General features: G+C 67.8%; 49 protein-coding genes, 1 tRNA gene and 1 pseudogene (2 of these 51 running past the window's edge). 24 read left to right on the top strand and 27 right to left on the bottom strand.

Annotation, left to right across the window (positions count from 1 at the left end):
• From ABMY26_RS33445 to ABMY26_RS33435, 3 genes are all read left to right on the top strand, one after another.
• A protein-coding gene (locus ABMY26_RS33445) for an AAA domain-containing protein (protein ID WP_372399755.1) crosses the window boundary here: on the top strand, positions 1-2,292 show its 3' portion. It extends 1,782 nt beyond the left edge of the window; only the last 2,292 of its 4,074 coding nucleotides appear in the window; its start codon lies beyond the left edge, outside the window; it ends in the stop codon at positions 2,290-2,292.
• A 122-nt stretch (positions 2,293-2,414) separates the two neighbouring features.
• Positions 2,415-3,416, top strand: coding sequence for a phospholipase D family protein (locus ABMY26_RS33440; RefSeq protein WP_372399754.1), 1,002 nt, complete (start codon positions 2,415-2,417; stop codon positions 3,414-3,416).
• A gap of 404 nt (positions 3,417-3,820) precedes the next feature.
• A complete protein-coding gene (locus ABMY26_RS33435) occupies positions 3,821-4,729 on the top strand; it encodes a metallophosphoesterase (protein WP_372399753.1) in 909 nt (302 codons plus the stop codon).
• Positions 4,730-4,748: 19 nt separating this feature from the next.
• Here ABMY26_RS33435 and ABMY26_RS33430 read toward each other — a convergent pair whose 3' ends face one another.
• Positions 4,749-5,732 carry an MYG1 family protein gene (locus ABMY26_RS33430; RefSeq protein ID WP_372399752.1) on the bottom strand — a complete coding sequence of 328 codons (984 nt, stop codon included), beginning with the start codon at positions 5,730-5,732 and terminating at the stop codon, positions 4,749-4,751.
• Between the two features lie 74 nt (positions 5,733-5,806).
• On the opposite strand from ABMY26_RS33430, the gene ABMY26_RS33425 reads away from it, so the two are divergent.
• Positions 5,807-6,628, top strand: a complete 822-nt coding sequence (locus tag ABMY26_RS33425; RefSeq protein ID WP_372399751.1) for an isocitrate lyase/phosphoenolpyruvate mutase family protein — start codon at positions 5,807-5,809, stop codon at positions 6,626-6,628.
• Positions 6,629-6,952: 324 nt separating this feature from the next.
• On the opposite strand, the gene ABMY26_RS33420 is transcribed toward ABMY26_RS33425, so the two are convergent.
• The 3 genes from ABMY26_RS33420 to ABMY26_RS33410 all read right to left on the bottom strand — a co-directional run bounded on the left by ABMY26_RS33420 (position 6,953) and on the right by ABMY26_RS33410 (position 11,172).
• On the bottom strand, positions 6,953-8,089 hold the full coding sequence (locus tag ABMY26_RS33420; protein WP_372399750.1) for an endonuclease/exonuclease/phosphatase family protein: 1,137 nt from the start codon (positions 8,087-8,089) through the stop codon (positions 6,953-6,955).
• Positions 8,090-8,352: 263 nt separating this feature from the next.
• Positions 8,353-10,065 (bottom strand): endonuclease, encoded by a 1,713-nt coding sequence (locus ABMY26_RS33415; protein WP_372399749.1) that lies wholly within the window; start codon positions 10,063-10,065, stop codon positions 8,353-8,355.
• A gap of 102 nt (positions 10,066-10,167) precedes the next feature.
• Positions 10,168-11,172 carry a DUF3616 domain-containing protein gene (locus tag ABMY26_RS33410; RefSeq protein ID WP_372399748.1) on the bottom strand — a complete coding sequence of 335 codons (1,005 nt, stop codon included), beginning with the start codon at positions 11,170-11,172 and terminating at the stop codon, positions 10,168-10,170.
• 784 nt (positions 11,173-11,956) lie between these two features.
• On the opposite strand from ABMY26_RS33410, the gene ABMY26_RS33405 reads away from it, so the two are divergent.
• Positions 11,957-13,153: an arabinose transporter gene (locus tag ABMY26_RS33405; RefSeq protein ID WP_372400503.1), complete on the top strand. Its 1,197-nt coding sequence runs from the start codon at positions 11,957-11,959 to the stop codon at positions 13,151-13,153.
• 45 nt (positions 13,154-13,198) lie between these two features.
• Here ABMY26_RS33405 and ABMY26_RS33400 read toward each other — a convergent pair whose 3' ends face one another.
• Positions 13,199-13,696, bottom strand: a complete 498-nt coding sequence (locus ABMY26_RS33400) for a hypothetical protein (protein ID WP_372400502.1) — start codon at positions 13,694-13,696, stop codon at positions 13,199-13,201.
• 1,537 nt (positions 13,697-15,233) lie between these two features.
• On the opposite strand from ABMY26_RS33400, the gene ABMY26_RS33395 reads away from it, so the two are divergent.
• The 3 genes from ABMY26_RS33395 (at position 15,234) to ABMY26_RS33385 (ending at position 18,818) form a co-directional block, all read left to right on the top strand.
• A complete protein-coding gene (locus ABMY26_RS33395; RefSeq protein ID WP_372400501.1) occupies positions 15,234-17,657 on the top strand; it encodes a hypothetical protein in 2,424 nt (807 codons plus the stop codon).
• 384 nt (positions 17,658-18,041) lie between these two features.
• Entirely contained in the window at positions 18,042-18,494 is a 453-nt protein-coding gene (locus ABMY26_RS33390) for a metallophosphoesterase (RefSeq protein ID WP_372400500.1), read from the top strand.
• A 12-nt stretch (positions 18,495-18,506) separates the two neighbouring features.
• Positions 18,507-18,818: a hypothetical protein gene (locus ABMY26_RS33385; protein ID WP_372400499.1), complete on the top strand. Its 312-nt coding sequence runs from the start codon at positions 18,507-18,509 to the stop codon at positions 18,816-18,818.
• Positions 18,819-18,906: 88 nt separating this feature from the next.
• Here the strand turns inward: ABMY26_RS33385 and ABMY26_RS33380 are convergent, their stop codons facing one another.
• The 3 genes from ABMY26_RS33380 to ABMY26_RS33370 form a co-directional block, all read right to left on the bottom strand.
• Complete coding sequence (locus ABMY26_RS33380; RefSeq protein WP_372400498.1) at positions 18,907-19,704, bottom strand: hypothetical protein; 798 nt, start codon at positions 19,702-19,704, stop codon at positions 18,907-18,909.
• A 4-nt stretch (positions 19,705-19,708) separates the two neighbouring features.
• Entirely contained in the window at positions 19,709-20,146 is a 438-nt protein-coding gene (locus ABMY26_RS33375; RefSeq protein WP_372400497.1) for a hypothetical protein, read from the bottom strand.
• Between the two features lie 139 nt (positions 20,147-20,285).
• On the bottom strand, positions 20,286-20,636 hold the full coding sequence (locus ABMY26_RS33370; RefSeq protein ID WP_372400496.1) for a hypothetical protein: 351 nt from the start codon (positions 20,634-20,636) through the stop codon (positions 20,286-20,288).
• 806 nt (positions 20,637-21,442) lie between these two features.
• Here ABMY26_RS33370 and ABMY26_RS33365 point away from each other — a divergent pair.
• Together ABMY26_RS33365 and ABMY26_RS33360 are read left to right on the top strand one after the other, a co-directional pair.
• A tRNA-Gln gene (locus tag ABMY26_RS33365) sits at positions 21,443-21,516 on the top strand.
• A gap of 108 nt (positions 21,517-21,624) precedes the next feature.
• Positions 21,625-22,050 carry a DUF6538 domain-containing protein gene (locus tag ABMY26_RS33360; RefSeq protein WP_372400516.1) on the top strand — a complete coding sequence of 142 codons (426 nt, stop codon included), beginning with the start codon at positions 21,625-21,627 and terminating at the stop codon, positions 22,048-22,050.
• Positions 22,051-22,155: 105 nt separating this feature from the next.
• Here the strand turns inward: ABMY26_RS33360 and ABMY26_RS33355 are convergent.
• Together ABMY26_RS33355 and ABMY26_RS33350 are read right to left on the bottom strand one after the other, a co-directional pair.
• A pseudogene (locus ABMY26_RS33355) lies at positions 22,156-22,467 on the bottom strand (transposase); the annotation flags it as partial.
• A 358-nt stretch (positions 22,468-22,825) separates the two neighbouring features.
• Positions 22,826-24,004, bottom strand: a complete 1,179-nt coding sequence (locus ABMY26_RS33350) for an acyl-CoA dehydrogenase (protein WP_045583563.1) — start codon at positions 24,002-24,004, stop codon at positions 22,826-22,828.
• Positions 24,005-24,339: 335 nt separating this feature from the next.
• Here ABMY26_RS33350 and ABMY26_RS33345 point away from each other — a divergent pair, with 335 nt between their 5' ends.
• Both ABMY26_RS33345 and ABMY26_RS33340 read left to right on the top strand, forming a co-directional pair.
• On the top strand, positions 24,340-26,010 hold the full coding sequence (locus ABMY26_RS33345; RefSeq protein WP_372400495.1) for a VTT domain-containing protein: 1,671 nt from the start codon (positions 24,340-24,342) through the stop codon (positions 26,008-26,010).
• Positions 26,011-26,040: 30 nt separating this feature from the next.
• Positions 26,041-26,691, top strand: coding sequence for a DUF1345 domain-containing protein (locus ABMY26_RS33340; RefSeq protein WP_372400494.1), 651 nt, complete (start codon positions 26,041-26,043; stop codon positions 26,689-26,691).
• A gap of 27 nt (positions 26,692-26,718) precedes the next feature.
• Here ABMY26_RS33340 and ABMY26_RS33335 read toward each other — a convergent pair whose 3' ends face one another.
• From ABMY26_RS33335 to ABMY26_RS33280, 12 genes are all read right to left on the bottom strand, one after another.
• A complete protein-coding gene (locus tag ABMY26_RS33335) occupies positions 26,719-27,426 on the bottom strand; it encodes an ABC transporter ATP-binding protein (protein WP_372400493.1) in 708 nt (235 codons plus the stop codon).
• Positions 27,427-27,430: 4 nt separating this feature from the next.
• Complete coding sequence (locus ABMY26_RS33330; RefSeq protein WP_372400492.1) at positions 27,431-28,213, bottom strand: ABC transporter ATP-binding protein; 783 nt, start codon at positions 28,211-28,213, stop codon at positions 27,431-27,433.
• Entirely contained in the window at positions 28,210-29,253 is a 1,044-nt protein-coding gene (locus ABMY26_RS33325) for a branched-chain amino acid ABC transporter permease (protein WP_372400491.1), read from the bottom strand. Before ABMY26_RS33325 ends, ABMY26_RS33330 begins: the two co-directional genes overlap by 4 nt.
• On the bottom strand, positions 29,246-30,139 hold the full coding sequence (locus ABMY26_RS33320) for a branched-chain amino acid ABC transporter permease (RefSeq protein ID WP_045583566.1): 894 nt from the start codon (positions 30,137-30,139) through the stop codon (positions 29,246-29,248). The genes ABMY26_RS33325 and ABMY26_RS33320 overlap by 8 nt, the downstream gene beginning before the upstream one ends.
• 25 nt (positions 30,140-30,164) lie before the next feature.
• Positions 30,165-31,349: an ABC transporter substrate-binding protein gene (locus ABMY26_RS33315; protein ID WP_372400490.1), complete on the bottom strand. Its 1,185-nt coding sequence runs from the start codon at positions 31,347-31,349 to the stop codon at positions 30,165-30,167.
• A 58-nt stretch (positions 31,350-31,407) separates the two neighbouring features.
• Positions 31,408-32,217: an enoyl-CoA hydratase/isomerase family protein gene (locus tag ABMY26_RS33310; protein ID WP_372400489.1), complete on the bottom strand. Its 810-nt coding sequence runs from the start codon at positions 32,215-32,217 to the stop codon at positions 31,408-31,410.
• A gap of 42 nt (positions 32,218-32,259) precedes the next feature.
• A complete protein-coding gene (locus ABMY26_RS33305) occupies positions 32,260-33,804 on the bottom strand; it encodes an AMP-binding protein (protein WP_372400488.1) in 1,545 nt (514 codons plus the stop codon).
• The gene (locus tag ABMY26_RS33300; RefSeq protein WP_372400487.1) at positions 33,797-34,336 is read right to left on the bottom strand and encodes a (2Fe-2S)-binding protein; all 540 of its coding nucleotides are present in this window, start codon (positions 34,334-34,336) and stop codon (positions 33,797-33,799) included. Before ABMY26_RS33300 ends, ABMY26_RS33305 begins: the two co-directional genes overlap by 8 nt.
• Entirely contained in the window at positions 34,324-35,160 is an 837-nt protein-coding gene (locus ABMY26_RS33295) for a xanthine dehydrogenase family protein subunit M (RefSeq protein ID WP_372400486.1), read from the bottom strand. Before ABMY26_RS33295 ends, ABMY26_RS33300 begins: the two co-directional genes overlap by 13 nt.
• The gene (locus ABMY26_RS33290) at positions 35,157-38,192 is read right to left on the bottom strand and encodes a molybdopterin cofactor-binding domain-containing protein (protein ID WP_372400485.1); all 3,036 of its coding nucleotides are present in this window, start codon (positions 38,190-38,192) and stop codon (positions 35,157-35,159) included. Before ABMY26_RS33290 ends, ABMY26_RS33295 begins: the two co-directional genes overlap by 4 nt.
• Before the next feature lie 109 nt (positions 38,193-38,301).
• A complete protein-coding gene (locus ABMY26_RS33285) occupies positions 38,302-39,192 on the bottom strand; it encodes an AraC family transcriptional regulator (RefSeq protein ID WP_372400484.1) in 891 nt (296 codons plus the stop codon).
• Positions 39,193-39,348: 156 nt separating this feature from the next.
• Positions 39,349-39,966: a GntR family transcriptional regulator gene (locus ABMY26_RS33280; RefSeq protein ID WP_372400483.1), complete on the bottom strand. Its 618-nt coding sequence runs from the start codon at positions 39,964-39,966 to the stop codon at positions 39,349-39,351.
• A gap of 248 nt (positions 39,967-40,214) precedes the next feature.
• On the opposite strand from ABMY26_RS33280, the gene ABMY26_RS33275 reads away from it, so the two are divergent.
• From ABMY26_RS33275 to ABMY26_RS33250, 6 genes are all read left to right on the top strand, one after another.
• Positions 40,215-41,087, top strand: coding sequence for an alpha/beta hydrolase (locus tag ABMY26_RS33275; protein ID WP_372400482.1), 873 nt, complete (start codon positions 40,215-40,217; stop codon positions 41,085-41,087).
• Positions 41,088-41,091: 4 nt separating this feature from the next.
• Positions 41,092-42,720, top strand: a complete 1,629-nt coding sequence (ggt, locus tag ABMY26_RS33270) for a gamma-glutamyltransferase (RefSeq protein WP_372400481.1) — start codon at positions 41,092-41,094, stop codon at positions 42,718-42,720.
• 65 nt (positions 42,721-42,785) lie between these two features.
• Complete coding sequence (locus ABMY26_RS33265; protein WP_372400480.1) at positions 42,786-44,366, top strand: ABC transporter substrate-binding protein; 1,581 nt, start codon at positions 42,786-42,788, stop codon at positions 44,364-44,366.
• A 48-nt stretch (positions 44,367-44,414) separates the two neighbouring features.
• The gene (locus ABMY26_RS33260) at positions 44,415-45,359 is read left to right on the top strand and encodes an ABC transporter permease (protein ID WP_372400479.1); all 945 of its coding nucleotides are present in this window, start codon (positions 44,415-44,417) and stop codon (positions 45,357-45,359) included.
• Positions 45,356-46,171: an ABC transporter permease gene (locus tag ABMY26_RS33255; RefSeq protein ID WP_372400478.1), complete on the top strand. Its 816-nt coding sequence runs from the start codon at positions 45,356-45,358 to the stop codon at positions 46,169-46,171. Before ABMY26_RS33260 ends, ABMY26_RS33255 begins: the two co-directional genes overlap by 4 nt.
• A 1-nt stretch (position 46,172) precedes the next feature.
• Positions 46,173-47,855, top strand: a complete 1,683-nt coding sequence (locus ABMY26_RS33250) for an ABC transporter ATP-binding protein (protein ID WP_372400477.1) — start codon at positions 46,173-46,175, stop codon at positions 47,853-47,855.
• A 49-nt stretch (positions 47,856-47,904) separates the two neighbouring features.
• Here ABMY26_RS33250 and ABMY26_RS33245 read toward each other — a convergent pair whose 3' ends face one another.
• From ABMY26_RS33245 to ABMY26_RS33225, 5 genes are all read right to left on the bottom strand, one after another.
• Entirely contained in the window at positions 47,905-48,522 is a 618-nt protein-coding gene (locus ABMY26_RS33245) for a HutD family protein (protein WP_372400476.1), read from the bottom strand.
• Positions 48,523-48,607: 85 nt separating this feature from the next.
• Positions 48,608-49,306, bottom strand: coding sequence for a hypothetical protein (locus ABMY26_RS33240; protein WP_372400475.1), 699 nt, complete (start codon positions 49,304-49,306; stop codon positions 48,608-48,610).
• A gap of 227 nt (positions 49,307-49,533) precedes the next feature.
• Complete coding sequence (locus ABMY26_RS33235; protein WP_372400474.1) at positions 49,534-49,704, bottom strand: hypothetical protein; 171 nt, start codon at positions 49,702-49,704, stop codon at positions 49,534-49,536.
• A gap of 285 nt (positions 49,705-49,989) precedes the next feature.
• Entirely contained in the window at positions 49,990-51,060 is a 1,071-nt protein-coding gene (locus tag ABMY26_RS33230; protein ID WP_372400473.1) for a YihY/virulence factor BrkB family protein, read from the bottom strand.
• Positions 51,061-51,072: 12 nt separating this feature from the next.
• Complete coding sequence (locus ABMY26_RS33225) at positions 51,073-51,930, bottom strand: DUF3618 domain-containing protein (RefSeq protein WP_372400472.1); 858 nt, start codon at positions 51,928-51,930, stop codon at positions 51,073-51,075.
• A gap of 274 nt (positions 51,931-52,204) precedes the next feature.
• Between ABMY26_RS33225 and hybE the strand changes: the two genes are divergently transcribed.
• The 6 genes from hybE to ABMY26_RS33195 all read left to right on the top strand — a co-directional run.
• Positions 52,205-52,732, top strand: a complete 528-nt coding sequence (gene hybE, locus ABMY26_RS33220) for a [NiFe]-hydrogenase assembly chaperone HybE (RefSeq protein ID WP_372400471.1) — start codon at positions 52,205-52,207, stop codon at positions 52,730-52,732.
• Positions 52,729-53,922 carry a nickel-dependent hydrogenase large subunit gene (locus tag ABMY26_RS33215; RefSeq protein ID WP_372400470.1) on the top strand — a complete coding sequence of 398 codons (1,194 nt, stop codon included), beginning with the start codon at positions 52,729-52,731 and terminating at the stop codon, positions 53,920-53,922. The genes hybE and ABMY26_RS33215 overlap by 4 nt, the downstream gene beginning before the upstream one ends.
• A 79-nt stretch (positions 53,923-54,001) precedes the next feature.
• Positions 54,002-55,090, top strand: coding sequence for a hydrogenase nickel incorporation protein HypB (hypB, locus tag ABMY26_RS33210; protein ID WP_372400468.1), 1,089 nt, complete (start codon positions 54,002-54,004; stop codon positions 55,088-55,090).
• A gap of 16 nt (positions 55,091-55,106) precedes the next feature.
• Positions 55,107-55,343: a HypC/HybG/HupF family hydrogenase formation chaperone gene (locus ABMY26_RS33205; RefSeq protein ID WP_372400466.1), complete on the top strand. Its 237-nt coding sequence runs from the start codon at positions 55,107-55,109 to the stop codon at positions 55,341-55,343.
• A 44-nt stretch (positions 55,344-55,387) separates the two neighbouring features.
• Positions 55,388-56,434 carry a hydrogenase expression/formation protein HypE gene (gene hypE, locus ABMY26_RS33200; RefSeq protein WP_372400465.1) on the top strand — a complete coding sequence of 349 codons (1,047 nt, stop codon included), beginning with the start codon at positions 55,388-55,390 and terminating at the stop codon, positions 56,432-56,434.
• A gap of 133 nt (positions 56,435-56,567) precedes the next feature.
• A protein-coding gene (locus ABMY26_RS33195; protein ID WP_372400463.1) for a sugar transferase crosses the window boundary here: on the top strand, positions 56,568-56,991 show its 5' portion. The gene runs 299 nt beyond the window's last position; 424 of the gene's 723 nt are visible here — the first part of the coding sequence; the start codon lies at positions 56,568-56,570; the stop codon falls past the right edge of the window.

Here is a 56,991-nt window from a genome sequence, read left to right as displayed (position 1 = left end):
GACCTGGCCGAGGCACCCGCCTGGATCGAGCGCGCCACCCGCGACGGCGAGGCGGCCGCGGCCGATCTGGAGCGCGCCGGGGCGGCCGCGGCGGCGGCCGGGAGCGTGGCGGAGGAGTCGGGCCAGCGGCGGGAGCGGGCGGACCGGGACCGGCAGGCGGCCCTACAGCGCTCCACGCTCGCCCTGGCCGACAAGCCCGGCTTCCTTGCCCGCCTGTTCGGCACCTCGGCGGCCAAGGAATGGAAGGCGCGGATCGCGGCGCTGCGCCTCGAGGTCGAGGCGACCGAGCGGACCTGCCGGGAGGCCGAGGCCGAGTTCCGGCGGCTGTCCGACGAGGGCAAGGCGGCCGAGGCCGCGCGGGCGCGGGCCGGGAGCAGGCGCAACGAGGCGGCGGCCGCCCTGACGGTGGCGCGGGAGCGGCTGCGCGCCGCCAAGGCACGCTTCGCCCGCGAGCCGCTGTCGCTCGCCGCCGCGTTCGAGATGGAGCGCCAGGACCGCGAGCAGGCGGCGGTGTGGGTGAGCGAGGAGCTCGACCTCGCCCGCGAGGAGCTCTTCGCGGCCGCGGTGCAGGTCCACCTCGCCTTCCTCGGCGGGGCCAGCGGCCGGGTGGTGGACAATCTGCGGCTCTTCGCCGACCTGCTGCGCGCTGACCGCGACGTGGCCGCCGCGCGCCCCCGCATAGCCCGGCACCTGTGGAACACCTTCTTCGTGACGGTGCCGGTCATCTCCAGCACCTTCGCCTCGGTCGGCCGCATGTTCGCCGACGACTTCGGCCCCGGCGAGCTCGGGTGGCTGCTCATCGACGAGGCGGGCCAGGCGACGCCCCAGGCCGCCGTCGGCGCCATCTGGCGGGCGAAGCGGGCCGTCGTGGTCGGCGACCCGAAGCAGGTCGAGCCCGTCGTCACCCTGCCCGGCAACGTGTCGGCGCTCCTGTACCGGCAGCACGCGGTGCCCAACGTCGGCTTCGACGTGCGGGTCGGCTCGGTGCAGACCGTCTCGGACCGCCGCAACCCGCTCGGCGCCTACATCGGCGGCCCGGACGGCACCTGGGTCGGCTGCCCGCTGCGGGTCCACCGGCGCTGCCACGACCCGATGTTCGAGATCAGCAACGCGATCTCCTACGCGGGCACCATGGTGCTGGGCAAGCCGCCGCTGGACACCCGCGGGTGGCGCGGCGACATCCCCGACTTCGGCCCCGGCGGCCATCCGAGCGCCTGGTTCGACCTGCGGCTTCCCAACCCATCGGACGGCAACTGGGTGCCCGGCCAGGGCGAGTACGCGATGCGCATGCTGGAGCGCATGGTCGAACAGCGGGCGCTTGCCGGGAAGCTCGTCGACGCGAAGGGCAAGTTCCTGCGCGGGCGCTACCTGCGCGACGGCGGCATGCCCGAGGCGTTCGTCATCACGCCGTTCCGCACGGTCGCCAACGCGATGCGCGCGATGGTCCTGTCGCGTGCCGAGGCGTTCCGTCGGCTCGACCCTTCCATCGACGCCGAGGCGGTGAAGGCGTGGGCGAAGAGGCATGTCGGCACCGTCCACACCTTCCAGGGCAAGGAATCGGAGACGGTCATCCTGCTGCTCGGCGGGAGCGCCGCTCGCCAGGGAGCGGTGGCGTGGGCGGGGAAGACGCCGAACATTCTGAACGTGGCCGCGACCCGGGCGAAGTCCTCGCTGTACGTGGTGGGCGACCTCAGCCTGTGGGGCGGCGGCGGGGTGTTCCGCGAGGCGGCCCAGCGCCTGGAGGTCGTCCCCATCCCGGACTTCGTCGCCCTGGCGCCGGACCCTGATCGCGTGGAGCGGGTGGACACCCTGGACGGCCACCTGAAACTGCTGGCCGACGCCTTCGGCCGGGCCAGGCGCCGGGTGGCGATCTCGTCGCCCTACCTTACCGAGCGGGCCATCCAGGACGGCCGGTGCGACGTCCCGGCCCTGATCCGGCAGGCGGTCGGGCGCGGCGTCCAGGTCACCGTCTACGTCGACCCGGAGCAGAACAAGGAGGACGGCCAGGACAGGAACCGCCGCCTGAAGGCGACCTACCTGCGCGCGGCCGACATGCTGGCCGCCGCCGGGGCCGAGGTGGCCCCCGTGAAGCGGGTGCACGCGAAGACGCTGTGCGTTGACGACGCCGATATCGTCGAGGGGTCGTTCAACTGGCTGAGCGCCGCCCGCGACGAGGCCAGCGTCTTCCAGCGCCTCGAGGCGTCCTTCCGCTACACCGGGCGTGACGCGGGGCGGTTCGTCGGCAAGGCCGTGGAGAGGCTGGAGGCCGCGCGAATGCCGAAGGCTGCGTAGAGCGGCAACATAGATGCCTCGTCCGATCCGACGAAAGGCAAGTCGCGCGTCATAATCCTTGATTTGCGCATGATGAACGCATCGATCGCACAAATATATTCCTGCATAAACTGGAGTTACCAATGGCTGATATTTTGACCGGTGAAGCACTTTCCAAGGCAATATCAGGTATAATGGAGGAACGCCCCGTACGGTGCGCCGTCGCGTTCTGGGGGCAAGGCGCGGACAAGCTCTTCGCGCCCATGCAGTTATGCAACCAAATCAAAATTGTCTGCAATCTACTGGCTGGTGGCACAAATCCAAATGTAATTGAGAAATTACAGCGGGCCGGGGTCCGTATTCGTCAAGCAGACAGGCTGCATGCCAAGGTATATATAGGAAATAAGCAAGCTATTATAACATCAGCCAACGCATCAGCCAATGGGCTTGGTCTTGAAGGCGCTGAACAGAGCTACTGGACTGAAGCCGGAGTTGCCGTCGATGTGGATAGAAGCATTGATACATGGTTCGAAATTCTTTGGAACGAATCTCGTGAGATCGGTGAGGACGATATAAAGAAGGCCAAATCAAAATGGAATGATCGCCAACGCACGAAGCCGACAATCGGATCTTTTCGATTCTTTGACCCAGAGAATGATTCTCTCCCTTTGTTGAATTGGTGGTCAGATTACAATCCAGAATTACAAGAAAATAATATTATTAAGCAAGTCGGCCCTGATTATCTGAGCATTATGGATGGGGCAATTGATATCGAAGGAAAAGAAGATGAGAGTATTATAGTTAATTCTTGCATGCTCGCATGGAGAAGAAACCGAAACGGTCTACCTAGCCGTAATCACCCGCTTGAATGGTGGTTCCTTAGCAATAGGGTTGTTCGTAATGCACACAGGGCTCCGTGGGAAAGCCACCTTCGGGATGTCGTTATCAGAGACACCACCGAACGATCAGGACCCTTTGATTTAAACGATGGCATATTCAAAGAAGTTCTGAGAGATGTATTAAAACGTGATGATTTTAAGACGTTCCGCACTGATAAATACGAGGGAAGCTGGTTTCATCCAAGAATTACAGAAATGAAGAATCTGTGGCGCGCATTGCATAAAGAATATTGCAAGAGAGTATAGAGTCGATTTTGGCCAACCCTATGGTGATTCTTTCTCATATCGTGGCGGCTGGCTCTCCGATCAGCAAGGCCGCCAGTCGATGGAAGGTCGCCAAGACCGTTGCAGCAGCCTCGTCGATGCCAACGCCCCAGCAGGATACCAGTGCGTCACGAGCATTAGTAATCTCGGCCGGGCCGAGTGGCCTGCTGCTGATCGCGGCGAGCAGCCCGTCCGGTGCCAAGCCATTTTGGCCACCCGCCACGCGGGGCAAGCCCGCGCCGGGGGGGGGGGCGACTACTTGGCCTCGAAGATGACGAGCGCGATCAGATCGTAGCCAGCAAGCCTGAGGAAGAAGAAATCGCCGAGTTCGAGGCCAGAGCCTGATACTTTGCCGGTGTGCTATCAGTGGAGGCCGGAGCAGCGCCATGACCGAAGCCAGAAAGATCCGGCTGGCCTTGATGTCCGACCTCCACAACGAGTTCGAGGCACCGCCGGGTCCTGCAAGGCCGACGGCGGCGTGGATGGAGTTGCATGAAAGCCGAACCAGCATTCCCGGACATCCGGAGGTTGGTCCTTTGCTCGACAGCCTTCTTGGAGAAGGCATCGATCTTGTTGTCCTGGCCGGGGATATTGACATCGGTGCACGGAGCATCGAGTACGCCAAGAGGGTATCCCTGTTTCTTGGCGCGAAGGTCATCTGCGTGGCCGGAAATCATGAAGGGTACGATGGCCGTGATTTTGACCTCCTGATCCCGGAGATGCGGGCCGCCGCGCGAGCGACCAATGGCTGGGTGACCTTCCTGGAGAACGAAACAGCCGCTTTCGGCTTCGACGGTCGCCGCCTGCATGTCCTCGGGTGCACCCTATGGACGGATTACGAAGCCAACGGAGATTCGACAGGGGAAATCTCGCAGGCGATGAGGCGCGCGGCCGACTGCTTGAACGACCATCGCCGCATTTTCCTCCGCGGCCGCCTGCTGACGCCAGCGATCGCCAGAGAGATGAACCTGGAAAGCCGTTCCTGGCTCGCGACCGAGGTTGAACGCATCCGTGGCGAAGAAGGTAACGACGCCGAAATCCTGATCGTCACCCACCACGCGCCAGTCTTGGAGGCCAGCGGACCGCAACACATCGGGGGTCGGCTCACCCCGGCCTTCGTGAGCGACATGACCGAGGAAATCACCGCTTGGCAGCCGATGGCATGGATTTTCGGCCACACACATCACAGCCTCAATATTCAGATTGGCTCCACCCGAGTCATGTCGGCACAACGTGGCTATGTGTGTATCGAGCCGGAAGCCGAGGGCTTCACGCCCAAGATCATCGAGATTTAAGGACGATCCGCCCTCCAGATCACGGGCATCCATCGGCCAGGGCGAGCCGCGCCATTGCCAGCGCTCCCTCGCGCGAGCGGGCGGCCGCGATGAAGCGGTTCAGGTGGCAGAACACGGCGTCCGGCACGCCGGACACGCGGGCGAGTTCGGCGTCGCGCAAGCCCGCCCATACCTCGGGCAGCGGCAGCTTCTGGGCAAAGCTGCCCGGCTCCGGCGGCATGCACCCGACCATCCAGGCGTCGCCGCCCTTGTCCGGGTAAACGGCGAACAGCACCGGCAGGTCTGCGTCATGCGCCGGTCCCTGCCAGGGCATGCCGCGGTCGAGCTCCAACACGCGCGGGTCGGCCGAGCGGGCATGAGCCTCCAGCACGATGTCGCGGGCGGTGATCCGGGCGCGGATCTGTTCGATGCGGCCGTCGAGGAAGGCTCCCGCGATCTCGGCGGCCCGGGCGAAGCGCTCGTCCTCGACCAGAGCCCGGTCGATCACGTCGGCATCCCAGGGCAGGTTCAGGACCTCGATCAAGGACGGCAGAGCCATCCCGTCGGCGATCCGGGCCGCCCGGTCGAGGCCTTCGTCGCCGAAGTCAGGGACGGGGCGCTGGCCGTTGTCGGCGAGGTCGACGAGGCGGACTACCTGCTCGTCCATCTCCGTCCAGATCTTCCCGACGACGTTCTCGTCGCCACGTCCGGCCAGGATGATGGCGCGCACCGCGTCATGGCCGAAGGCGGCCCACAACAGGCCCGCCGAGGAGTAGGGCGAGCCGTCGGGACGCACCGGGGCACCGCGCTGGTGGTGGTCGAAGCGCCCCCGCGCGGGGTCGAAGACGCCGCCAACGTCCCAGACGATGTCGGCGGCCTCGATAACGCTCTGGTCGCGGGTGCGCATCAGACTGGAGGCAGCCAGCGCCTCGGGCGGCAGGGCGCGGCGCAAGATGGCGTAGCCCAGCACCTCATCGCAGTGGAACGAGCCGCTGTGGGTGACAAGCCGAAGGCTCTTCGTCATGGTTTTCCTCCAGATGGATTCCAGGACAGCCCTCGGAAATCCGCGTCTTACAGCCCTCTTTTAGGAGATGACCCATGGCCCGCACCATCGCAGAAAAGCGTGAGGCTTTCCGTGCGCTTCATGAGGAGGGCTGCTTCATCCTGCCGAACCCCTGGGATGTCGGCAGTGCCAGGATGATGGAGCACATGGGCTTCAGCGCGCTGGCGTCGACGAGTTCAGGCTATTCCTGGTCGCAGGGCCGCCCCGAAAATGGGGTCGAACTCGACGATGTCCTGGAGCATGTTGGGGACCTCGTCCTCGCCACGGACCTCCCGGTGAACGCCGATTTCGAATCCGGCTTCGCCCATGATCTTGAGGAACTGGCTGCGAACATTCGCCTCGCGGTCGACGTTGGTGTCGCGGGCCTGTCGATCGAGGACATCCGAGCCGATGGCGGACCTGGCTTCTACGATACCGCCACATCCGTCGAACGCATCCGGACCGCGCGTGCCGCCATCGATCAGACCGGCGAGGATGTCATCCTGGTGGCTCGCACCGAAATCCTGCTGACCGATCCCACGCGGGTATCCGAGGCGATCAACAAGCTGGTGGCCTTCGCCGATGCAGGCGCCGATTGCCTCTACGCGCCCGGCGTGATCGAGAAAGCCGACATTGCGAGCATGGTCCGCGCCGTGGCACCGAAGCCAGTCAACCTGCTTGTGATGCGCCCGGACGCCACCCAGGCTGAGATCGCCGATCTCGGTGTGCGGCGGATCAGCATCGGCGGCGGACTGGCGCGGGCGGCTTGGGGCGCGGTCATGCGCATGGCGGAGGCGATGAAGGCCGGATCGTTCGAGGGACTCGCATCCGGCACATCGAACAAGCAACTCAACGACATCTTCGGTCGCACCGTTTGAGCATCTCGCTCTGGAACAGGTACTGCAATCCTGACCGGGCCGTCACCCTCGAAGGGCACGTTCGCCTTCATCATTCCCTTCGTGCGATCAAGACTGACCTAAGTTATCCCGCTCACCAGCATCTTCACTGAGCAGCGGACGAATTCACTTTGAAGGCAACATGGTAAGCCATAAACGCGGCCGATCAGCATCAGCGAATTCAGGATTCGCTTACGCTCCTGATCGGCCGCGCTGCGTCAGTGCTCTGGAACTACCTGATCGAGACCAGTTAAGGCCTGAGACTTCGAGCTCAAATGGCCGCAAGTGTGCGACGAGCAGCCCACATCATTTCAGCCGAACCGAGAATGGACAGTGGTCGGACGTCCTTCCAGCGTCATCCTTCTTGGTGAGTTTTTTGGAAGTGACCGGATCAACCATATCTGCGTACCGCAGCTTGGTATATGACGCCCCCCAGTCTGCTGGCCGAAACTGCGCGTCGAATATGAAATAGTCGATCGCGTTCACGAAGACGCTCTTGTCGTCCTCTGGCCAACATGCCTTCTTCGATTTTTCGCCTTCCGGGACTCGCGCCAGAGGCTGATCATCGTCCGCCCTGGGAGTGGCCGCTCCTGTCAGGACCGGCCAGAAGTCTGGGGTCTGCTCATCCGCGGCTTCAATGTCGATCCGGCGGTTCATATCACCGGCAATCACGAAAGGCACCGCGTCGGCTCGCGCCCTTGCCAACCATGACCTCAACGGCGCCATTTGCCGAGCCAGCGTCATGCAAGCGTGATCGTTCCGGCCGTTCGGCGACCATGTCGTCGGGTTGTTCCAGTTCACCTCTCGGAGTTCACCGGTGTTGCAGCCCGACTTCAGATGAACGGCAAGCAGGCGGAAGCGCTTCCTATCCCCAGCCAGTGTAGCCTCGAGCCCCCAGCGTACGGACCGAATCTCCATCTGTTTCGTGTCCCGGTTCTCCTCCTCCACCGTCAACCCGAGTTCCGGGACATCGCGGACACTCTCCACCACCATCCCGGACGCGCGCCGGACCACTACGGCTACATACTGCTTTCGAGGGGCGCCCGCAGTGGGGTCCGGGAAAGGCGCATTGGCGTCTCCGTAACAGGTGGGCTTAATGCCACCCAGTTTCTCTGGCGGGTACCAAGGCGCCAATCCAGCCTCGTCAGCGTCGTATTGGCCACTGAAGCAGATGACGTAGTCGGAAGCCGGAAACACCTTTGCGACGGCGTGTGGGCTGGTGACCTCCTGAAGGGCGATCACATCGGCGCCCAACCGATCTCTGGCCGTACGGAGAAGCGCAAAGTCGGCATCGGTACGCGGAACGTCGTCCGGGAACACGGTTCCGTTGGTCGCAAGCGTACGGATGTTCCATGAACCCAACACCACATCCGCGCGGGTTGGACCAAAGCCCCCCAATGCAATCATCAAAACGAGGAGGGAAAAGCTAAAGGTTCTGAGCATGAATTCCTCCCACATTCCAGTCGGAATCGCTAGTCGCCTAAGGGCAAACGGAGAGAAATGATTAAGCCTGAAACCTCGTGCGTCTTTTGCTCCGACAATTCTATGGAAGTCGGCGGCAGGCGTTGCGAGTTTTCCCATACTGCCACCGTTGCGCTCTACAAGGGTGGCACTGAGCCCGCCACCTTACCATCTGCCGCAGAACAACGACAAAACACCACGGCTACATCTATTATGAACCGGCTGACCAGAGGCGTGGACCACGGTCAGCATTGACCTCCCCACAACTGCGTTACCCAGCCGGGGTTGTCGACGAATGGGTTCCGGTTCCCTTGGATTTCGTATATCCGGCCATTCCGCCCACGCTCCCAGTTCGTCACTCCAAAACGCTGGTGCCAGCCGAGCAGGACACATAGGTGACCAATGGAGGGAGTGCCTCCGGCTGTTTGCCCCCGGCTCAGTTCCAGGTTCCCGTTGGCTCCATCGCCCTCATACCTGATGGCCATGTAAAACATCATGCGGGCGACGGCGCCTTTGTCGGCGTCGGGTGGCTCAAAGGAGTCAGAGTCCCTCCTGGCACCCCGAGTCTCCGGAACCAAGTTGCCGCCGACATCGAAATCCAAGTTGCCGCGCCGCGAATTGACATCCTTATCTGACGGACGGAGATGGTGAATGTCCGTATGGGCGGCTTGTCCACGTTCTGGAAAGCCATGCGACTTCGGCCAGACATGTTCCCGATTCCAAGCCGTCGGAAGTCGGTTGTTCCCGGGATCACGCTCCCAGTTGGTAACCGGCACCGACGTTTCACTGTAGATAAGCCGGACATGGTCGGGCCTGTCCGGCTCGGCGTCGGTCTTGGCAAGGGCATCCCAGACCTCTCCGTAGCTTAACCTCCGGGAGTTGGCGATCACATCGTGTAGTGTCCGGCGCAACCGGTCTGGAGTCGAAGTGTCGACGGAAGCGTAATACGAGTCCACAGACGGAAGCGTGCGGCCCAGCATCGAAACGGCGCCGATAGCAGAAAATCGCGATGATCCTGGCACCGGTCCATCCATCGTGGTCCACACCGCGAGGTGGTCGGAGCCGAAGGTCTCGTCGGACTTCCGGGCGTCGGCGAAACGCCGCTGCGGCTCGAGAACGTAGATGTTGTCGATGGGACTGCCTGGGAATCTCGGAAACGTGCTGGTTCGGATGCCAGCGACTAGGTTCCGCATCCTAAGCCCATCGACCAAGCCAGCACTCAGGATGGCGTGCGTGTCATCGTAGAGATCCTTGGAGCCGCAGCGACTAAAACAATCCTGGGTGAGGTCGCGCCCGTTCTTCGCCCGGTCCGAATGCCCAACGTTGAAATCGCCCGCCACAAGGATCGCGTCGCCCGGACGGCGCCCACTCGCGGCAACAACCTGCTTGGCCACCGCCGAGATGACCATCTCACGCTCTCGAGCATTGGTAGCATCCTGCTGACCAGCCCGACCGCGCGCGGATTTCAGATGCACCACTGCAACAGACAGGTTCACCTCGGGAACCCGTGCCCACAAGAAACCTCGATGGGTCGGCACTGCCTCCACCCCGTCCGATGGAAGCAACTGGACCTCGGTGACGCCCGGTAGGCTGGTATCCGGAGTTGGATCAAATTCGGTGACGTCGGCGAGTGCGAACCGGCTGATGATGGCAACCTCAAATGAGTTGTGCCTGTCGCCGTCTGCTGAGAAATCAGTGCAGGCGACATGATAGCCTTGAAGGCGCATCACATTGCGGATGGCTTCTGCCGCTTCGCAGGACGCGATCTCCTGAACCATCAGGATGTCAGGCTGAAGCATGTCGGCGGCTGCATCGAAATCTGCGGCGCGGGCCGCAACCTCGGCAGCGGTGAACGCCTCGCGCACGTTCCAAGTGGCTAAACGAACCTCAGCAATGGCAGGGGATGCCATTTGCGCTGACACCATCAGCGCGGCCATCCCAAACAGCAGGGCCTTCATGTTTCCCCCTTTCGCCTGCGCTCTTGGACTGTTGTCTATGAGCTCGCCGCTGACCCTCGCTGGAATGACTCTGCACCCGGCAGACACTTCCCCCGAGTCAACTCATGAATTGCCTTCTGAACCAGTCTCGAAGAGATCGGCCGCGACCTTCGAACCATCGATCCGCTGCTTGGCCGGGCTGTCGTAGACGACCAGCAGTCGCTCCTCCCCGTCCACCGCGATCAAGGTCAGCCCCTCGGGATGGTCGGATTTCCACCTGGTGGGCACCTGAAGTATGCGTTCGACCTCCTTGATCGACCCCGTTCTTTCGCGGCGCCAACGATAGATGAAGCATGGGCCGTCGAGCAGCATCGTCGGCCCAGCCAGGATGAATAGATCCTTTCCGCGAAGGACCAGATCCCTGATCCCAAGACCGTCGAGATCCAGGATGTGCTTCCGGAAAGAGCACCCGCTTCCGTCGTCGACGAGTTCGAGGCCACCTTCGGCGCCAAACCCGATCGTGAGTTCCAACAGTATGGCCTTACCGGCCACGACCGGCCCTCTCAGGCCGACATAGACCTTCGTCCCATCGACGGCGAGGCCTTCGAGGTCCAGCCCGTTCTCCTTGGCTGGTAACGCAAGGAAGGGGCTGAACAATGGGTCATCGGCCAACGCATCGGTAAGCGCGTCGCCTGCCGCCGTGAACGCCAAGGAAGAGGCGGCACCGGGTTCGCCCGGATCCGCAAGCCCACGACGGCCGTCGGCGTCGGCATTGCCGAGCGCCAAGCGTGCGAGAAGGTGTCTGTTGGGACGCGCCTCAATCGGCCCAGGGGCACCATCCTGTACACCGTCCTTCGCGCGAGCGCGACAATGCGAGCCAAGCACCCACAGCGCATCACCGAAGATGCTCAGCCCCTCAATATCAACCTCCCGATCCGGACCTTCCGGGAGTTGCGGAAAGTAGTCCCACAGCCGGTACGAACTGGCTTTGGCATACCGGTGTCGCCCCTTGCGGACGACGCGATGGATGGCGGCATCCTCGTCGGCTGCGAACCACAGGCAGTCACCATCGACCTCAAGGGCCGATAGGTTACGGATGACGTCGCCTGTGGGATCAACTCGTTTCAAGCCGAGCCAGATCCGTCCGGATGGCTTCCGGGGAGAGAGCGGTTCGTTAGACATGCCACCGCCAGCCCGTCGAAATGGTAGGCTTGGCGTTATCGGCCCCAATTGAAGGGCTTCGCTCTTCTGCCTGCGAACTGCTTACATGTTTGGAGCGCAAGGGGGCGGCCCTCCAACGGTTCATGCAACGGGAACTGATGAAATTGATGAACAGGGGAATAGCTCATCCTCAATGACGGGAGACGCGAGGGATACACTGGCGGGATACAGGGTAAGCAGCCCGGCCATGGTCGGCAGTTGATTGGCCCCCCGGAGTTCACGTCCTCCGTCCAACTCGGTGTCGTCAGCATGGGAGCCACCGTTCCGGCGTGTCCCGGAAGCCGCCTCCAAACCTCGGCATGGCTTGCTCCCTGATCACCTGATGGCAATACAATTGATTAGATAATCGAGACGATGAAACAGAAATTCTCCGACTCCTTAGCCTTACCCAATCCGTAGATTCAAAATTCGTATGCAAACCATTAGTATTGCTGTTGCTTAGGGAAGCATTACGCACGTATGCAGCGCCGTCGAATTCTCCTTCTTGCAGGAGATCGGATGCGCCCGCAAAAAGAAAGCGGTTAACTTCCGCATTGCTTTTTATGCCCGCTTCCAGTAAGCGTTGCCCATCGCCAGTCGCACTGGCCGTAAGCGTTTAACGTCAACCAACGCGCTCAACGATCCTCGTCGATCGGAGCGCGTTCGCGTTGTCGGACGGCCCGTCGATCGAGGACCAGCGTGGAGAACCACCATGGGTCCCCAACCGGCGCGCGATGCGGCTCAAGGCCGCCTCATCATCCTCGCCGTCGTTCTTTTCATCTCCTATCTCTGCGTCGCCATCTCCCTGCCGGTGATCCCGCTCTTCGTGGCCGGGGATCTCGGCCTCGGCAACGTCTGGGCCGGGCTGGGCGTTGGCAGCGCTTTCCTCGCCACCATCCTCACCCGCGGGTTCGCCGGTACCCTCTCCGACCGCCGGGGTGCCAAGCTCGCCGTCAGTCGGGGATTGGTCTTCTACGTAGCGGGCGGGCTGGTCTCGATGACCGCCGGACTGCTGTCCCACCTGCCGTGGCAGGCATTCTGCCTACTCGTCCTGGGACGCCTGCTCATCGGCCTCGGCGAGAGCTTGGCCGGTGTCGGCGTTGTGGCCTGGGGTATCGGCATCGTCGGCCCGCAGCGGGCGGGCAAGGTGCTGGCGCTGATCGGCGCCGCGCTCTACGGCGCCTTCGCAGCGGGCGGCCCGGTGGGCTTGGCGCTCCTCGACCGGCTCGGCTTCTCCGGCGCCATGGCGGTCAGCGCCCTGTTGCCCGCCCTCGGGCTGCTGGCCGTCAGCAGGATGGAAGGGGTCGCCGCCCATCCGAATGCCGAACGCCCGCCATTCCGGAGCGTGCTCGGCCGGATATGGATGCAAGGCTCCGTCGTCTGCCTCCAGGGCATCGGCTTCGCCGCGATCGGCGCTTTCCTCTCCCTCCATTTCGTCCGCGAGGGCTGGCCTTTCGCCGGGCTCGGCCTGACCGCCTTCGGCACCGGATTCGTCCTCGTCCGCTTTACCCTCGGCCATCTCCCGGACCGCATCGGCGGCCTGCCGGTGGCGATCGGATCGCTCGCGGTCGAAGCCGTCGGCCAGCTGCTGGTCTGGAGCGCGAACGATCCGTTGCTGGCGCTGGCCGGGGCCTTCCTGACGGGCCTTGGCTGTTCGCTGGTCTTCCCCTCCATGGGCCGGGAGGTCGTCCATATCGTGGAGCCGCACCTTCGCGGAACCGCCCTCGGCGCGTTCGCGGCGTTTCAGGACGTGGCCTACGGCCTGACCGGCCCCGTGGCCGGGCTGCTCGCCGACCGGGCTGGCTATGGCAGCATCTTCCTGATGGGCAGTGCCGCGGCCTCGGTCGGCCTCCTGACCGCACTCCATCTGCGCCGGACACGGCCAGCGACCGTCAAGCGACCGGCGTAGAAACCCCTCCGGTACACGCGGCCACGGCGGCCAGGGGGTGGTAACTCAGCCCCCCGCCTGCTGCCGTCCCTCGGCCGCGTCCCATGCGGCGGCCCAAATCGCCGGTGCCGCCTGGAGGACCAGCAGGGCAGCCGCCACGTCGTCGAGCGCGTGCTCCAGTGATTCCGGCAAGCAGGGCGGCGTCGTGCAGATGACAAGCGCTTCGGCCGTCTCAAGCCAACGCTGGCGGAACAGTTTGAGGTCCAAGACGCCCCTGCCTTGAGCCTGCTCCCGCAGCCGGGTGGCTGCGGTGCGGAGCGCCGTGTCGATCCTGTCCGGCGTCATCCTCAGGGTGTTCGTGAGGATGGTCAGGCGACGACGGCCCCAGAGTTCCAAGTCTACCTCGTGTCCGTTCCCCGCGGGCCGCGTCCCCGCGCAGCGGAGGCCGCCATGCTCGAGTTGCGCCAGGAAGGCCGCGACATCCGCGCAGGTTGGTCCCTTCGGCAACGCACTCTGGGGAGCCGTGAGCTTCCGCCTCGCCGCGAACTTGATGACCTCTCCCATGGCTCCACCTCCAAGCCGAATGTCGAGGTCCACATCGTGCCCCGGGCATCACACCGTTTCCATTGAAAACTCCTCAGCATCGGCAATCTTTGCGATTACTGGATGGGCAGAGGATCGGATACCGCGTGCCGTCTGCCTGCGAGCGCTCATTGCACCCTTCAGCACGGTTCCATCCCTCTACGGACCGGTCTAGCCGGAAGGAACTGGATTATCCAGACGTGGCTTGCCCCACGGTAAACGCAGGGCACCATCAACACCTTCACCATCAGGAGCCCATCTCGAAGCAGCCTGCTATCGGCGCCGTCGTAGGGTGATGCCTACCAGGGCCAGAAACACGGAAATCTCAGCACATTTTCTTATAAATCAGATGTTTACCAGGAAGATGAGTGCCAGAATGAAAAGAGATTGCAGCAGCCCTTGATCGGGCTTGCACTCATCCGAAGACCACGGTGCGCGGCACAGGGCCGACGTATTCCCCTACCATCAGAGATATGCTGACAGCCTCGCCGACGGCCGTGCCGCAGACCGTCGAGCCGATGGAGGGTATGGGTATAGCCAATGCGGCTTTTTCAGACACAATCGTTATATATCAGTGGTTTATTACAGATATGAGTCCCAGAATAAAAAGAGATCCTGTAGCCCGCTTCCGGGATGCGCAGGCCAAGGCTGCGAGACAATGGTCCGCCTGCCCAACCGGCCTCCGGGATGGACGCAAGACAGAGGCTGCCCTGGGCTTCTGGCTCAGGCACTTCCCTTCCCGGCCGATCTTGCCCAGGTGTGCGGCGACGAACCTGTCGGCTAGCTCGCACGCAGTTCAGCGCGGGAGGCAGGCACTGCCGACTGAATTATTTTCATTCTGGCGCTCAATTTTCCAGCAACCCACTGATATAGCTACATTCTGACGAAAAACGGCGCCCCCATCCCCTCTGGACCGGCACAGTGGCTGAGGGCTTGGCTACATCGGCGGCCAGAAGGCTGTGCCCGGCCAAGCTGATGCACGATGTCGCTCGGACTTCCGGCCCCAGAGTCTGCCGAGCGGGCTTTTCTGTATGTATCGTTGTAAATCAACGAATTAACGGTTTTATGAGTGCCAGAATGAAAGAGATCCTGTAGTCCGGCTTCGGCTTGCGGAGCCTCAGCCTGCTCCCCTACACAGTGTTCGTGATACCGTCGGCCGGGTGAGCCGAAGCGGGTCTGCATGGGACGGGTACGCGGGGAGGATCTGCCCCTTCCCGGACCGAGGCGCCGATGGTCTACCAGCCTGACCCGGAGGGGAGATGCCGTCGGTAAGCGGCTTCGGCGCGGAGGCAGGCACTGCCGACTAAATTTCTTTTATTCTGGGACTCATTCTACTCACAACCTACTGATTGTAATACATTCATGCCGCTATTCCGTCCGTCGGCGCATCGGTCGGCAGAACGGGTCGCTCGTTGTGGCCGCCCCATGGCACGAGATCTCAGGTGGACGGACCGACAGTCTTGCGGATTGGACTCCGTCCACCGGACAATGGGATTGTCAGTCCAGCCCAGAGTCCCCCATGGCACGTCGGCACAGCATTGCCCCTCCCCGGAAGAACACCGATCACCGCGGCCTGGTGGCCACCGCGCGCGGACGGGCCGAGGATTGGGATCTCGGTGTCGGCGTCGTCGTCCCCCTCGACGTGGAGTCTTGCCTCGGCAGGCCAATCATGGATCTCGAGGCATGGGCCGTGTACGCGACGATCGCCGCCTACCGGTCGGCCGGGTATCGGGAGATCCGGTTGAGCGCTCTCGCGCGGTCGGCCGGTTTGCCGAAGAAAGCCATCGAGGGCGCCTTGCGCCGGGCCGGTGGCCAGCCGTTGGCCGACGGACCGGATCTCTCGGCGAAGCGTCTGCCGAAGCGGGTGGCGTTCATCTACGATTTGGATGACGGCCTCCTCCGGCTGCACCGCACGCTCGAGGCATGGTGCAGCCAGAAGCTCTACGTGCTTCTGCCAGTGGCTGTCGTCCGGGTGGCGCCGTCCGCTGCGGCGCTGAGGCTGCTCATCGCGGTGAGGGGCGTGGCCGTCCGGAGGGGCGACAACGCGATTCGGTCATGGTCCAGGGCGAAGCTACGCAAGATCCTCGGCCTGCCTCCCGCAGCCGACGTGGACACCGTCCTGGCTGACGCGCTGCCATGGGTGCGCGAACATCTTGGTCCAGATCACCACGTAGCCATCGAGCGCGACGACGGCTGGCTCAGGGTTGCGGCCGGACCGGCCGAGCACAAATCTGCCAGACTGCTGGCCGACGGGTTCGATCCGCTTGCCTACCAAGCTCGCTATGCCGCGAGGGACAGGCTGCGCAAGCTCACCGTCTTCGATGGCCCCGCCGACGGCAAGCGCATGGCCCTCCCCGGCTTGTGGGTTCACCGTGCGGCGGACTATCTGGCCCAGGTCGGCGCGCCCATCGCGGCCGAGCAGCTGAGGGACCAGTGGCTCGTCCACGCTCATGCGGCCCGCCAGCGCGTCAGCACGCCGTTCGCCATTGAGGCCGACTTCTCGGGGGGGATCCGCACGGCCTTCTCCGCCTTCGTCTGCGCGATCGCTCGGTTGGCGGCCGAGGGGAAGGCATGGAGCCTGGACTCAGCGGAGTTGGAGCTTGTGGAGGCTGCACGCCTCAGGCGCTGGCTGCTTCGGGACGGCTCGACCGGCCGCGTTCACGCCTGGAACGCCGACGGCCGGGTGATGACGTCGGCGATGTGGCGGAAGCACTTCGAGACCTTCTCCTCGGCACGTCTGCGTTCAGAGGAAACCGCGCTTTGGCATGTCGGCCAGCCGCTGCCGCCCGATCTCCCAATGCCTGCCGTCGGCACGGGGATGCTGGTCGAAGCCGACCTTTTCGTCCCGGCCTCCCCGATGCCGCGGCGGACGAGGTTCGAGCGGGTAGACGCGGCCGACATACGGCGGGCACTCGCCAGCATGGTGAACGAGGAATCCGGCGACATGGACCGTACGTTCGTTCGGCTCTCGGCCGCGTATGCGCGCGACCTTGCCGACGCGCCATCCCGCCTACTCAAGGAGGCGCTCCGCTCCGGACATCAGCCGCACCAGGGTTTGGCTCAGCTGGTTTTGGAAGGCAGCAGCCGCTTCACCGAGAACGTCAGCGAGCTCTGGCAGGACGCGGCCAACGCAATGGCCTACGAGGGGCACGGTGAAGATCACCAGGATGTGCTGCGCCGTGCTTCGAGCCTGCTGGGAGAGGCTCTGCGGCTGGCCCAAGAAGCCGTCATGGATGAGAAGGCCGAGCGATCGACGCTTCGGGAGGAGATGTTGTCGCGGCATTTGGCGCAGGTGACGCCTCCCCCGGCCACCGCAGCCGTCGAAGAGACGCCTGCCGAGAAACCTGCCCACGTCAGCGAAGCGCCCCGACCTCTACTGCCCATCCGGCGGCCCTTCGCTGCTTCCCCGACCAGAAAGACCTCCGCCCCCGTCCCGGCGGTGGAAGCCGTCGCCACTGAAGCCAAGGTCGAAACCGTGGGCAGCCCTGCCAAGGGTTCCCTGGCGGCCGGGGAGACGCTCATCCGACTGCGCGAGGCGCTGGCGTCGCTGCCGCAGGGGCGCATCTACGAAGACCCCGGCCGTGACTTGGCCAGCTGCTATCTGCCCGCCCTCGCTGCCGAGTTAGAGACGGATGGCCACATCGCCGAGAACCTGCGCTTCCGTCTGCTGATCGGCCTTGACGAACTGGTGGATGACCTGCGCCGCCCGGACGGCGTCGAGCGGGCCGACTTCGAGGCTGCCGTCACGGCGACGACCGAGGTGCTCCAGGATATCGGTTACAGTCCCGATAGGCTTCGCAGCCCCCTCGCCTTCATCGTGGCGCGCCAGCTGACGAGTGCTCTGGAAGCCTTCGCCCACCGGTTGGCTCTCGGCGATGCCGCAACGGCGAACGGGCGCGCGTGCCCCCCTCCCCCGGCTTCTTCGGGCCGTCTTCGCAGATAACGCACTGACCCCGGCCTGCCTGCGCTTTCTTCGGGCGCCTCCGCGCCCGACGACATGTTGGGGTGGTCGCCAATCGAGCGGCTTTCGATATTGCATGATCCCGGCATGGTAAGACCTCGGCAGACGCCGGGCCGCCGACATGTTGAGGTCACCGGACTGGCGCTTCTGGTGCTCTGCTCAGAGAGACGCGCCGGTAAAAATCCGCTGGGCTCCGGCTGCCGGGCTTGGCAATATACGGGGAGCGCATACCGGCGAGCAGGCCGGGCAAGGGGGCGAGATGAATCGAATAGACGACATATGCGAGGCGCGACACGCGCCCTGAGGTCGCCCGACCCGTACCGGGGCGGCGGCCTAAAGCCGTGCTCACCGACCCGGAATTCCAATATGCCGCAGACCTATTTTACGGCCGATACTCATTTCGGTCACTCGAACGTCATTCGCTTCTGCAACCGTCCATTCACCGATGCCGAGGAGATGGACGAAACGCTAATCGCGAACTGGAACGCGGTCGTCGGCCCGAAGGATGATGTCTACCATCTCGGTGATTTCGCGGTTCGCTGTGATCCCAAGCGGATGGCCAACATCTTTCGGCGCCTGAATGGCCGCAAGCACCTGATCATCGGCAATCATGACAGCGGCGCGACCATTGCACTTCCCTGGTCGTCGCAGCCCGCCCACTACCGCGAGATCTCCGTGGAAAAACAGCGGATCATTCTGCTCCACTACGGGATGCGTGTGTGGAACGGGATGAGGTACGGGGCCCTGCAATTTTTCGGTCACTCGCACGGCCGTTTGCCTGGCTGTCGAGCAAGCCTGGATGTTGGTGTCGACAGCTAGGGCTACACGCCGGTGACCCTGGCGGCAATCCGGGAGCGGCTCGCGCTGTTCGAATCGGCCAACCCCGAGGTCGATCCGGCCGGGCCGGGCGGCGCCCTTGGCGTGCCGCTGCCCTGGCCTCCGGTGGAGCACCCGAGCGAGGAATGGCTTCTCGAACTCCACGAGGCGTGGAACGGCCTAGCCTCTGGCCAACTCGGGGCCGACGAGGCGGTCCGGCAGGCCGGGGTCACCTCCGTCGAGGAACTCACGGCGGCGGCCAAGCGGGCTGGGCTGCTGCCCCGGGATCGGTTCGACAGCATCCTCGACAAGAACAGAGGGCGGTAGGGGGGAGTGCTGGCCAGTTCCCTCAGAGGGTGCGAGCATCAACGCCGTTCAGGGCTACGGTTGCCCTGAACGGCGTTGACCTAGGCTCCTACCGGCTGGCTGTTCGCAGAGGGGTAGAGGGCGTCTCTTGAGACGCGGAAGCCATGAGGCGCGCCTGCTCCGCCACTCGCTCGGCGACGTTGGGTCCGATCGCGAGACGCCCGAATTCGTTCACGACCAGTGTCCGTCCCGCCTCGTCGACCAGGAGGACGTCGGAGGCATCCGGGAGACCTTCCAGCCATCCTTCCAGGCGCTCTCCTTGTCGGCGTCGTTCGAAGCGCCAGTAGCCATCGTGTGTCCGGCCGTGGAGGATATCGATCATCTCCAGTTCCTGAAGCGCCTTGAGAACGTCGTGAACCGACCGGCGTTCACGGTGGAGCATGGTTCGCAGACCGTCGATCACCACCGATGCGTCCCACGTGAACTGATCGAGCCTGTAGGCTTCCCAGGCCAGGGTCAGATGGTTCTCGACCACGCGCAGGAGGCGGACCTCGGCTGGCTGCGAGGCGAGCTCCTCAGCATCGTCTCCCAGGTCATCAGGATCGAATGTCAGATCGAGCTCGAACGTGGTTTCCAGAGCCCTGGCGATGTCCCTTTTGCCGCCGGTCGTGCGCACGTTCTTCAGATCGACCGAGACACGGACACGCAGGCAGCAGTCCACCCGCCCTTCGATGTCGTAGTCGCGGATGACGGTGGCCACCGCCGCCGCGCAGATCTGGCGGTGCAGCGCGAAGCGTGAGAGATGACCCTGCTCGTGCTCGCGGGGCTTCTCCATGTCGACCCTGACCACGATGGTGTCGCGTAGGCCGGTAGAGGGCTTTCGCGAACCGTCTGGGTAGTAGAGCATTCGTTCATTTTCCAGGTGCTGGGGTGGTGCTGTTCGACCATTGGAAACCAAGTGACCGGTGGCTTTTGATGCAGCCACCAGCGGTGGCGGCGGCCTCAACCGGGCAGTCGGGACGGCTCGAAGGGAGGTTGATCATCAGGGTGCTGTGCTGAACCCGTTCCCGCCATGAGGACGGCGCCATCGCAACGGCCGCGCGGACCTCTGACACCTCATCGGCCGTAAGCTCGGACGGAACGGCGTGAGTAAGTTCCAGGAAGAGCACGCGGCATCTCAGCACATTGTTCGCGTCCCGCTCCTCTAGCGAGACGGACAGGATCAGTTCACCCCGAGCCCATCCCCGACCGGCAGCGAATGCGAAGGCCCGTGCGAGACCAAGGGCGCCGAGTTCCTTGTATCCGCTGTGCCAGAGTTCCCAGGCGGCGTACGACGATTGAACGCTCATGGCGCATCTCCATCGGATACCGAAATCAGCGTGCCTTTGGAGACATCAATGGCTGCTCGACAAACGAAAACGCCAACCGTCGACGTCCCGTGGAGTTCGCCGACATCGTTAGCCGTTACAGGGGCGGAGCGGCGGCACGTCATTTCATGCCTCCTGCCGCGTTGGCTGCGGCCTCCAGATCCTTCTCCGTGAGGACCAGCGTACCAGATGGTGTGATGACCTCCTGGGCAAGCTCATCCGCCTTGCGCTTCAGACGCTCGACCATGCCGCGATACTCCCATCCCACCGAGCGGGACCGCACATCGTGGTAGCTGATGTCCTTGAAGATGCGGACGACGTTGCGCCCGTTGGTCTGGTAGTAGGGCGTCCCGTCGGTCTCTGCGAGCACCAGCCGCCGGGCTTCGTACCAGCGGCAACCCAGCTTCGGGGCATACTCGACGACGACGTAGTTGCGGCCATCGCAAGCTGAGGCGGTGTGGACGATCACCATTGTTCAGCCCTCGTCTCGGAGACTGGCCGCAGCAAGGCGGCGACCAACCTCAAGGATGGAAGGCAGGCGGTTGGCATCGGCAGAGAGTTCCGGGAACCGGCGGACGGCTCGGCGCGCTGCGGCTCGGATGTCGGTCGCGTGCAGGGCCCCAATCGTCAGGGCGGCTCGTGCGGTCAGCCCAGCATTCCCGGCGCCATACTCGCGTTCCGCAGCCACAAGCACGGCGGCGAGTGCGGCAAACACGCTTGCGTCGGCGTCCGCGCCGATAGCGGCGGGAAATTTAGAGACGGGTAGCGATGACGGTCTCGAGGCGCACTCCTGATCCTAGCGTTGATCGCTAGGTCAAGCCTCTTGACCGCGCTAGCTACGCAATCGATGCCAGTTCATCCGGACCACGATGTGCGTGCTGAAAAGACCATATCGCATACCTTGGCAGCATTCAAGCTACTTTGGCTCGTGAATTGAACGGAAAATTGGATTGTCCTTTGACAAAGATGACGCATGACTTGGGTGTCGCGCTCCCGATAGGGAACATCCTGACAGCGGATGCCTTTCTGAGCGGTCCGTTACTTCTTGGCGGCTGGGGCTGCCTCCGGCGCCAGTCCCGCTTCCTTGGCGGCATAGCCAGCGCAAGCCCGCCGCAGACGCCTTCGGTCCCGAACAGCTGCACATCGAAATCCGAGGCTTGACGCCGCTGCCCAAACGCGCCAAAACCCTGCCCCACATCAGCAACGATGCGGTTATCTGGAAAGTGCACGAAGCCGGGCCAGGTCGGTTCAAGCCGCCTGATTTTCCCGGTGACGGTCTGGGGGATCGTCTAGCGGTAGGACAGCGGACTCTGACTCCGCCAGCCTAGGTTCGAATCCTAGTCCCCCAACCAACCTTTCCCTAAGCAGTTCAGTAGCTTACCGGATTTCGGCCCAAACGGGCGGAAAATCGGGCACGTAGCAGGCGACGGTTTACCGCCTTAGGCACTACCGCTGTGGACATGACGAAAGGTTGTGTGTCCATGGCCGCGAACGCCGAGAACCGCTTTCTTCGCGCCCACGGTGGGCGGCATGATTTCGTCCGTCACATCCCTTCCGACCTTCGGCCCCGGTTCGGTGGCCGCGCCTACATCGTGCGATCCGTCGGCGCGGTGCCCTATCCCGAAGCCTTGGAACGGGCGCGACGCCTCGCAGCTGTCACCGACCGCTTGTTCCGAATGGTTGCCCGTAAGCCCGATCTGACCGCTGATCAAATCGCCGAACTGGTCGAGGACTGGTTTGCCCGCCGAGTAGTGTCGCAGGACACTTGGCGCAAACAGCACAGCTTTAACGACGCAGACAGTCGAGAGCGGGCGGAACATATCGCCGAGCAAAGGGCCGATGGCGCTATGGAACTGATACCGCCACGCCCAATTATTGACACATGAGAGCCATGGGTAGCTGGTGAGGGAGCGTAGGTGCCCCGGTGTGTCGGCGAGGGCATTCCAGGCATCACAGCAGGCTTGGACCACGGCGTCGGCGTCGTCCAAAAGCCGGTGGTGAGACAGAAAGCGCTCTCGTAGATACAGCCAGACGCGCTCGACCGGGTTCAACTCGGGACTGTAGGGCGGCAGCGGCACCAGCGTGATGTTGTCCGGCACGACCAGCGCCCGCGATCCATGCCAGCCGGATCGGTCGAGCGGCAGCACCGCCTGGATGTCCGGTTCCAGGCTCCGGGAGACGCCGTCCAGGAACGGGCTCATGACGGTAGTGGAGACGGTTGGCATCACCAGCGCGGAGTCGGCGCCGCTGGCTGGGCAGATGGCGGCGTAGAGGTAGGCGGAGGTGAAGCGCTTGTCGCACAGCCCAGGCAGAGGGGCAGGTCAACAGGCTGAAGCTGATCAAGCGTCGGACACACGGACACGTCAGCGTCGATCTGCTGCCCCGTCGCGTCCTCCCCGCAGCCCGATCCACGCAAACTGCGGGAGAACCGCCGAACCGGGGCAAGATCGAGTTGTCATGCACAAGAAAGCCGCTGTGTCAGCAGGGACCAGGGTCCGGAAATCCGCAACCACACCGATTTCCGGACCCTCCCTTGCCCCCCCTCCGTTTTCGCGCCCCCCATGCGCCGGACGCCGGGGCGGACGGATCGAAGGTCCACAGAAAGCGGAGGGAGGGTGAGTCCATCAGCTCAGAAATTGTACGAAGGCCACAGCCCTTCACTCACGAGAACGCCTGGATCCCCGTCTGCGCCCGGCCCAGGATCAGGGCATGGACATCGTGGGTACCTTCGTAGGTGTTCACCGTCTCCAGGTTCACCATGTGGCGGATGACCTGGAACTCGTCGGAGATGCCGTTGCCGCCATGCATGTCACGGGCGACGCGGGCGATGTCGAGCGCCTTGCCGCAGTTGTTGCGCTTGATCAGCGACACCGCCTCCGGCGACCAGCTGCCGTCGTCCATCATGCGGCCGACCCGGATGCAGCCCTGCAGGCCCAGCGCGATCTCGGTCATCATGTCGGCCAGCTTCTTCTGGACCAGCTGGGTCGCGGCCAGCGGACGGCCGAACTGCTTGCGGTCCAGCGTGTACTGGCGCGCGGCGTGCCAGCAGAATTCCGCCGCCCCCATCACGCCCCAGGCGATGCCGTAGCGCGCCTTGTTCAGGCAGCCGAACGGCCCGCCCAGGCCCGACGCGTTGGGCAGCAGGTTCTCGTCCGGCACGAAGGCCCCGTCCAGCACGATCTCGCCGGTGACCGACGAGCGCAGCGACAGCTTGCCCTCGATCTTCGGCGTCGAGAAGCCCTTGGTCCCGCGCTCCACCACAAAGCCCTTGATCTTGTTGTCATGGGCGTCCGACTTCGCCCAGACGACGGCAAGGTCGGCGATGGGGGAATTGGTGATCCACATCTTGGAACCGGTCAGCAGATAGCCGCCGTCGACCTTGGTGGCGCGGGTCTTCATGCCGCCGGGGTCGGAGCCATGGTCCGGCTCGGTCAGGCCGAAGCAGCCGACCAGCTCGCCGGTGGCCAGCCGCGGCAGCCACTTCTTCTTCTGCTCCTCGCTGCCGTAGGAGAAGATCGGGTGCATGACCAGCGAGGACTGCACCGACATGGCAGAGCGGTAGCCGCTGTCCACCCGCTCCACCTCGCGGGCGACCAGCCCGTAGGCGACGTGGCTGACGCCCGGACAGCCATACTCCTCGGGGATGGTGGACCCCAGCAGGCCCAGCTCGCCCATCTCGCTCATGATCTCGCGGTCGAACCGCTCCTCGCGGAAGGCAGAGATGACACGGGGCTGCAGCCGGTCCTGGCAGTAGGCGCGGGCGCTGTCGCGGACCAGCTTCTCGTCCTCGGTCAGCTGGGCTTCAAGAAGGAAGGCGTCGTCCCACTGGATGCTCTGCACGGTGCGTCTCCTGCTCGTGTCATGTGGCGGTTGGGCCGCCGGTCATCGGCCGGCAGCCATCGCCTGACAGCCATTGGCCGCCGATTGATTGAAGCGCACTGTGCCGTGTCGGCGCCATACCTGCAAACACATATTTACGATCATTCCCATATGTTTTCAATATGGCTACAAACAAACCGTCACCATGCCGCACGGTTTTACAAAAGTTTTAACGTGAAGCTTACCATTTCCTATGCAATTTTGCCGAAGGCTCACCAGCCGCCAAACTTCCAACGGACATCCCGCCCGTGTTTGCTGCATTGCAACCAATAACCGCCTTCGCCGGATTCCCCCTCTTGCTGGGCCTTGCTTTGCTGACACTGCTGCACGAAGACGTTGCAATTGCGGCGGGGGCCAGCCTGGTCAGCGTCGGTACGGTCAGCATCGGCGTGACCGCTTTCACGCTGCTGTGTGGGATTGTTATCGGCGACTTGTTCATTTATGTCCTCGGACTATCGTCTCTGCGCATCACCTGGATCCGGCGGCGGACCGAAGGGCCGATGCTTGAGCGCTGCCGCAATGCCTTGCAGCACAACTTGCTGCCGACGCTGGTGACTTGCCGTCTGGTCCCCGGGGTCTTGTTCCCGACCTACTTCGCCTGCGGAGCCATGCGGGTGCCGTTCCTGCGCTTCACCGTCATCACCCTGGTGACGGCGGGCGTGCATGTCGGGCTGTTGCTGACGCTGATGACGTCGTCGCTGGAATCGGCGGCCTTGCAGGTGCAGGTCATCGGCATCGGCGGGGCGGCATTGCTGATCGCCCTGCGTACCCGGCGCGCCCGATCCATCGTAAAGGCCCTGTTCGCCCGCATCCGCGAATTGGCGGAGCCGCAGCTGCCCCCTGCCCTGCGCGCCGCGCTGCACGGCAACCCGACCCGGCGCGCCATCGCCCTGCCCGGCCTGCCGGTCGTCCCCGCCGGCGCCCCTACCATCGGCTGGGCCGAGCGCATCCCGCCGCTGCTGTTCTACATCCCGCTGGTGGTCCAATGGTTCGCGCTCGGCATCCGCTACCGCAGCCTGACCCTGCCGACCGCCGCCAACCCGTCGATCGAGGCGGGCGGGCTGCTGGGGGAATCGAAGATCGCCTGCATGGAGCTGATCGGTCCGGCGGCGCGGCGCTGGGCCGCCCGGTCCATGGTGCTGGACAACCGACCGTCGCTGACGCCTTCGGGGCTGGAACTGCTGGCCTCGGGTGCCGGCCTGTCCTTCCCGCTGGTGGCCAAGCCCGACATCGGCTGGCGCGGCATCGGCGTGCGGCTGGTGCAGGACGCAGCCGATCTGCACGCCTATCTCCAGGGCTTCCCGGCCGAGGGGCGGGTGATCCTGCAGGAGCATGTGCCCCATGCCGGGGAGGCCGGGATCTTCTACGTCCGCAAGCCGGGGGAACGGCACGGGCGCATCTTCTCCATGACCTTCCGCTATTATCCCCACGTGGTGGGCGACGGCCGGTCCAGCCTGCGCGCGCTGATCGCCGACGATCCGCGAGCCTCCTGGAAGGCCGGGCTGCATCGCGAGGCGCTGGCCGCCCGGCTGGACGAGGTGCCGGCGGCAGGCGAGACGGTGCGGCTGTCACTGGTCGGCAGCAGCCGGGTCGGCGGGCTCTACAAGGATGCCTGCGGCCATGTCACGGCGACGCTGACCGCCCGCTTCGACGAGATCGCCGATGCGATGCCGGGCTTCCATTTCGGCCGTTTCGACGTGCGCTTCGCGTCGGTGGAGCGGCTGGCGGTGGGCGAGGATTTCCGCATCATCGAGGTGAACGGCGCCGGGGCCGAGGCCATCCACATGTGGGATCCGGAGTTCCGGCTGGGCGACGCCTACGCCACCCTGTTCCACCAGCAGGCGCTGATGTTCGAGGTCGCCGACGCCTGCCGGGCGGCGGGCGCCATGCCGCTGACCGCGTGGGAGCTGGTGCGCTACCAGCGCCGGCAGCAGGGCTTGCTTCCGCTCTATCCAGCCTCCAACTGAACTGGCGGTCCCAGATCGGCCGGAGGCCAGATGCGCGGCAGCCTGACCCATCTCCGCAACCGCCCCTCCCTGAGCGGCGCGCTGGCGGTCGCGCTGGCCGCCGGGGGTGCGGCGGCCCTGTGGCTGCGCCCGTCGACCGCCCTGCTGATCGGCTGGGACCTGGGGGTCGCCGTCTATATCCTGCTGGCCGGCATCCTGATGAGGCGGGCGACGGTGGCGTCGATGCGCCGCCGGGCCCGGCTGCTCGACCCCGGCAAATGGGGCGTGCTGGCCGGGGCGGTGCTGGCCTCCCTCGTCGCGATGGCCGCCATCGGGGTGGAGCTGGTTTCGGCCAAGGGCTCCCCCCATGAAGGGATGGCGGCCGTGCTGGCGGCGGCGACGGTGCTGCTGTCCTGGAGCTTCCTGCACGTCTTCTTCGCCCAGCATTACGCCCACGACTATTGGCTGGACGGCCGAACCACGGGGGACCGCTGCCTGGATTTTCCCGGCAACGACGCCCCCGACTACCTGGAGTTCCTGTATTTCAGCTTCACCGTCGGCATGACGGCGCAGGTCTCCGACGTCACCACCCGCGGCGCCGGCATGCGCCGGCTGGTGCTGATGCACGGCGCCCTGTCCTTCCTGTTCAATACGGCGGTGCTGGCGCTGGGCGTCAATCTGGCCGCCGGGCTGGTCGGCTGAGCGCCCGGCCCCGATTGCCCGGCCGGATCAGACCGCGACGGTCTCCAACAGCCGGCCACGGTCGACGGACGATGCCGCCTCGCCATGGAGCGTGATGCGGCCCCGCTCCACCGCGTAGAAACGGTCGGCGACCTCCAGCGCGCGATGGATGTTCTGCTCCACCAGCAGGATGGTCAGCCCGGCCCGCTTCAGCTCGGTGATGATCGAGAAGATCTCGTCGACGATCATCGGCGCCAGTCCCTCCGTCGGCTCGTCGATCAGCAGCAGCCTGGCGGTGCCGACCATCACGCGGGCCATCGCCAGCATCTGCTGCTCGCCGCCGGACAGGGTGGTCCCCAGCTGCCGCCGCCGCTCGGCCAGCCGCGGAAAGCGGGTGAAGGCGCTGCCGATCGCCCGCTCGTTCTCCTGGCGGGCGCGGCCGGGGCATTGGCGCAGCCCCAGCCGCAGATTCTCCTCGACGCTGAGGCCGGGGAAGATGCGGCGGTCCTCCGGCACCAGCCCGAGCCCGAGACGGGCGATCTCGTCGGGGGTCCGTCCGGCCAGGTCGGCGCCGTCGAAGCGGATCGTGCCGGAGCTGGCCGGCACCCAGCCGGCGATGGATTTCAGGATGGTGGTCTTGCCGACTCCGTTGCGGCCGAACAGCCCGACCACCTCGCCCGGCCCGGCCTGCAGGGATATCCCCTGCAGGACATGGCTGAGGCCGTAATGCGCGTGCAGGTTCTCGATGGAAAGCATGGCGTCACCCGTGTCCGAAATAGGCGGCCTGGACGGCCGGATCGGCGCGCACCGCCATGGGCGGCCCCTCGGCGATCTTGCGGCCCTGCGCCATCACGACGACATGGTCCGACAGGCTCATCACCAGACCGATGTCATGTTCGATCAGCAGCACGGTCAGGTCGCCGGCCAGCGAGCGGATCAGCGCGCCGGTGTCCGCCGTGTCGCCGTGGCTCATGCCCTGGGTCGGCTCATCCAGCAGCAGCACCCGCGGCTCGGCGGCCAGCGCCACCGCGATCTCCAGCCGCCGCTGCTCGCCGTGCGACAGGTTGCCGGCAAGCTCGCGCGCCTTGGCCGACAGGCCGAACCGCTCCAGCAGCGCGTCGGCCTTGGCCAGCGCCCGGCGGCTGTGGCCGACCGGACGCAGCGCGTGCCAGGGCCGCTCCAGCACCTGCGCCGCGATCCGCAGGTTTTCCAGGACCGGCAGCTCGAAGAACAGGTTGGTGATCTGGAAGGACCGCGCCAGCCCGGCGGCGAGCAGCCGGTCGGGCGACCGGCCGGTGACGTCGGCGCCGTCCAGCGTCACCCGGCCGCCGGTCGGGCGGATGGCGCCGCTGATCAGGTTGAACAGCGTGCTCTTGCCCGCCCCGTTGGGGCCGATGACCGAGGTGATCCGGCCGGCGGCGGCCTCGAAGCCGACGCCCGCCACCGCCTGGAGCCCGCCGAAATTCACCGACAGGTCACGCACGCCCAGTGCACAGGCGCAACCCGCGCCCGTCGCCGCCGTCCTGAGGGAGGATGCCGTCATCGGGCCGCCCTCCCCCGGTCGCCGTGGCGGGTCAGCCGGGCCAGCAGGGCGCCGACCAGTCCCTTGCGCAGGAAGATGACGGACAGCATGAAGATGACCCCCACGACGATCAGGTGATGCTCGGTCCAGGATCCGACGACCGAGCGCAGGGCGGTCAGCAGCAGGCTGCCCACCACCGGCCCGATCAGCGTGCCGACCCCGCCGACGATGACGGTGATGACGGCGTTGCCGGAGGTCTCGAAGAACATCAGCTCGGGCGAGACGAAGCCGCGCAGCATCGGGTAGAGCGCCCCCGCCGTTGCTGCGACGCAGGCCGCCAGCACATAGACCGCCAGCTTGTAGCGCCAGGCGTCGAAGCCCAGGAACGGCACGCGCTTCTCGTTGGCGCGGATGGCGGCCAGCGTCCGGCCGAACGGCGCGTCCATCAGATAGGCGAGCCCGGCATAGGCGACCACGGTCAGGGCCAGCACCAGCAGGAAGAAGGACAGCGGGTCGGCGGTGTCGAGGCTGAACGGGCCGAAGCCGACCCGGATCTGCGGGATGCCGATCAGCCCGTCCGACGCGCCGAGCGCGCGGGTGTTGTAGACGGTCTTGGCGGCGACCTGGGCCAGCCCGAAGGTGATCAGCGCGAAATAGACGCCCTTCACCCGGTTGGCGATGACGCCGCCGATCAGCCCGGCCAGCCCGCCCGCCAGCAGGGCCGCCGCCATCGCCAGCCAGAAGCTGGCCGCGACGTCGCGCAGGACCAACGCCGAGACATAGGCGCCGAGCCCGAAATACAGCGCCTGTCCCAGCGACAGGAGGCCGGTGTAGCCCAGCAGCAGGTCGACGCTCATCGCCAGCCCGGCGAAGATCAGCGCCTCGGTCGCCAGCCGCAGGTAGAAGCCGTTGCCGGTCGCCCAGGCGACGGCGGCGAAGCCCAGCGCCGCGGCGAGGAAGGCCAGCGCCAGCCAATGGACCGGCGCCAGACGGGAAAGCCGGGAAACCGGCCCGGCGCGGCCGGGGTCGGACAGGGTGCGCAAACTGGTGGCCTCAGGCATGTCCGAGCCTCCCGAACAGGCCCTGCGGCCGGACCATCAGCACCAGCACCATGATCCCGAACACCAGCGGGTCGGACCAGACCGGCGAGATGTAGAGGCTGGACAGCGCCTGCACCTGGGTCAGCAGCAGGCCGGCGACGACCGCCCCCTGGATCGAGCCCATGCCGCCGACGATCACCACGGTGAAGGCCATCAGGATGAAATCGCGGCCCATGGTCGGGAACACCGAGTAGATCGGCGCCAGCAGCACGCCGGACAGGCCGGCCAGCGCCACCCCGAAGGCGAAGGTGCCGGCATAGACCCGGCGCACCGGCACCCCCAGCGACGAGGCCATGTCCTTGTCGAAGGCGGCGGCCCGCACCATGGCGCCGAGCCCGGTGCGGAAGACCACCAGCCAGACCGCGGCGATCAGCGCGAGGCCGAAGCCGATCAGGAACAGCCGGTAGTTCGGCAGGAACATGCCAAGGATCTCGGTGCCGCCCTCGATCGGGTTCTCGGGCCGCAGGGTGTTGGGGCCGTAGACCAGCTTCAGCAGGTCCTCCAGGATCATCCCCAGCCCGAAGGTCAGCAGCAGGGTCAGGATGTGGCGGTCGCGGCTGTGGAAGACCCGCGCGATCAGCCAGCGCTCGGCCAGCCAGCCGATGGGGAGCATCAGCAGCGGCACCAGCACCAGCAGCGCCCAGAAGCCGACCCCCAGCCCGGCCAGGGTCAGCGCCAGGAAGGCGCCCATGGCGTAGAACTCGCCATGGGCCATGTTGATGACGTCCAGCAGCCCGAAGATGATGGTCAGGCCCAGCGCCATCAGGACGACGGCAACGCCGAGCGACAGGCCGTTCAGCGCCTGCGGCGCCAGGACGAATTGCAGATAGTCGATGAGATCGGCCATGGCCGTCGGCTCCTTGAATGCGTCCTCAGAACCGGGTGCATTGGTCCGGCCCGATGGCTGCGTCGCCCGGAACGGTGCCGACGACGTCGAAGCGGGTGCTGCTGCCGTCCGCCGCGATGCGCACGGCGTACATGTCCTGCACCGCCTGATGGTCGCCGGCCCGCATGGTCTTGGTGCCCTGCGGCGTCGCCCAGCTCAGCCCCTCCATCGCCTTGCGCAGCGCGTCGGTGTCGGTGCCGCCGGCCTTCTCGACCGCCGCCTTGAAGAAGCCGATCAGGCCGTAGCTGTCGGCGCCGTAAAGGTCGGGGGCGGTGTCGTAGGCCTTGCGGAAGGCGGCGACGAAGGCCTGGTTCTCCGGCGTCGGCAGTTCCGCCGAATAGCCGACGCCGGTGACGAAGCCGTCGGCCGCCTTGCCGATGGCGCCGATGTTCTGGGCGGTGACGGTGCCCGACGCGCCGACAATGGTCAGGTTGCGCAGCAGCCCATACTCGCCCATCTGCGTCAGCAGCCGGACGGTGTCGTTGCCGGCGGTGGAAGTGTAGAGCACGCTGGGCCGCGCGGCGCGGAGTTGGCCGAAATACTGCGAATAGTCCTTGCTGCCGAGCGGCGCGAACACCTCGCCGGTCGATTGCGCCCCGGTCTTCTCCGCCGCCGCCTTGAAGGCCGCGACGGTGGAACGGCCCATCTCGTAGTCGGGGCCGAGATAATAGACCTTGGCCTTCGGCTTGTCCTTGGCCAGCCATTCCGCCAGCGCCGCCGACTGCTGTCCCGCCCGCGCGTTCACCCGGAAGACGTTGGGCGAGCATTTGTCGGTGGTGATGGCGTCGGAGAAGGAGACGGTGGTGGCGATCAGCCGGCCGTTGCGCTCGGCCAGCTGCCCGACCGCCAGGGTCGAGCCGGAATTGACGGTTCCGGTCAGGAAATCGACCTTGTTGACCTGGAACAGCTTCTCCGCCTTCTGGGTCGCGACGGCGGGATTGGCCTCCTCGTCCTCGAACAGCAGCTCGATCTGGCGCCCCATGACGCCGCCGGCGGCGTTGACCTCCTTCGTCGCCAGCTCCAGCCCCCAGCGGACCTGCTGGCCGATCGGCGCATAGGTGCCCGACAACGGGGTCACCACCCCGATGCGGATGGGTTCGGCGGCGGACGCGCCGCCGGCTTGTCCGAGCAGGACGAGCGCGGCGGTGCCGAGAAGCGTGGTCTTGGTCATGATTTTTGGTTCCTCCCTGTGGGGTCCGTGCTTCGTTGCCCGTGCCTGGAAGCGTCGGTCAGACGCCCTTGAAGACCGGCTTGCGCTTCTCGGTGAAGGAGGCGACGCCCTCCTTGAAGTCCTCCGAGCCGCGCAGGCGGCCATAGGCCTGCCCCTCGATCTCGATGGCGCCGTCGACCGACACGTTGTTGCCGCTGTTCAGCACCCCCTTGATGGTGCGCTGGGCCAGCGGCGAGAAGCCGCGCAGCTCGTCGACCAGGGCGGCGACCGCCGTCTCCAGCTCGGCGTCGGCGACGCAGTCGGTGACGAAACCCCAGTCGGCGGCCTGGCGGCCGGGGATGCGCCTGGCCCGCATCACCATGTCCTTGGTCCGGCAGATGCCGATCATGTGCAGCAGGCGGGCCGACCCGCCGGAACCGGGGATCATGCCGATGCGCATCTCCGGCAGGGCGAACTGCGCGGTTTCCGACGCGATGCGGAAATCGCAGGCCAGCGACAGCTCGAACCCGACGCCGAAGCAATAGCCGCGGACCTGGGCGATCACCGGCTTGCGGCAGCGTTCCGGGGCGGCGATGTTGACGGCCAGCTCCGACACATGCTCGGCCGACATCTCCATGAAGCCGGCGATCCTGCCGCCGGACGAGAAATTCTCGCCCTCGGCGCGCAGGACGATCACCCGCACCCTGGGATCGCGGTCGAGTGCCGCGAACACGGCGCCGAACTGGTCGCGCTGGAGCATGCTGACGATGTTGAAGGGCGGGCGGTCCAGCACGATGTCGGCGCGCTCCTGGGCCTCGTCGATCTCCACGCGGAAGCCGTCGAGGTCGGCGAGCAGGCGGTCGGTGCTGTCGAAGCGATAGGGGGTCACGGTGCGGAACTCCTGATGAGGACTTGACTGGATGGGGTGGGATCAGGGGGCGGCCGGGCCGATTTCGGGCGCGAACTCGCCGGCCTGCAGCTTGCGGCGCAGGATCTTGCCGACCGGCGATTTCGGGATTTCGTCGAGGAAGACGTACTCGCGCGGGCGCTTGAAGTTGGCGAGGCCGGAGCTGCGGCAATGCTCGTCGAGATCCTTGGCCTCGACGCCGCGGGCGCGCTTGACGAAGGCGACGACCCGCTGGCCCCAGCGCTCGTCGGGCAGGCCGGCGACCGCGACCTCCAGCACGCCGTCATGCAGCGACAGCACGCTTTCGATCTCGACCGGCGAGACGTTCTCGCCGCCGGTGATGATCATGTCGTCGACCCGGCCGGTGACGAACAGGTCGCCGTCGCCGTCGAGGAAGCCGATGTCGCCGGTGAAGTACCAGCCGGCATGCAGCGCCTTGGCGTCGGCGTCCGGCCGCTTCCAATAGCCCTCGAAGGACTCGTCCCCCGACAGGTCGGCGACGATCTGCCCCTCCTCCCCGGCCGCCGCCCGCTCCTCCGGATCGAAGCTGCCGAGGCGGACGATGCGGATGCGCTGGTTCAGCGCCGCCTTGCCGGCCGATCCCGGCTTGGCCGGCGCGTTCTGGTCGATGGTGAAGGTGTAGATCTCCGACGAGCCGTAATGGTTGACGAACAGCTCGGGCCGGAAGGCGGCGTCCAGCCGCTTCAGCAGACCGTCGGTCATCGACGCCCCGGCGAAGCCAAGCTTGCGCACCGACGACAGGTCGGTCGCGGCGAATCCCGGATCGGCCAGCAGGTCGTGATAGAGCGTCGGCACCAGATAGAGGCAGGTCAGCCGCTCCGCCGCGATCAGCGCCAGGGCGCGGGCGGTGTCGAAGCGCGGCAGGCAGACGAAGCAGCCGTCGACCAGCGCCATCGCCAGCAGCGAGCGCACCCCCATCGTGTGGTAGAGCGGCATGACCCCCAGCGTCCGCTCGCCCCGACGGTAGCAGTTCTGGGCGACATGGGCGACGGCGGCGGCCCGCTCGGTCCGGTGGCGGCGCGGCACGCCCTTGGGCTTGCCGGTGGTGCCGGAGGTGTAGAGGAACAGCGAGACATGCTCCGCCGTGGCACGGGGCAGCGCCGGGGCCGGGGCGCTGTCCAGCAGGTCGGCGAAGCGGTGCCCGGAGTGGCCGCCACCGGTATCGCCGACCGCGATGCGGGGCAGCGCCCGCGCCGCGGCGGAGTCACCGACGGCCTCGGCCGACACGTCCTGATGGAACAGGGCGCGCACCTCGGCGTTGGGCAGGCAGTAATCCAGCTCGTCGGCCTTCACCCGCCAGTTCAGCGGCACGATGGCGATGCCGGCCAGCTGGCAGGCCCAATGGATGGTCGCCATCTCCCATGTGTTCTGCAGCGCGGTGGCGATGCGGTCGCCGGGACGCAGGCCGAGCCGGTCGAAGGCCCCGACCAGCCGGCGGATGCGGTCCAGCCATTGCGCGTAGGTCAGCCGCAGGTCGCCGTCGACGATGGCGACCGTGTCGGGGCTGCGCTCCGCGCTGGCCAGGATGCTGCGGCCGAGGTCAAACATGGCCACCCTCCTTCATCGTCTGGCCTGTGACCTCCATCACCGCGCGGACGATGCCGGCATAGCCGGTGCAGCGGCAAAGATGGCCGCTCAGCATGTCGCGTAGCTCCTCTTCGGTGGGTTTGGGGGTGCGGTCCAGGTAATCGGCCAGCGACATCAGGATGCCGGCCGTGCAGAAGCCGCATTGCAGGGCGTGGTGCCGGCGGAACGCCTCCTGGAGCGCGGTCATCCGCCCCCCGTTGGCCGCCGCCAGTCCCTCGACGGTGTCGATGCGCCGGCCGTCGGCCTGGACCGCCAGGGTCAGGCAGGCACGGACCGCCACCCCGTCGATGCGGACGGTGCAGGCGCCGCAGACGCCATGCTCGCAGCCGACGCGGGTGCCGTGGGCGCCCAGCTCGTGGCGCAGGAAATCGCTCAGCAGCAGGCGCGGATGGGCATGGCCGCTGCGCGGCGTGCCGTTCAGGACGATGGAGACGGCGTGGCGCGTCTCCGCCGCCAGAACCGGCGGGGAGACTTGGGACGTCAGCGGCGGCATGACAGGGCTTCCTCAAGGACGGTGCGGCCGATCCGGCGGACGAGGTCGCGGCGGTAGCGCGCGGTGGCGTGCTGGTCGTCGTCGCCGCCGAGATCCCAGGCGAAGGCGTTCAGCGCCTCGTCGAGGTCCGGCGGCAGCCCGCCCGAAACGAGCGGCCAGGACCTCAGTGTCGGCCGGTCGGCGACCCCGCCGACGGCAAGGCTGGCGGAGTGGCCGTCCACCGTGGCGGCGCAGGCGGTGATGGCGAAGTCGCCATGGCGCATCGACATCTCGCGGAAGGCATGGCCGCTGCCCGGCTTCGCCAGCGGGAAGCGCACGCATTCGACGATCTCGTCCGCCGCCTTCACCGTGGTCAGCGGCCCCAGGAAGAAGTCGGCGGCGGCGACGGTGCGGCGGCGCTTCGCGTTGCGCAGCACCACCTCGCCGCCGCTGGCGACCAGGCAGAGCGGTGTCTCGGCGCTGGGGTCGGCATGGGCGACCGAGCCGCAGAGCGTGCCGCGGTTGCGGGTCTGGACATGGCCGACCCACGGCAGGGCGGCGGCCAGCAGCGGCACCTCGCGCGCCAGGGTCGGGCGGGCCAGCACCTCGGCCTGGGTGACGGCGGCACCGACGACCAGCCAGCCGGCTTCGGCGCGCAGGCTGCGCAGCTCCTCCAGCCGGCCGAGGTCGATCAGCAGGCGCGGCTGGACCAGCCGCATGTTCAGCATCGGCATCAGCGACTGGCCGCCGGCGATCACGCGGGCGTCGTCGCCCCCGGCCGCCAGCGCCGCCAGCGCGTCGGCGACCGTCGCCGGCCGCAGATAGTCGAAGGATGCGGGCTTCATCGGGCGATCCCCAGAAGGCGCAGCAGCCGCGCCAGCAGCGATGGAGGCTTGGCGGGTGCCGCGGGGCCGCCGGCGCGGGCCACCAGCTTCTCGAAGAACTGGCCGATCAGCAGGCGGGACGCGCTGTCGAGCATCCGGCCGCCGACCGCCGCGACCTTGCCACCGACCGACGCGCCGTAGCGGTAGGTGACGCGCGTGCCGGTGGCGGTACGCTCCAGCGTGACATACCCGGTGCCGCTGCCGGAGCCGAGCGCGCTGCTGCCGCTGCCGGTCAGGGTCAGCGCATTGGGCGGGTCGAGGTCGGACAGCGCCACCTCCGCGGTGTAGCGGCCGCGCACCGGGCCGATGCCGACCACCACCTCGGCCCGGTAGGCGTTCGGACCGGCGAGATCCAACGCCTCGCAGCCGGGCAGCAGCGCCGCCAGCTCCCTGGGATCGAGCAGGATGGCCCAAACCTGTTCGGGGGTGGCCGGCACCTCGCGGCTGCCCTCCCCGGTCAGGCCCCGCCCGCCCTTCACCGCGGCCGGCGGCGGGGCGGCAGAGCCGGCTGCGGATGCCGGGCGCGGCGGTTCCGGCGGATGGATCAGCGCCGCAAGCTTGGCCGGGGTCAGCGGCAGGGACGGCACCTCGCCCGCCGCCACACCGGACAGTGCGTCCGCCACCGCGTTGGCGAGACAGACCGGGGTGCTCATGCAGTTCCCCTCCCCCACCCCCTTGGCGCCGAGCGGCGTCACCGGCGACGGGCTTTCGCGGTGGAGGATGACGGGCACCGGCACCTCGCAGGCGGTCGGCACCAGATAGTCGGCGAAGGTGCCGGACAGGAACCGGCCATCGTCGCCATAGGCGTATTCCTCGTACAGCGCAGTGCCGACGGCGTGGGCGAAGCCGCCCAGGATCTGGCCCTCCACCAGCAGCGGGTTCAGCAGCCGGCCGGCATCGTGCATGGTGACGTAGCGGTCGATCCGCAGCGCCCCCGTGGTCCGGTCGATCTCCACCCCGCAGAAGTCGAAGATGAAGCCGTAGCAGGCGGAGCTGTTGATGTGGTCGGCGTCGGTCGGCGCCTTCAGCGGCTCCGGCGTCCAGAAGGCGGTCTCGCGCAGCGCCGCTTCTTCCCCATCAGGCAGCGTGCCGGGCGACCAGTGGCCGGCGGCGGCGACGCGGGAGAAGGACAGCCCGTTGTCCGGGTTAGCCTCTGAAAACACCCTGCCGCCGGCAAAGCGCACATCCTCAGCCCGGCAGTTCAATTGCCCGGCGACCAGCTCCGCCATCCGGCCGCGCAGCCGGGTCGCCGCCACCTGCGCCGCCCCCGCCACCGCCCCGGCGAAGCGGCTGGAATAGTTGCCCGACGCGATCGACCAGGCGTCCTTGCCGGTGTCGAGGTCGGTGTTGACGCGGATGTCCTCGAAGCGCAGGCCGAAGACGTCGGCCACCACCTGGGCCAGCACGGTGCGATGCCCCTGCCCCTGCGGCGCCGATGCCACCGCCACCGACACGCCGCCGGTGGGATCGACCGCGACGCTGGCGGTCGCCTGCGCGCCGTTCTTCGGCCCGGCCTTGCGCCGCTCCTCGGCGGTCAGGACGGTGGTGATGTAGCCCATGTTGGAGATCGACGGCTCGACCACCGCGGCGTAGCCGATGCCGTAGAGCCGCCCCTCGGCCCGCAGCGCCGCGCGCCGGGCCTTCAGCGCGTCGAGCGCGCCGTCCCGCACCGCCTGCTCCAGCGTCGCGCAGTAGTCGCCGCTGTCGAGCGTCCCGCCCGAGGCGGTGCGGTAGGGCATGGCGTCGGCCGCCACCAGGTTGCGGCGGATGACGTCGAGCGGGTCCAGCCCGAGCTCCGCCGCCACCCGGTTCATCAGCCGCTCCAGCCCGTAATAGAGCTGGCCGCCGCCGAAGCCGCGGTTGAGGCCGGTCGGCGTCTTGTTGGTGACGACGATGCGGTTGGTCACCGCCAGGTTCGGGATGTCGTAGGCACCGGTCAGGTTGCCGTGGTTGCGGTAGAGCGAGGCCGGTTCCGGCGCTCGCAGATAGGCGCCGCAATCCTCGGTCTGCTCCATCCGCAGCGCCAGAACCCGGCCGTCCGGCTCGACCGCCGCCTCGATGCGCATGCGGCGCGCGGTGGCCGAGGTGGCAGCCATCAGATGCTCCAGCCGGTCCTCCACCCACTTCACCGGCCGCCCGGCGACACGGGCGCACAGACCCATCAGCACGACATAGGGGAACACCGCCTGCTTGTTGCCGAAGCTGCCGCCGGAATGGGGCGGCGTCTTCAGCCGCAGCCGCGACCCCGGCACGTTCAGCGCGCGGGCCATCACCGGATGGACGGCGAAGGGGCCGGAGAAATTCGACAGCACCTCGTACGCATCCTCGGCCGCGTCGTAGTCAGCCAGGACGACGAAGCATTCCATCGGCGTGCAGGAGTTGCGGGGATACTCGACCTCGACCGCCACGCTGCGGGCGGCACGGGCGAAGGCAGCCTCGGGATCGCCGTAGCGGAAGCTGCGGCTGTTGACGAGGTTGGAGCCGACCGCCGGGTGCAGCGGCTCCGATCCGTCATCCAGTGCCTGGGCAATGGAGGTCACCGGCGGCAGCGGGCGGTAGCGCACCGCGATGCGGTCGAGCGCGTCCTCGGCCAGATAGCGGCTGTCGGCCAGCACCACCGCCACCGGCTCGCCGACATGGCGCACGCGGTCGGTGGCAAGGCACCAATGCTCCATCGGCGCGCGCACGCCGACCAGGAACGGGCTGGCAAGGCGCCTGGCGTCGGCCCCGGTCACCACCGCGGCGACGCCGGGCACCGCCAGGGCGGCGGCGGTGTCGATGCCCAGCAGCTCGGCATGGGCGTGCGGCGAGCGCAGGACCGCGGCATGCAGGGTGCCGGGCCTCACCGGCAAGTCGTCGGCGTAGCGGGCGACCCCGGTCAGCAGCGCGGCGTCCTCCACCCGCGGCATGGCGCGGCCGACGAGCGGTGCCGCATCGCCTTTGCGGTCGGCGGTCGGCGTCGCGGTTTTCGTCGCGGACAGCGTGGCCGTCATCGTCATCCTCCGGTTACCCGGGGAGACTAGTCCGTTCGCCACGCAAAGCTTTTACCGTGGAGTGTCGCGATTTACCCTAGCGTCTCATTTTCGTGCAGGTGGTGGCGGGTCAGGCGTGTCCCGCCCCATGCCGCCCCACGCCTTGCAGCCCCACCCCTTGCTGGTCCACCAGATTGACGACGCGCCGGTACTCGGTGGGCGTCACGCCCTGGTGGTTGCGGAAGAAGCGGCTGAAATGGCTGGGCGCCGAAAAACCGAGCCGGCCCGACACCTCGGTCGCGCTCTCCCGTCCGGAGGCCATGGCGTCGATGGCCGCCTCCATCCGCAGCACGTTGAAATAGAGCGCCGGGGTGATCGCCATCGTCTGCTGGAACAGCCGGAACATGTGGGCGCGCGACAGGCCGGCGGCGGCGGCGACCCGGCCGGCGTCGAACTCCTCGCCCAGCGTCCCGCTCATGAAGCGGATGGCCTGGCGGATGCGGAAGTCGCGGGCCGCCGGGGCGGCATAGCGCCTCCCGCCCAGCGTCCGCCATTCGGAAAAGCGGTCGATGATGGCGATCATCAGGTCGAACAGCGCCTCCTCCATCCGCTCGCCCGACGGGTCGTCGTACAGCAGCTCCGCCGCCATGCGGTCGGCGAGCCGGCGGATGTAGGGCGTCAGCTCGCCGCAGGACTGGGCGAAGAATCCGGGATTGCCGCTGGCGTTGAGTTCCCGCTGCATGGCGCCGAGCCAGCGCGGCTCGATGTAGAGCGCCAGGATCACGGTGCGCGGGGCGCCCGGCTGGTGGGCGTAGGAATGGGCCTCCCAGCTGTTGACCAGCACCGCGGTGTCGTCACGCAGCGGATAGAGCTGCTCCCCCACCGCGAAGCGGGTGTCGGCGCCGGACGCCTTGATCAGCACATGGCAATGGGGATGGGCGTGATGGATCAGGGCGTTGTCCATGTCCAGCAGGGCGACGCGGCCGAAGCTCCCCTGGTGGATGCGCATCGCTTTCGACATGGCTTCCGATCCCTTCCGCTCCGCCCGCGGCCGATACCGGCCGGGGCGACGCCCTATAGTTTGCTTTTCAAGCTAATCATCATGGGGCGTCATTGCCAGTTCCATATGAACGGGAGCGGATGGCCGTCGCCGGCACCGTGGCGGCAGGGAAGCGTGCTAGGCCTGCTCGATGTGCATCCTGGTCAGGCGGCGCAGTTCGGCAGGATCCCCGGCCTCGATGGCATCGATCATCCGGACATGTTCGCTGGCCGACAGGTCGATGCGGGCGCGGGTCTTCCATTGGGTGACGGGGGCCGACGGGCCGCGCCCGCGCAGTTCCCAGACGATGTTCGCCAGCTCGCGGTTCGAATTGAGCGCCAGCAGCTTGGTGTGGAACGCGATGTTGGCCTCGTACAGGTCGATCAGCGTGCCGTCGACCGTGAGGTCGATGAAGCGTTGCGCAAGCATGCGCAGCGTCGCGATGTCGGCGGCGGTCGCGTTGGCGACGATGCTGTCGGCCGCAGCCGTCTCCAGGATCAGCCGGACCTGCCGCGCCTCGTCGGTCTGCCGGTTGTCGGGCGAATGGACATGGTAGCCGCGGTTGGGGACATGCTGCACCAGCCGCTTCAGCGCCAGCTGGTCCAGGGCCCGCCGGACCTCCATCCGCTTGGCGTTGTAGCGGGTCTCCAGGTCGATCTGCTTCAGCCACATTCCCGGCGCGAAGACACCGGCCTGGATGTCGCGGGCCACGCGATCCACGAGGTTGCCCAGGGTGTGCTCCGCTTTGTCGGTCATCGGGCCTCGGTGATCCTCGTCGTCTGTCCCGGCCGCGCCGCCATCAAGGGGCGGGGGGCCGGGGGCGGCCGCATAGTAGAGCCGCCATCGGCGACCGACAATGGCAGCGGTTGCGCGCCGCGCCCCTTGACGGCGGCGCGGTGACGGCTTCGCCGGCCAATCGTCCGGGTGCTGAACTGCATGCTTGCGTGCGGCCCGGCATTGTGTAACCATTTTTGGCGCCAATTTCTACGCCAATCGGAACCGCAATGACCCTCATGGACGCAGCGCCGGACGGACCCGGCGACGCACCGCAAGATCGCGGACGGCAACTCTACGACCACGGCCAGACGACGGTGTTCGCCAGCCGGCGGGATCCCCGCTTCAGCTACTGCCTCTACGTGCCGCCCCGGGTCGAGGGCCGGGCGCCCGATCTGGTGGTCGCGATGCACGGCACCGGCCGGGCCTTCATGGCCTACCGCGACGCGTTTTCCGCCTTCGGCCAGTGGAACAACTGCATCATCCTGTGTCCGCTGTTCCCGGTCGGGGTGCGCGGCGACGGCAACCGCGACGGCTTCAAATACATGCAGGAAGCCGACATCCGGTACGACGAGGTGCTGCTGTCGATCGTGGAGGAGATCGGCGAGCGCTACGGCCTCGATGTCTCCCGCTTCGCCCTGTTCGGCTATTCGGGCGGCGGGCATTTCGCCAACCGTTTCTTCCTGCTGCGGCCGCAGCGGCTGTGGGCGGTGTCGATCGGCGCTCCCGGCTCCGTCACCCTGCTCGACCCGACGCGCGACTGGTGGGTCGGTGTCCGCGACATGGAGGAGCGGTTCGGCATCGCGGCGGACCCCGCGGCCATGCGGGCGGTTCCGGTCCATATGGTGGTCGGGGCCGCCGACCTGGAGACCTGGGAGATCAACCACCGCGAAGGCGGGCGCCACTGGATGCCGGGCGCCAACGACGCCGGCCGCACCCGGCCGGAGCGGCTGGAAACGCTGCGCCGATCCTTCGAGGCGGCGGGGATCGGCGTGCGGCTCGACGTCGTGCCGAACGTCCCGCATGACGGCGGCAAGGTGATCGGCCATGTCGAGAGCTTCCTCGCCGACGTGCTGCGGCGCCGGCGCGCCGGGGAGGGGTGACGCCATGGATGCGATGATCGTCGCGCCGCAGCCCGAAGCGGCGGAAGCCGGCGCCGCCGTTCTCGAACGCGGCGGCAACGCCGTCGACGCGGCCATCGCCTGCGCCTTCGTCCAGGGCGTCGTCGATCCCCAGATGTGCGGCATCGGCGGCTTCGGCTCCATGCAGGTCTACATGCCGGGGCGCGGCATCCACGAGATCCTGGAATTCTATGCCCGGGCGCCGCTCGCCGCCCGGCCGGACATGTGGACCGACCTGCTGGTCGGGCAGACGCGGGACGGGTTCGGCTTTCTTCTCAAGGACAACATCAGCGAGATCGGCCATCTGGCCGTCTGCACCCCGGGAAGCCTGAAAGGCTACGCCGAGGCGCTGTCCCGCTACGGCAGCTTCGATTGGGCCGACGCCATGGCGCCGGCCATCGACCAGGCGCGGCGCGGCTTCATGGTGCGCCCGCACGTCCATTGGTACTGGTCGCTCGACCAGAGCGGCAGCGGCGAGATCGACACCGTCCAAAAGCTGCGCCACAGCCGGACCGGCCGGCAGATCTATTTCCATCCCGACGGCAGCGTGAAGCGGCCGGGCGACATCGTTCGGAATCCCGACCTGGAACGGACGCTGCGGCGGATCGCGCGGGACGGCGCCGACCTGTTCTACCATGGCGAGATCGCCGGGGAGATCGCCGCCGACATGGCCGCCCATGGCGGGCTGATCGGCCGCGAGGATCTGGCCGCCTACCGGGTGTCGGTCGCCGCGCCGATCTGGGGCGACTACCGGGGGCACCGCATCTCCACCAGCCCGCCGCCGGCCAGCGGATTCCCGATGCTGCAGCTCCTGCACATCCTGGAGAATTTCGACATCGCCGCGCTGGAGCACGGTTCGGCCGGGCATGTCCGCCTGCTGGCGGAGGCGATGAAGCGCATGACGGTGGACAAGGACCGGCATATGGGCGACCCGGCCTATGTCGAGGTTCCGGTCGACCGGCTGCTCGACAAGGAGTATTGCCGCGCCCTGGCCGGGGAGATCCGGGACGGCAAGCGGGCCGAGGTGAGCCGGCTCGACCGCTCCAGCCGCGACACGACGCACATCTCGGTGGTGGATTCCCAAGGCAACGCCGTGGCGCTCACCCACACGCTGGGCAGCCCGTCGGGCGCCATCACCGACGGGCTGGGCTTCATGTACAACGGCACCATGGCCCGCTTCGACCCGCGGCCCGGCCGCGCCGGCTCCATCGCGCCCGGCAAGCGGCGGGCCAGTTCGGCGGCGCCGACCATCGTCTTCAAGGACGACCGTCCCTTCGTGGTGATGGGGGCGCCGGGCGGCAGCTACATCGCCCCGTCGATGGCCCAGGGGGTGATGAACGTGATCGATTACGGCATGTCGATGCTGGAGGCGGTGAGCGCGCCGCGGGTGATGGCGGTGTCGAACACCATCGACGTGTCGAACCGCATCCGGCATTCCGTCACCGACGCGCTGGCCGCGCAGGGCTACGCGGTCAAGCGGTCCTGGCAGAGCTATGCCTTCGCCGCCCTGCACGGCATCCGGATCGACGACGGCACCTGCAGCGGCGGCGCCGACCCGCAGCGCGACGGCATGGCGATCCGGGTGAGGGGCCCGGCGGCAACGGCACGGCCATAAGGCCGCCGGCCGGCAAACGACGAGCCGGCAAACAACGACAAAGCAACGAACAGAAGGGCAGATCGATGACGAAACTCCTGACGTCCCTGCTGGGCATGTCCCTGCTCGGCCCGGCCCTGGCGGTCGCGGCAGCGGCTCCCGCCCAGGCGCAGGGCACCGCCCAGGCCATCAAGGTGGCGCTCAACGCGGACATCCGCAGCACCAATCCCGGCGTCAACCGGGACGACAACACCGATTCGGTGGTGCTGCACATGGTCGAGGGGCTGGTGGGCTACCGCGAGAACGGGTCGGTGGCGCCGCTCCTCGCCGCTTCGGTCGATCTGTCCCCCGACGGCAAGGCCTACACCTTCCACCTGCGCAAGGGCGTGACCTTCCACAACGGCGCCCCCTTCACCGCACAGGACGTGCTGTGGAACTGGAACCGTTACATGGACCCGAAGACGGACTGGCGCTGCCGGTCCGAATTCGACGGGCGCAACGGGCTGAAGGTCGAAAGCGTCGCCGCCCCCGACGCCGATACCGTCACCATGACCCTCGACCGTCCGAGCGCGCTGTTCCTCGGCACGCTGGCCCGCACCGACTGCGGCGGGACGGCGATCCTCAGCAGGGACTCCGTGAAGGCGGACGGAAGCTGGGACAAGCCCGTCGGCACCGGCCCCTTCCGGTTCGTCGAGTGGCGGCAGGGCGAATATGTCGATGTCGCCCGCTTCGACGGCTACCGTTCGCCGCCGGGCGACCGGATGGACGGCATGGTCGGCGCCAAGACCCCGCAGGTCCAGTCGGTGCGGTTCCTGATCGTTCCCGACGCCGCGACGGCCAAGACCGCGCTGGAGGCCGGGGCCGTCGACGTCGCCCAGCTGCTCGACACCGACGTGCCCGAGATGGCCAAGAGCAGAACCGCGGAGGCCGCCTTCTACCCCGCGACCACCAAGCACGTCTTCCTGTTCCAGACGCTCGACCCCTTGTTGGGCAACGTGAAGCTGCGGCAGGCGATCGCCGCCTCCCTCGACATCCCGCAGCTCGTCGCGGCGGTGACCAACGGCGTCGGAACGCCGAACAATTCCGCCATTCCGCCCATGTCGGACTATTACGACGACATCCAGAAGCAGGGCTACCGCTACGACCCCGCCAAGGCCGCGACCCTGCTGAAGGAGGCCGGCTACAAGGGCGAGCCGGTCACCATCATCGCCAACAAGCGCGTCCATGTTCCCAGCTACAACGCCGCGGTCATCGCCCAGGCGATGATGCAGGCCGCCGGGATCAACGCGCAGATCCAGGTGATGGAATGGGCGACCCAGCTCGACCGCTACAACACCGGCAAGTATCAGATGATGTCCTTCTCCTATTCGAGCCGGCTCGATCCGGCGCTCAGCTACGAGCAGTTCGCCGGTCCCAAGGCGACCCAGCCGCGCAAGGTGTGGGACGATCCCGAGGCGCAGGCGCTGCTGGAAAAAGCATCCACCATCTCTGACAAGGAGCAGAGGCAGTCGCTGTTCGACGAGATGCACAAGCGCCAGATGGCGGCGACGCCGCTGATCGTCTTCACCAACGGGCAGGAGGCCTGGGGCCACACCAAGCGCGTCCAGAACGCCATCCCGTGGGAGGGCAAGGCCCGCGTTTGGGGAGCCCGCGTCGCCGGGAACTGACCGCAGGCCGCCGTGCCGGGACGAGAGTGCCCAGAAGAGGAGAGGGGCGTGCTTCATTTCGCGTTCAAAAGGATCCTGATGGCGTTGCCGACGCTGCTGATCATGGCGGTGGCGGTCTTCATCCTGATCCGCATGATCCCGGGGGATCCGGCGTCCCTCATGCTGGGCGACCTCGCCACGCCGGCCAGCCTCGCCGACCTGCGGCAGCGGCTTGGATTGGACAGGAGCCTGCCGGTCCAGTTCGCCATCTGGTCCGGCAACGTGCTGCACGGCGATTTCGGCACGTCGATCACCACCTCCCAGCCGGTCCTTCCCCTGGTCCTCGACCGCTTCTGGATCAGCGCCCGGATCGTCCTTCTCGGCGTGCTGATCGCCAGCGTCATCGCGGTTCCCGCCGGGATGATCGCGGCCTGGCGGCAGAACAGCACCGTCGATCTGGCCCTGGTCGGGCTGGCGACCCTGCTCTACTCGATCCCGACCTTCTGGATGGGGCTGCTCCTGCTGCTGCTGTTCGGGCTGAAGCTCGGCTGGCTGCCGGTGGTCGGCTATGTCTCCTTCACCGACTCCCCCTGGGCGGCGGCGCTCTACATCGTCATGCCGGTGCTGACGCTGGTGCTGCACGAGATGGGCGTGCTGATCCGGATGGCGCGCTCCAGCACGCTGGAGGTGCTGCGCCTCGACTACATCACCCATGCCCGCGCCAAGGGGCTGTCGGAGGCGGCGGTGCTGTGGCGGCACACATTCCGGAACGCCTTCGGGCCGACCTGGACGCTGATCGGCCTCGTGCTCGGCAACCTGCTCGGCGGGATCGCCGTGGTGGAGACGGTCTTCACCATCCCCGGTCTCGGGCGGCTGCTGGTGGATGCCATCTTCGCCCGCGACTATCCGGTGATCCAGGGCTGCCTGCTGTTCGTCGCCTTCGTCTATGTGATGGTCAATCTGGTGGTTGACCTGCTGTACCCCGCCTTCGATCCCAGGGTGACCGCGGAATGAAACGGCCTGCCTACAACATCGTCATCGGCGGCGCGATCGTCGGGACCGTCGTCGCCGCCGCCCTGCTCGGGGTGGTCTGGACGCCCTACGACCCGCTCAGGATCAACTTCGTCGCCCGGCTGGCGGCACCGGAGGCCGCCCATCTGCTCGGCACCGACGAGTTCGGGCGCGACGTGCTGAGCCGCCTGATGGCGGCGGCGGGCACCAGCGTCATGATCAGCCTGACCACGGTCGCGGCGGCCGGGCTGGCCGGCACCGCGGTCGGGCTGGTCTCCGGCTACCTGCGCGGCTGGACCGACCGGATCCTGATGGCCTTCAACGACTCGTTGCTGGCCTTCCCGGCGATCCTGCTGGCGCTCGGCCTGCTGGCGGTGACCGGAGCCAATGTCTACGGCATCATCGGCGCGCTCGGCCTCGCCTATACCCCGTCGGTCGCCCGCATCGTGCGCGGAACCGTGCTGTCGCTGCGCGAGCGCGAGTTCGTGGAGGCCTCCCGCGTCATGGGCAATTCGGAGGTCTATACGGTCCTGCGCCACATCCTGCCGAACTGCCTCGCGCCGCTGACCGTGCTGGCCACCTCGATGTTCGGCTGGGTGCTGCTGGCGGAAAGCGCGCTGAGCTTCCTCGGCCTCGGCGTGCCGCCGCCGGCGCCGACCTGGGGCAACATGCTCGCGGCGAGCCGCCCCTTCATCGGTCAGGCGGTCTGGCTCGGCATCTTTCCGGGCCTCTGCATCTCGCTGACCCTGCTCGGCATCAACCTGCTGGGCGACGCCCTGCGCGACAAGCTGGACCCGCGAATGAGGGGAGTCTGAGATGACCGCCACCGACCTTCTCCGCGTCGAGGGGCTGAGCCTCGCCGTGTCCGCCACCGGCACCGAGGTCGTCCGCAATGTCGGCTTCACCGTGGCGCCCGGCGAAATCGTCGGCATCGTCGGGGAGTCCGGCAGCGGCAAGACGCTGGCGGCCCGCACGATCATGGCGCTCCAGCCGCCGGCCATCCGCCGCACCGCCGGCAGCATCCTGTTCGAGGGGCGGGACATCGCCGACCTGTCGCCGAAGGAGTTGAGGGACCTGCGCGGCGGCAAGGTCGGCATGGTGTTCCAGGAGCCGATGACCTCCCTCAACCCGTCCATGGTCATCGGCCGGCAACTGGAGGAGGGGCTGGAGGTCCACGGCCGCGGCCGGTCCGCGGCGGAGCGCCGGACCCTGGTCCTCGACATGCTGCGGCGGGTCGGCATCACGGATCCGGAGGGGGCGCTTGGCGCCTATCCGCACCAGTTCTCCGGCGGGATGCGGCAACGGATCATGCTGGCCTCGGTCATGCTGCTGCGCCCGGCCCTGCTGATCGCGGACGAGCCGACGACGGCGCTCGACGCCGTGGTCCAGCGCGACGTCCTCGAACTGATGGTCGAGCTGACGCGGGCGCGGGGCACCGCCGTCCTGATGATCAGCCATGACCTGTCGATGGTCGCGCGCTACACCGACCGCATCATCGTCATGTGCCGGGGCGAGGTGGTGGAGCAGGGGCGCACCGAGGAGCTGCTGCGCGCTCCGGGCCATCCCTACACCCGCACCCTGCTGGCCGCCATGCCGCGGCGCGCGCCGGCCCGGCCGCTGCCCGCGGCGACGACGCCGATCGTCGAGGTGCGCGGCCTGACGGTCGACTATGGCGGCCGGCGCGGCCTGCTGCGGCGGGAGGCGGGAAAGCGCGCCCTGCATGGCCTGTCGCTGTCGATCATGCCGCGCGAGGTGGTGGCGCTGGTCGGCGGGTCGGGCTCGGGCAAGACCACGCTGGGGCGGGCCATCGCCGGGCTGGTGCAGCCGAGCGGCGGCGGGATCCTCTATGACGGCCGGCCGATCGCGCCGGGCGGCGCCGGCTGGGCCAGCTACCGCCGCAACTGCCAGATGGTCTTCCAGGATCCCTATTCGTCGCTCGACCCGCGCATGACCATCGGCGCCCTCGTGGGAGAGGCGTTGCGCGGCATGCCGGAGATGGGCCGGCGCGAAAAGGCCGCGCGGGTCGTCGAGGCGCTGGCGGAGGTCGGGCTGGGCCGCGACCATGCCGGCCGCTATCCCCACGAGCTGTCGGGCGGCCAGCGCCAGCGCGTCGCCATCGCCCGGGCTGTGGTCCGGCGCCCGGCCTTCGTGATCGCCGACGAGCCGGTATCGGCGCTCGACGTCACCGTGCGCGCCCAGGTGCTCGACCTGTTCGCCGACCTGCAGGCGCGGCACGGCTTCTCCTGCCTGTTCATCAGCCACGATCTGGGCGTGGTGGAACAGCTGGCCGACCGCGTGGTGGTGATGCAGGACGGCCATATCGTCGAGCAGGGGGATCGCGACTCGGTTTTCGACCGTCCGGCCCATCCCTACACCCGGCGGCTGCTGTCGGCGATTCCGGCCCTGGAACCGATGGAAACGGGGGGCGTGCGCCTCAAATGGCGCTTCGACGATGCGGCGGACGGGATGGCGGTGGGTATCGCATCGCCCGCTCCCTGAGGGGCTCCGGGCTTCCGATTTTCCGTGTGACCGGTTCAGGCGCGATGCTCTAGCCGACGCGCCGCACCTCCGCACAGACGCCTTCCGCCCCGGCCGGCACCTCCACCAGGGCGGCGGTGGCGCGCAGCAGCAGGCTGTGGCCTTCCGGCACCGGCATCGCCTCTCCCCCGTCGGGCGTGACCGTCAGCGTCCCGGCCAGGGCATGGACCAGCAGCGCGTCGCCCGCCGCCCGATGGCTTCCGCCCGCCAGCAGGGTCAGGCTGCCGGTGGCGGAGGCGCGGTCGAGCATCAGGTTCACGTCGCGGATCGGACCGCCGGTCGGTTCGCACCACACCGGCGCCTCGCCGGGAAAGGCAAAGGCCGGCTCCATCCGGCGGCGCTCCACCGGCGGGGCGCCGTCGACGGACAGGCGCATGCCCTCGCCCTCGACGACCGCGATCAGGCGGTCATAGCCGGCAAAGGCGGAGAAGGGTCCGGGCTCGACGACATCGGCGATGCTGACTCGCCACAGGAAACGGCCTTGCCCATCTCCCTTTTTCCCATCTCCCTGATGCCCGTCAGGCGGCCCTTCGATCGGTTCGACCGCCAGTTCGGTGGTGACGCCGCCGCCGTTCTTCCAGGGAACGCGGCGGTGGTCGGCAGGGCTCAGACGCGTGATCGACGGCAAGGGACTGCTCCGGAACGGATCGGCTCCGCTCCGTCATAGCACAGGCAAGGGCGCAAGGTCAGGGCACTGGACAGTGCCCGCCGCGTCACACGAACAGGCTGAAGCTTCCCATCAGCTTCTGCGTGCCGGTCTGGCCGGTGGGGATGGAGTTCATGGTGCCGATGGCGCTGTTCAGCCCGTCCAGCGTGGCCTGCTGGCCGGTGGTGAGCGTCAGGCCGGTGTCGCCCTTGGCCGGCTGCTTGGCCACCGTATCGTAATCCTTGCTGTAATTGCCCATCACCACCTGCATGGCGTAGTTCTTCGGATCCTTGTCCGACTGGCCCTTGTCCCGGGTCACGCGCAGGGTGTAGTCGCCCTTGTCGACGGTCAGGTTGCCGGCCTGCAGCTTCTTGAAGGAGTCATACTCGTCGCCGGCCTTCGGGTCGCTGTCGGCCATCACACGGCCCAGCCGGTTCATCAGCTGGACCCGGACGCCGTCGTCGCCGACCTGGCCCAGGGTCATCTCGCCCTTGGTGGTGACCTTGAACTTGTAGAAATCGACCTTGTCGTTCGCTGCCAGGGTGCTGGCGACGTTCAGGCGGGTGGCGTTCTTGGCGAGCACGCCGATGTCGGTGGCGCCGCCCGTGGTGGTCAGCGCCGACTTGTTGACCGACTTCTCGAAGGTCTGGACCTCGCCGATGGCCTGGTTGCTCTGCGACTTCCTGATCGCCTCGACCGCGTTGTTGATCGACGCGTTGAGGTTGGACACCATAGAGCTGACGCTTGAGAGGGCATCATCCGCCATGATCCATCATCCTTCTCCCGATCAGACCGTCACGCCTGCCATGGCGGTGCGCCCGCCGACGGCCGAGAAACCGACGAGGGGTGCCGCCGGCCGAGCCGTCACCCGGGCATGACTGCCCACGGACAGTATACGACATCGGCCGGCGAAACATAGGCGGGATTCGTGATTCTTTTGGTCGAATCGTCGAAAACGGAACCGGAGCGCCACGGTGGGGACCGATCCGGGGGTCAGGATGGCCGCTTCGCCGCCGACGCCGGATGCGACTCGGGCTGGGACCGGGGGGCCGAAACCGCCGTGACGGCCAGCGGCGCAGAGGCCGCAGCCGGTGCCGCCGGCTCCTCGGCAGGCTGGACATGGGGCGGCTGGGTCGGACCGGTGACGACATCGAAATCGAACATGACAACCTCTCTTGCGGATGGTGAGGCCGCCCGGATCGCCCATGTTCGGATTTTCAGGATGTGCAGCCCATCGAGGGCCGGAGGTCACAAACACGAAAGCCGCCGCGGGTCGGTCCGGGCGGCTTCGGGAGTGAGCGACAGATGCGCGTTCCTAGGCCGCCGAACGAAACCAGCGGCCGAAATATCGGGAACGTCCGGAGGACGTGATGGAAAGCGTCTGTTGCATGGCCATGACCATAGCGCGCCGCCGCCGCCCTGCCAAGGGGCGATTTCCAAAGCGCCCCCTCACTCGGCCGCCCGGCGCTCGCCCACCGTGTCGGCGACATAGGCGTCGCGCCGCCCCATCGGCCGGCCGGGCTGCCCGTCGCGGCGCGTCGTGGTGTCGCGGGTGGTCTGATGCTCGATCTCCGCGTTCAGCTCCGCCCCCAGCAGCACGACGTAGGAGGTCAGGTTGAACCACAGGAGCAGGACGACGACGGCGCCGACCGACCCGTAGGTTTCGTTGTAGCTGCCGAAATTCGACACATAGACCGAAAAGCCCAGCGAGCCCAGCAACCAGACCGCGGTCGCCGTCGCCGACCCCCAGCTGACCCAGCGCCATTGCGGCTCGCGCCGGTCGGGGGCGTAGCGGTAGAGGACGGCGAGCGCCAGCACGATCGCCAGCGCCAGGATCGGCCAGCGGACGAGGCTGGCGGCCCAGCCGACCGGCGTGTCCTTCAGCCCGACGATGGCGATGGCGGCGGGTACGGCGACGATCATCGCCATGGCGACGAGGACGAACAGCAGCCCGGCCACCGTCAGCCCCATCGACAGGGCGGCCAGCTTGAGGAAGCCGCGCCTTTCGGTCTCGCCATAGGCGATGTTCAGCGCCGACACCAGCGAGTTGGTCCCGCGCGACGCGCTCCACAGCGTCAGCAGCAGGCCGAAGATCAGGCCGAATCCCAGCCCCTGCGACGGGGCGGTCGCCACCTTGCGCGCCTGGTCGCTGACGATCGAAAGCGCTTCGGGCGGCAGCAGGCCGCGCATCTGGCTCAGCTGGGTTTCGATCATCGCCGGATCGGCGACCAGGCCGTAGATCGACACCAGCGCCGCCACCGCCGGGAAGATGGCGAGCAGGGCGTAATAGGCGACGCCGGCCGCCAGCATCGACACATTGTCCTTGCCCTGTTCGTCCCACACCCGCAGCAGGATGTCCTTCCAGCCGCGCGCGGGGATTTCGGAGGGGGTTTCCGCCGTCCGGCCGCGCCCGTCCCGGTGCCCGCCGCCGCGTCCGTCCACAATGGCCTGCCTGTCCTCCGGATGGCGATCCGCACGGCCCCGATGCGCATAATAATGGCGGCGGCTCAGCCCCAGCATGCCGGTATCCCCTCAGGCCACGGCTTCGCGCAGCGCGCCGACGCGGTGGCGCGCCGTCTCGATGGCATGGAACTGGGCACCGATGGCGACCTGCAGATGCTCATCCGGCGCGTCGGCCAGGGCGTCGCGGAACAGGGCCAGCGTGTCGTCCAGCCCGCTTTCGAGCCGGAGAAGCAGGTCGCCCCGCCCGCCCTGCCCACCGGCCCCGGCAACCACCCGGCCCGCGCCGGTCTCGGCCAGCCCGTGCAGCGGCGACCAGGCCCGTCGGCCATCTCCCACCCCAGCCCCTTCCCTGGCCCCGGCTTCGCCGGTCTCGACCCAGCCGCCGCCGTTGCGCAGATCCTCGTCCAGCGCCGCGGCGCTGCGGTCGAGCTGGTCGGCCAGGTCTTCCAGGCGCGGCGACAGGCCCGGGTCGGCCATGGTCATGTCGGCGCGGCGGAACGCCGCCGATCCGTCGCGGCAGGCGGCGATCAGGCTGCTCAGCAGTTGCCGGCTGCGCGGGTCGAGCCGGCGGCCATGCGCGTCGTAATCGTCGAATTCGGTGGTCATCTCCGGCGTGCGGGCGACCGCCCAGCCGAGCCAGAGCGCGCCGATCCCGATCAGCGCCACCGGGATCGGGTTGGCGCGGACGGCGCGGGCGATGCGCCCGGACATGCCCTCGCCGCCGCCCTGGATGACGTCGCGCACCACCTGGACCACCCCGCCAGACATCTGGCCGGGCGACAGGCGGAACTCGATCTCGTCGATCACCGAGTCCATCCGGGCGCGGATCGACTCGATCTCGTGCTCGATATCCTCGGGCCGCCGGCTTTGCTGATCGGGCCCGGGCCCGGTCGAGGCGGACGGAATGGCGTCGTTGTTGTTGGGCATGCCGGACGTCTCCTGTGGAGGCTGCCGGCTTGCAACACCGCGAGGCATCGATTGTTCCGCCCGCCTCTCCGGCGATCAGGCCAGCGCCGCCAGGGCGCCGACATGGCTTGCGCCCCGCCACGTCCACCTATTTTGATGCAGGTCAATGAGTTGCATCCCCGATGCGTCAGGATGGCGCAGTGGATGGGGAGGCGCCCGCCTTCATCCCGATGATCATTGTCCGACTGCCAGTGTCCGATTGCCGTCATCCGATTGCAGCGAGGTGTCCGCGCGCATGCCCCTGGGCGTTCCCATGCAGTGCCCCGACCGGGGTGGCCCGGCCGGCGGCGCTCCCCCCGCCGGCCTTCCGGACGGCTTTTCCAGCCGGCTCGACGCGCTGCTCGCCGCATACCGCATGGCCGGCCGCGGCGTGGGACGGGCCGCCAGGCGCGGGGCGGCGGGCAACCCGGCACTGGCGGTGGAGGCGGTGGGCTTCCACCCCTGCGGTCCCGGCCGCCTGGGCTGCATGGTGACGCCCTGGTTCCTGGAGGCGGTGCTGCTGCCCGACGACCCGTTCCTGTGGGCGGAGGCCCGTGACGGCGACCCGCTGCCGCTCGAATTGCCGTCCGGCCGCCATCGCTTCACCGCGGCGCGGATGGGGCTGCTCGGCACCCTGGCTGCGATTCCGCTCGCTTCCGACATGGCGCTGTTCCTGGACGCGGAGGATGCCCGCCACGCGGCGCGCCTGGCGCTCGACACCCTGTCGGGGAGGCCGGCGCAGGCGCCGTCCGGGTGCCCCGTCCTTGCCGGGCCATGGCCATGACCGCCACGCCGGGCGCCGGGCCGGGCGCCGGAATTCCGGGAGAGGGATCGGTCGCCGTCCGCCTGCAGCTTGCCGATGGACGGATCGGGCGGGCGACGGTCGCGACCCGCCGCCCCCGCGCCGTCGCCGCCCTGGTCGGGCGCACGGCGGACGAGGCGGTCCGGCTGGCCCCTTTGCTGTTCAGCCTGTGCGGCACCGCGCAGGGGCTGGCGGTCGCCCGTGCCTGCGAGTCGGCGCTGGGGATCGATGCCACCGCGCACGAGGCGGCGCGCGCCCTGCTGACCGACGCGGAGGCGCTGGACAGCCATGGCTGGCAGGCGGCCGTCGAATGGCCGGCCCGGCTCGGCGCCCCGCCGCGGCCGGCGGCCCTGCGCGGCCTGCGCCCGGCGGTGACGGCGGTCGCGGCGGCGCTCTATCCCGCCGGGGACGGGCTGCGGCTGGGCGGCGGCGCCCTGCGGCCGGACGCGGCGGCGCTGCGCGACGCGCTGGCCCGCCTGTCCGGCTGGCTGGAGGCGGAGATCTTCGCCGGACCGCCGCCGCGGGATGCCGACGGCCTCGCCGCCTGGGCCGCAAGGGGCGGCAGCGACGCGGCGCGGCTGGCGGCGCGGCTGATCGAGCCCGATCTGGCAGGCTGGGGCGCCTGCGGCGAACCGCTGCTGGGCGAACGGTCGCCGGAGCGGTTCGCCGCGGCGCTGGCCGCCGACTCGTCCTTCGCCGCCCGGCCGCCGCATCCAGCCCTGACCGGCCCGCTGGAGCGGCAGGCCGGGCATCCGCTGGTCCTGTCGGTGGCGGAACGGTTCGGCGACGGGCTCGCCCGGCTGTTCGCGGCGCGGCTGGCCGACCTTGCCGAGCTGCCGCGCCGGATGGAGGCCGCCGCCGAGACGCTGCGCCCCGCCACCCCGGCTACTCCCCGGTCGCCGTCCTCCGGCACCGGTCCGGGCACCGGCTGCGGCGTGGCGGAGACGGCGCGCGGGCGGCTGGCGCATTGGCTGCGGCTGGACGAATCGGGGCGGCTGGCCGACGCCCGGATGGTGGCGCCGACCGACTGGAATTTCGCCGCGGACGGCCCGCTGGCGCGCGGTCTGACCGGCGCCGCGGTGCGCGACGGCGCCGATGCGGTGGAGCGGGCGCGGCTGCTGGTGGCGATGCTCGACCCCTGCGTCGCCTGCGGCATAGAGGTACACGAATGACGACCGCTTGCCCGAAGCGGGGCAGCCGTCCGATGATGGCCGCAGACGGCTTGCGGCTTCTGGAGTGGGAGAGCGCGTGATGTGCACGGTTTGCGGATGCGGCGAAGGCGAGACCAGGATCGACGGCGCCGCGATGGATGGGGACGGGCACGAGCACGTCGGCCCGGACGGCAAGATCTACCGCCATCGCCACGGCGAGGGGCACGCCCATCCCCACACCCACGGGCATGACCATGGGCATGGCCATGGCGACACCCACGAGCATGTCGGCCCCGACGGCACGGTGTTCCGCCACAGCCACGACGGCCACGGGCACCATGAGCATGACCATGACCATACCCACGGCCATACGCATGGGCACGATCATGACCACACCCACGCGCACGACCATCGCCACCGTCCCGACCGGCCGGACGCCATCGACGGCGGCGCCGCGCTGAACCGGCCGCGGCTGGTGACGATCGAACGCGACATCCTCGCCAAGAACGACGCGCTGGCCGACGTCAACCGCCGCCGCTTCGCTGGGCGCGGGGTGTTCGTGCTGAACCTGATGTCCAGCCCCGGCTCGGGCAAGACGACGCTGCTGACCCGCAGCCTGACCGACCTGAAGGGCCGCTTCCCCGTCGCGGTGATCGAGGGCGACCAGCAGACCAGCTTCGACGCCGACCGCATCCGCGCCACCGGCACCCCGGCGGTGCAGGTCAACACCGGCAAGGGCTGCCATCTCGACGCCGGCATGGTGGCGCAGGCCGCCGACCGGCTGGAGGCCGGGGGGCAGTTCGCCGGCGACGGCGTGCTGTTCGTGGAGAATGTCGGCAATCTGGTCTGCCCGGCCGGCTTCGACCTGGGCGAGACCCACCGCGTCGTCGTGCTGTCGGTGACGGAGGGCGAGGACAAGCCGCTGAAATATCCGGACATGTTCGTCCGCGCCGACCTGCTGGTCGTCAACAAGATCGACCTGCTGCCCCATCTGACATTCGACGTGGAGCGGATGATCGGCTATGCCCAGCGCCTGAACCCGTCGCTGGCGGTGATCCAGCTGTCGGCCACCGGCGGCCAGGGGCTGGAGGAGTGGTACGACTGGATCGCCGACGGGCTGGCAGAAGCCCGCGCGGCCCGCGCCGCCACGCCCGAAGCCGCTTCAGCCGCCTCCCCCGTCGCCGTCTGACCGAAGGACCGTTGCCATGTGCCTCGCCGTTCCAGCCCTGGTCACCGCCCTGCTGCCCGACGACCGCGCCACCGTCAGCCTGGGCGGCGTGACCTCCAGCTGCTCGCTGGAGCTGGTCGAGGACGTGGCCGTCGGCGACTATGTGATCGTCCATGTCGGCTACGCACTGTCCCGCCTCGACGCCGGGGAGGCGGAACGCACGCTGGCCCTGCTGGCCGAGGTCGCGGACGCCGGCGCCGAAGCCGCCGCCTGACCGCCATCCCGCACGCCCCCACCCGACCATCCCGGACCCCCGCCATGACCGACCGCCGCCTCTTCACCCGCAAGCTCGACATCGCCCGCGGGACGGTCGACATGACCCACGGCTCGGGCGGCAAGGCGATGGCGCAGCTGGTGCGCGAGCTGTTCGCCGCCGCCTTCGCCAACCCCTGGCTAGACCAGGGCAACGACCAGGCGGCCTTCGACGTGCCGGGCGGGCGGATGGTGATGACGACCGACGGCTTCGTCGTCTCGCCGCTGTTCTTCCCCGGCGGCGACATCGGCTCGCTGGCCGTCCACGGCACGGTGAACGACGTCGCCATGGCCGGCGCGGTGCCGCTGCACCTGACTGCCGGCTTCATCATCGAGGAGGGCTTCCCGCTGGCCGACCTGAAGCGGGTGGTCGACAGCATGGCGGCGGCGGCGCGCGAGGCCGGGGTCGCCATCGTGTCGGGCGACACCAAGGTGGTGGAGCGCGGCAAGGGCGACGGCCTCTTCATCACCACCACCGGCATCGGCATGGTCCCGCCGGGGGTGGCGCCCTCGGGCGACCGGGCGCGGCCGGGCGACGCCATCCTGGTCAGCGGCACCATGGGCGACCATGGCGTCGCCATCATGTCGACCCGCGACAATCTGGGCTTCGAGACGGCGATCCTGTCGGACAGCGCGGCGCTCAACGGGCTGGTCGCGGCGATGGTGGGGGCGGTGCCCGGCGTCCATGTGCTGCGCGACCCCACCCGCGGCGGGCTGGCGACGACGCTGAACGAGATCGCCCACCAGTCGGGCGTCGGCATGCGGCTGCGCGAATCCGACATCCCGGTGCGCGCCGAGGTCACGGCGGCCTGCGAATTGTTGGGCCTGGATCCGCTCTATGCCGCCAACGAGGGTAAGCTGATCGCGATCTGCGCCGAGGAGGAGAGCGGCCGGATGCTCGCCGCCATGCGCGCCCACCCGCTGGGGCGGGATGCCGCCTGCATCGGCCGTGTGGTCGAGGACCCCCATCGATTCGTCCAGATGGAGACCCGCTTCGGCGGCCGCCGCATCGTGGATTGGCTGACCGGAGAACAGCTCCCCCGGATCTGCTGACCCGTACCGCCGGGCTAACCCGCCGTTTCCAAGGATCCGGCCCCTTTGGCGGGACCCCTTTCGCGCGCTGGCCGTTGCCTCTCCCGGATGGTCCTATGCTCTGACCAGAGACGATCAGCGACGAGAAATTCCAATGGCGTTGTCCAACATCGCTCTTTTGGGCGCTCCCCGTCTGGACCCCGGCCGGATGGCCGGAGCCCGGTCGGCGATGCAGGCGATGGACCGGCTGCCCGGCTGCCCGCCCCTGCACCGGCACCGGGTGAAGCGTGCCTTCGACATCGTCGGCGCGCTCGGGCTGCTCGCGCTGTTCGGGCCGCTGATGCTGGCGGTCGCCTGGATGGTGGCGCGCGACGGCGGGCCGGCGGTGTTCGGCCACCGGCGCATCGGCGCCGACGGGCGCTCCTTCACCTGCCTGAAATTCCGCTCCATGGTTGTCAATTCCGCCGAGGTGCTGGACCGGCTGCTCGCCACCGACGAGACGGCGCGCGGCGAATGGCTGGCGACGCGCAAGCTGCGCCGGGATCCCCGCATCACCCCGGTCGGCCGTTTCCTGCGCA

This window comes from Azospirillum sp. HJ39 (assembly GCF_041507355.1).
Taxonomy (GTDB): domain Bacteria; phylum Pseudomonadota; class Alphaproteobacteria; order Azospirillales; family Azospirillaceae; genus Azospirillum; species Azospirillum thiophilum.
The sequence above is the reverse complement of the archived record's forward strand: the minus strand, read 5'-3'. Positions and strand labels throughout refer to the sequence as shown.

Excerpts from the sequence above, each read along its gene's own strand:
- ABMY26_RS33440 (WP_372399754.1), top strand. The coding sequence starts at position 2,415 with ATGGCTGATATTTTGACCGGTGAAGCACTTTCCAAGGCAATATCAGGT.
- ABMY26_RS33435 (WP_372399753.1), top strand. The coding sequence starts at position 3,821 with ATGACCGAAGCCAGAAAGATCCGGCTGGCCTTGATGTCCGACCTCCAC.
- ABMY26_RS33430 (WP_372399752.1), bottom strand. The coding sequence starts at position 5,732 with ATGACGAAGAGCCTTCGGCTTGTCACCCACAGCGGCTCGTTCCACTGC.
- ABMY26_RS33425 (WP_372399751.1), top strand. The coding sequence starts at position 5,807 with ATGGCCCGCACCATCGCAGAAAAGCGTGAGGCTTTCCGTGCGCTTCAT.
- ABMY26_RS33420 (WP_372399750.1), bottom strand. The coding sequence starts at position 8,089 with ATGCTCAGAACCTTTAGCTTTTCCCTCCTCGTTTTGATGATTGCATTG.
- ABMY26_RS33415 (WP_372399749.1), bottom strand. The coding sequence starts at position 10,065 with ATGAAGGCCCTGCTGTTTGGGATGGCCGCGCTGATGGTGTCAGCGCAA.
- ABMY26_RS33405 (WP_372400503.1), top strand. The coding sequence starts at position 11,957 with ATGGGTCCCCAACCGGCGCGCGATGCGGCTCAAGGCCGCCTCATCATC.
- ABMY26_RS33400 (WP_372400502.1), bottom strand. The coding sequence starts at position 13,696 with ATGGGAGAGGTCATCAAGTTCGCGGCGAGGCGGAAGCTCACGGCTCCC.
- ABMY26_RS33395 (WP_372400501.1), top strand. The coding sequence starts at position 15,234 with ATGGCACGTCGGCACAGCATTGCCCCTCCCCGGAAGAACACCGATCAC.
- ABMY26_RS33390 (WP_372400500.1), top strand. The coding sequence starts at position 18,042 with ATGCCGCAGACCTATTTTACGGCCGATACTCATTTCGGTCACTCGAAC.
- ABMY26_RS33380 (WP_372400498.1), bottom strand. The coding sequence starts at position 19,704 with ATGCTCTACTACCCAGACGGTTCGCGAAAGCCCTCTACCGGCCTACGC.
- ABMY26_RS33375 (WP_372400497.1), bottom strand. The coding sequence starts at position 20,146 with ATGAGCGTTCAATCGTCGTACGCCGCCTGGGAACTCTGGCACAGCGGA.
- ABMY26_RS33370 (WP_372400496.1), bottom strand. The coding sequence starts at position 20,636 with ATGGTGATCGTCCACACCGCCTCAGCTTGCGATGGCCGCAACTACGTC.
- ABMY26_RS33360 (WP_372400516.1), top strand. The coding sequence starts at position 21,625 with ATGACGAAAGGTTGTGTGTCCATGGCCGCGAACGCCGAGAACCGCTTT.
- ABMY26_RS33340 (WP_372400494.1), top strand. The coding sequence starts at position 26,041 with ATGCGCGGCAGCCTGACCCATCTCCGCAACCGCCCCTCCCTGAGCGGC.
- ABMY26_RS33335 (WP_372400493.1), bottom strand. The coding sequence starts at position 27,426 with ATGCTTTCCATCGAGAACCTGCACGCGCATTACGGCCTCAGCCATGTC.
- ABMY26_RS33330 (WP_372400492.1), bottom strand. The coding sequence starts at position 28,213 with ATGACGGCATCCTCCCTCAGGACGGCGGCGACGGGCGCGGGTTGCGCC.
- ABMY26_RS33325 (WP_372400491.1), bottom strand. The coding sequence starts at position 29,253 with ATGCCTGAGGCCACCAGTTTGCGCACCCTGTCCGACCCCGGCCGCGCC.
- ABMY26_RS33320 (WP_045583566.1), bottom strand. The coding sequence starts at position 30,139 with ATGGCCGATCTCATCGACTATCTGCAATTCGTCCTGGCGCCGCAGGCG.
- ABMY26_RS33315 (WP_372400490.1), bottom strand. The coding sequence starts at position 31,349 with ATGACCAAGACCACGCTTCTCGGCACCGCCGCGCTCGTCCTGCTCGGA.
- ABMY26_RS33305 (WP_372400488.1), bottom strand. The coding sequence starts at position 33,804 with ATGTTTGACCTCGGCCGCAGCATCCTGGCCAGCGCGGAGCGCAGCCCC.
- ABMY26_RS33300 (WP_372400487.1), bottom strand. The coding sequence starts at position 34,336 with ATGCCGCCGCTGACGTCCCAAGTCTCCCCGCCGGTTCTGGCGGCGGAG.
- ABMY26_RS33295 (WP_372400486.1), bottom strand. The coding sequence starts at position 35,160 with ATGAAGCCCGCATCCTTCGACTATCTGCGGCCGGCGACGGTCGCCGAC.
- ABMY26_RS33290 (WP_372400485.1), bottom strand. The coding sequence starts at position 38,192 with ATGACGGCCACGCTGTCCGCGACGAAAACCGCGACGCCGACCGCCGAC.
- ABMY26_RS33285 (WP_372400484.1), bottom strand. The coding sequence starts at position 39,192 with ATGTCGAAAGCGATGCGCATCCACCAGGGGAGCTTCGGCCGCGTCGCC.
- ABMY26_RS33280 (WP_372400483.1), bottom strand. The coding sequence starts at position 39,966 with ATGACCGACAAAGCGGAGCACACCCTGGGCAACCTCGTGGATCGCGTG.
- ABMY26_RS33275 (WP_372400482.1), top strand. The coding sequence starts at position 40,215 with ATGACCCTCATGGACGCAGCGCCGGACGGACCCGGCGACGCACCGCAA.
- ggt (WP_372400481.1), top strand. The coding sequence starts at position 41,092 with ATGGATGCGATGATCGTCGCGCCGCAGCCCGAAGCGGCGGAAGCCGGC.
- ABMY26_RS33265 (WP_372400480.1), top strand. The coding sequence starts at position 42,786 with ATGACGAAACTCCTGACGTCCCTGCTGGGCATGTCCCTGCTCGGCCCG.
- ABMY26_RS33255 (WP_372400478.1), top strand. The coding sequence starts at position 45,356 with ATGAAACGGCCTGCCTACAACATCGTCATCGGCGGCGCGATCGTCGGG.
- ABMY26_RS33250 (WP_372400477.1), top strand. The coding sequence starts at position 46,173 with ATGACCGCCACCGACCTTCTCCGCGTCGAGGGGCTGAGCCTCGCCGTG.
- ABMY26_RS33240 (WP_372400475.1), bottom strand. The coding sequence starts at position 49,306 with ATGGCGGATGATGCCCTCTCAAGCGTCAGCTCTATGGTGTCCAACCTC.
- ABMY26_RS33235 (WP_372400474.1), bottom strand. The coding sequence starts at position 49,704 with ATGTTCGATTTCGATGTCGTCACCGGTCCGACCCAGCCGCCCCATGTC.
- ABMY26_RS33230 (WP_372400473.1), bottom strand. The coding sequence starts at position 51,060 with ATGCTGGGGCTGAGCCGCCGCCATTATTATGCGCATCGGGGCCGTGCG.
- ABMY26_RS33225 (WP_372400472.1), bottom strand. The coding sequence starts at position 51,930 with ATGCCCAACAACAACGACGCCATTCCGTCCGCCTCGACCGGGCCCGGG.
- hybE (WP_372400471.1), top strand. The coding sequence starts at position 52,205 with ATGCCCCTGGGCGTTCCCATGCAGTGCCCCGACCGGGGTGGCCCGGCC.
- ABMY26_RS33215 (WP_372400470.1), top strand. The coding sequence starts at position 52,729 with ATGACCGCCACGCCGGGCGCCGGGCCGGGCGCCGGAATTCCGGGAGAG.
- hypB (WP_372400468.1), top strand. The coding sequence starts at position 54,002 with ATGTGCACGGTTTGCGGATGCGGCGAAGGCGAGACCAGGATCGACGGC.
- ABMY26_RS33205 (WP_372400466.1), top strand. The coding sequence starts at position 55,107 with ATGTGCCTCGCCGTTCCAGCCCTGGTCACCGCCCTGCTGCCCGACGAC.
- hypE (WP_372400465.1), top strand. The coding sequence starts at position 55,388 with ATGACCGACCGCCGCCTCTTCACCCGCAAGCTCGACATCGCCCGCGGG.